53 protein-coding genes and 1 pseudogene (1 of these 54 cut by a window edge) are annotated in these 54,362 nt (G+C 71.9%); 39 read left to right on the forward strand and 15 right to left on the reverse strand.

Annotated elements, in window-relative coordinates:
- From ftsZ to QM792_RS06645, 4 genes are all read left to right on the forward strand, one after another.
- Nucleotides 1-306, forward strand: the 3' portion of a protein-coding gene (gene ftsZ / locus QM792_RS06630) for a cell division protein FtsZ (protein ID WP_415148626.1). The gene continues 894 nt to the left of window position 1, outside the view; only the last 306 of its 1,200 coding nucleotides appear in the window; its start codon lies off the left edge, out of view; the stop codon is at nucleotides 304-306.
- A gap of 140 nt (nucleotides 307-446) precedes the next feature.
- A complete protein-coding gene (gene lpxC, locus QM792_RS06635) occupies nucleotides 447-1,382 on the forward strand; it encodes a UDP-3-O-acyl-N-acetylglucosamine deacetylase (RefSeq protein WP_415148628.1) in 936 nt (311 codons plus the stop codon).
- A gap of 13 nt (nucleotides 1,383-1,395) precedes the next feature.
- Nucleotides 1,396-1,581 carry a hypothetical protein gene (locus QM792_RS06640; protein WP_415148630.1) on the forward strand — a complete coding sequence of 62 codons (186 nt, stop codon included), beginning with the start codon at nucleotides 1,396-1,398 and terminating at the stop codon, nucleotides 1,579-1,581.
- The gene (locus QM792_RS06645) at nucleotides 1,581-1,799 is read left to right on the forward strand and encodes a hypothetical protein (RefSeq protein WP_415148631.1); all 219 of its coding nucleotides are present in this window, start codon (nucleotides 1,581-1,583) and stop codon (nucleotides 1,797-1,799) included. The genes QM792_RS06640 and QM792_RS06645 overlap by 1 nt, the downstream gene beginning before the upstream one ends.
- Here the strand turns inward: QM792_RS06645 and QM792_RS06650 are convergent.
- Entirely contained in the window at nucleotides 1,777-2,376 is a 600-nt protein-coding gene (locus QM792_RS06650) for a YqiA/YcfP family alpha/beta fold hydrolase (protein WP_415148632.1), read from the reverse strand. The genes QM792_RS06645 and QM792_RS06650 overlap by 23 nt on opposite strands.
- Before the next feature lie 53 nt (nucleotides 2,377-2,429).
- Between QM792_RS06650 and QM792_RS06655 the strand changes: the two genes are divergently transcribed.
- Nucleotides 2,430-3,491 (forward strand): 6-phosphofructokinase, encoded by a 1,062-nt coding sequence (locus QM792_RS06655; protein ID WP_415148634.1) that lies wholly within the window; start codon nucleotides 2,430-2,432, stop codon nucleotides 3,489-3,491.
- On the opposite strand, the gene QM792_RS06660 is transcribed toward QM792_RS06655, so the two are convergent.
- The 4 genes from QM792_RS06660 to thiD all read right to left on the reverse strand — a co-directional run bounded on the left by QM792_RS06660 (nucleotide 3,440) and on the right by thiD (nucleotide 8,368).
- Nucleotides 3,440-4,567 carry a hypothetical protein gene (locus QM792_RS06660; RefSeq protein WP_415148636.1) on the reverse strand — a complete coding sequence of 376 codons (1,128 nt, stop codon included), beginning with the start codon at nucleotides 4,565-4,567 and terminating at the stop codon, nucleotides 3,440-3,442. The two genes, QM792_RS06655 and QM792_RS06660, sit on opposite strands and share 52 nt — an antisense overlap.
- Nucleotides 4,568-4,727: 160 nt before the next feature.
- A complete protein-coding gene (mpl, locus tag QM792_RS06665; RefSeq protein ID WP_415148637.1) occupies nucleotides 4,728-6,116 on the reverse strand; it encodes a UDP-N-acetylmuramate:L-alanyl-gamma-D-glutamyl-meso-diaminopimelate ligase in 1,389 nt (462 codons plus the stop codon).
- A 4-nt stretch (nucleotides 6,117-6,120) separates the two neighbouring features.
- A complete protein-coding gene (hemL, locus tag QM792_RS06670) occupies nucleotides 6,121-7,422 on the reverse strand; it encodes a glutamate-1-semialdehyde 2,1-aminomutase (protein ID WP_415148639.1) in 1,302 nt (433 codons plus the stop codon).
- The gene (thiD, locus tag QM792_RS06675) at nucleotides 7,412-8,368 is read right to left on the reverse strand and encodes a bifunctional hydroxymethylpyrimidine kinase/phosphomethylpyrimidine kinase (protein WP_415148640.1); all 957 of its coding nucleotides are present in this window, start codon (nucleotides 8,366-8,368) and stop codon (nucleotides 7,412-7,414) included. The genes hemL and thiD overlap by 11 nt, the downstream gene beginning before the upstream one ends.
- A gap of 184 nt (nucleotides 8,369-8,552) precedes the next feature.
- On the opposite strand from thiD, the gene QM792_RS06680 reads away from it, so the two are divergent.
- From QM792_RS06680 to QM792_RS06710, 7 genes are all read left to right on the forward strand, one after another.
- A complete protein-coding gene (locus QM792_RS06680; protein ID WP_374365422.1) occupies nucleotides 8,553-8,705 on the forward strand; it encodes a rubredoxin in 153 nt (50 codons plus the stop codon).
- 64 nt (nucleotides 8,706-8,769) lie between these two features.
- Nucleotides 8,770-9,168, forward strand: coding sequence for a response regulator (locus QM792_RS06685; protein ID WP_415148641.1), 399 nt, complete (start codon nucleotides 8,770-8,772; stop codon nucleotides 9,166-9,168).
- A 28-nt stretch (nucleotides 9,169-9,196) separates the two neighbouring features.
- Nucleotides 9,197-9,562: a response regulator gene (locus tag QM792_RS06690; protein ID WP_415148643.1), complete on the forward strand. Its 366-nt coding sequence runs from the start codon at nucleotides 9,197-9,199 to the stop codon at nucleotides 9,560-9,562.
- A 24-nt stretch (nucleotides 9,563-9,586) separates the two neighbouring features.
- Nucleotides 9,587-10,105, forward strand: a complete 519-nt coding sequence (locus tag QM792_RS06695; RefSeq protein WP_415148644.1) for a chemotaxis protein CheW — start codon at nucleotides 9,587-9,589, stop codon at nucleotides 10,103-10,105.
- Between the two features lie 38 nt (nucleotides 10,106-10,143).
- A complete protein-coding gene (locus QM792_RS06700) occupies nucleotides 10,144-12,468 on the forward strand; it encodes a methyl-accepting chemotaxis protein (RefSeq protein WP_415148645.1) in 2,325 nt (774 codons plus the stop codon).
- 28 nt (nucleotides 12,469-12,496) lie between these two features.
- Nucleotides 12,497-18,526, forward strand: coding sequence for an Hpt domain-containing protein (locus QM792_RS06705; RefSeq protein WP_415148647.1), 6,030 nt, complete (start codon nucleotides 12,497-12,499; stop codon nucleotides 18,524-18,526).
- 46 nt (nucleotides 18,527-18,572) lie between these two features.
- On the forward strand, nucleotides 18,573-19,604 hold the full coding sequence (locus QM792_RS06710; RefSeq protein ID WP_415148648.1) for a GGDEF domain-containing protein: 1,032 nt from the start codon (nucleotides 18,573-18,575) through the stop codon (nucleotides 19,602-19,604).
- Here the strand turns inward: QM792_RS06710 and QM792_RS06715 are convergent.
- Nucleotides 19,601-21,106 (reverse strand): cryptochrome/photolyase family protein, encoded by a 1,506-nt coding sequence (locus QM792_RS06715; protein ID WP_415148650.1) that lies wholly within the window; start codon nucleotides 21,104-21,106, stop codon nucleotides 19,601-19,603. The two genes, QM792_RS06710 and QM792_RS06715, sit on opposite strands and share 4 nt — an antisense overlap.
- Before the next feature lie 24 nt (nucleotides 21,107-21,130).
- Between QM792_RS06715 and QM792_RS06720 the strand changes: the two genes are divergently transcribed.
- From QM792_RS06720 to QM792_RS06755, 8 genes are all read left to right on the forward strand, one after another.
- The gene (locus tag QM792_RS06720) at nucleotides 21,131-21,724 is read left to right on the forward strand and encodes a YqgE/AlgH family protein (RefSeq protein WP_415148652.1); all 594 of its coding nucleotides are present in this window, start codon (nucleotides 21,131-21,133) and stop codon (nucleotides 21,722-21,724) included.
- Entirely contained in the window at nucleotides 21,721-22,134 is a 414-nt protein-coding gene (gene ruvX / locus QM792_RS06725; protein WP_415148654.1) for a Holliday junction resolvase RuvX, read from the forward strand. The genes QM792_RS06720 and ruvX overlap by 4 nt, the downstream gene beginning before the upstream one ends.
- Nucleotides 22,131-22,634, forward strand: coding sequence for a bifunctional pyr operon transcriptional regulator/uracil phosphoribosyltransferase PyrR (gene pyrR, locus QM792_RS06730; protein ID WP_415148655.1), 504 nt, complete (start codon nucleotides 22,131-22,133; stop codon nucleotides 22,632-22,634). Before ruvX ends, pyrR begins: the two co-directional genes overlap by 4 nt.
- Nucleotides 22,635-22,714: 80 nt before the next feature.
- Complete coding sequence (locus QM792_RS06735) at nucleotides 22,715-23,677, forward strand: aspartate carbamoyltransferase catalytic subunit (RefSeq protein WP_415148656.1); 963 nt, start codon at nucleotides 22,715-22,717, stop codon at nucleotides 23,675-23,677.
- Complete coding sequence (locus QM792_RS06740; protein ID WP_415148658.1) at nucleotides 23,674-24,975, forward strand: dihydroorotase; 1,302 nt, start codon at nucleotides 23,674-23,676, stop codon at nucleotides 24,973-24,975. Before QM792_RS06735 ends, QM792_RS06740 begins: the two co-directional genes overlap by 4 nt.
- Nucleotides 24,972-25,712 (forward strand): lysophospholipid acyltransferase family protein, encoded by a 741-nt coding sequence (locus QM792_RS06745; RefSeq protein ID WP_415148659.1) that lies wholly within the window; start codon nucleotides 24,972-24,974, stop codon nucleotides 25,710-25,712. Before QM792_RS06740 ends, QM792_RS06745 begins: the two co-directional genes overlap by 4 nt.
- 106 nt (nucleotides 25,713-25,818) lie before the next feature.
- Nucleotides 25,819-27,381, forward strand: a complete 1,563-nt coding sequence (locus QM792_RS06750) for a thymidine phosphorylase family protein (protein ID WP_415148660.1) — start codon at nucleotides 25,819-25,821, stop codon at nucleotides 27,379-27,381.
- A gap of 1 nt (nucleotide 27,382) precedes the next feature.
- A complete protein-coding gene (locus QM792_RS06755; protein ID WP_415148661.1) occupies nucleotides 27,383-28,267 on the forward strand; it encodes a ribose-phosphate diphosphokinase in 885 nt (294 codons plus the stop codon).
- Nucleotide 28,268: 1 nt separating this feature from the next.
- Here the strand turns inward: QM792_RS06755 and gpmA are convergent, their stop codons facing one another.
- Nucleotides 28,269-29,012, reverse strand: a complete 744-nt coding sequence (gene gpmA, locus QM792_RS06760) for a 2,3-diphosphoglycerate-dependent phosphoglycerate mutase (protein ID WP_415148662.1) — start codon at nucleotides 29,010-29,012, stop codon at nucleotides 28,269-28,271.
- A 110-nt stretch (nucleotides 29,013-29,122) separates the two neighbouring features.
- Between gpmA and QM792_RS06765 the strand changes: the two genes are divergently transcribed.
- Genes QM792_RS06765 through QM792_RS06785 form a run of 5 tightly spaced genes read left to right on the forward strand, consistent with a single transcriptional unit; the run spans nucleotide 29,123 to nucleotide 32,340 of the window.
- Complete coding sequence (locus QM792_RS06765; RefSeq protein ID WP_415148664.1) at nucleotides 29,123-29,533, forward strand: rhodanese-like domain-containing protein; 411 nt, start codon at nucleotides 29,123-29,125, stop codon at nucleotides 29,531-29,533.
- A 23-nt stretch (nucleotides 29,534-29,556) separates the two neighbouring features.
- Nucleotides 29,557-29,814, forward strand: coding sequence for a glutaredoxin 3 (grxC, locus tag QM792_RS06770; protein WP_415148666.1), 258 nt, complete (start codon nucleotides 29,557-29,559; stop codon nucleotides 29,812-29,814).
- Between the two features lie 54 nt (nucleotides 29,815-29,868).
- Nucleotides 29,869-30,345 carry a protein-export chaperone SecB gene (secB, locus tag QM792_RS06775; protein ID WP_415148667.1) on the forward strand — a complete coding sequence of 159 codons (477 nt, stop codon included), beginning with the start codon at nucleotides 29,869-29,871 and terminating at the stop codon, nucleotides 30,343-30,345.
- A 20-nt stretch (nucleotides 30,346-30,365) separates the two neighbouring features.
- Nucleotides 30,366-31,349: an NAD(P)H-dependent glycerol-3-phosphate dehydrogenase gene (locus QM792_RS06780; protein WP_415148668.1), complete on the forward strand. Its 984-nt coding sequence runs from the start codon at nucleotides 30,366-30,368 to the stop codon at nucleotides 31,347-31,349.
- Nucleotides 31,350-31,368: 19 nt separating this feature from the next.
- The gene (locus tag QM792_RS06785; RefSeq protein WP_415148669.1) at nucleotides 31,369-32,340 is read left to right on the forward strand and encodes a Bug family tripartite tricarboxylate transporter substrate binding protein; all 972 of its coding nucleotides are present in this window, start codon (nucleotides 31,369-31,371) and stop codon (nucleotides 32,338-32,340) included.
- Nucleotides 32,341-32,373: 33 nt separating this feature from the next.
- Here the strand turns inward: QM792_RS06785 and QM792_RS06790 are convergent, their stop codons facing one another.
- Both QM792_RS06790 and QM792_RS06795 read right to left on the reverse strand, forming a co-directional pair.
- On the reverse strand, nucleotides 32,374-32,835 hold the full coding sequence (locus QM792_RS06790) for a tRNA (cytidine(34)-2'-O)-methyltransferase (protein ID WP_415148670.1): 462 nt from the start codon (nucleotides 32,833-32,835) through the stop codon (nucleotides 32,374-32,376).
- Between the two features lie 27 nt (nucleotides 32,836-32,862).
- Nucleotides 32,863-33,555 carry a ComF family protein gene (locus QM792_RS06795; protein ID WP_415148671.1) on the reverse strand — a complete coding sequence of 231 codons (693 nt, stop codon included), beginning with the start codon at nucleotides 33,553-33,555 and terminating at the stop codon, nucleotides 32,863-32,865.
- A gap of 22 nt (nucleotides 33,556-33,577) precedes the next feature.
- Between QM792_RS06795 and QM792_RS06800 the strand changes: the two genes are divergently transcribed.
- The 7 genes from QM792_RS06800 to QM792_RS06830 all read left to right on the forward strand — a co-directional run bounded on the left by QM792_RS06800 (nucleotide 33,578) and on the right by QM792_RS06830 (nucleotide 39,417).
- Nucleotides 33,578-34,501 (forward strand): class I SAM-dependent methyltransferase, encoded by a 924-nt coding sequence (locus tag QM792_RS06800; protein WP_415148672.1) that lies wholly within the window; start codon nucleotides 33,578-33,580, stop codon nucleotides 34,499-34,501.
- A gap of 192 nt (nucleotides 34,502-34,693) precedes the next feature.
- A complete protein-coding gene (gene coxB, locus QM792_RS06805) occupies nucleotides 34,694-35,869 on the forward strand; it encodes a cytochrome c oxidase subunit II (RefSeq protein WP_415148674.1) in 1,176 nt (391 codons plus the stop codon).
- Between the two features lie 24 nt (nucleotides 35,870-35,893).
- Nucleotides 35,894-37,537 carry a cytochrome c oxidase subunit I gene (gene ctaD, locus QM792_RS06810; RefSeq protein WP_415148676.1) on the forward strand — a complete coding sequence of 548 codons (1,644 nt, stop codon included), beginning with the start codon at nucleotides 35,894-35,896 and terminating at the stop codon, nucleotides 37,535-37,537.
- Between the two features lie 10 nt (nucleotides 37,538-37,547).
- Nucleotides 37,548-37,661, forward strand: coding sequence for a cytochrome oxidase small assembly protein (locus QM792_RS06815; RefSeq protein WP_415148677.1), 114 nt, complete (start codon nucleotides 37,548-37,550; stop codon nucleotides 37,659-37,661).
- 16 nt (nucleotides 37,662-37,677) lie between these two features.
- Nucleotides 37,678-38,271, forward strand: coding sequence for a cytochrome c oxidase assembly protein (locus QM792_RS06820; protein ID WP_415148678.1), 594 nt, complete (start codon nucleotides 37,678-37,680; stop codon nucleotides 38,269-38,271).
- 50 nt (nucleotides 38,272-38,321) lie between these two features.
- A complete protein-coding gene (locus QM792_RS06825) occupies nucleotides 38,322-38,498 on the forward strand; it encodes a DUF2970 domain-containing protein (protein ID WP_415151596.1) in 177 nt (58 codons plus the stop codon).
- Between the two features lie 34 nt (nucleotides 38,499-38,532).
- Nucleotides 38,533-39,417 (forward strand): cytochrome c oxidase subunit 3, encoded by an 885-nt coding sequence (locus tag QM792_RS06830; RefSeq protein ID WP_415148680.1) that lies wholly within the window; start codon nucleotides 38,533-38,535, stop codon nucleotides 39,415-39,417.
- 49 nt (nucleotides 39,418-39,466) lie between these two features.
- Here the strand turns inward: QM792_RS06830 and QM792_RS06835 are convergent, their stop codons facing one another.
- Nucleotides 39,467-39,688 (reverse strand): twin transmembrane helix small protein, encoded by a 222-nt coding sequence (locus tag QM792_RS06835; RefSeq protein ID WP_415148682.1) that lies wholly within the window; start codon nucleotides 39,686-39,688, stop codon nucleotides 39,467-39,469.
- Between the two features lie 54 nt (nucleotides 39,689-39,742).
- Between QM792_RS06835 and QM792_RS06840 the strand changes: the two genes are divergently transcribed.
- From QM792_RS06840 to QM792_RS06860, 5 genes are read left to right on the forward strand one after another with little or no spacing between them, the layout of a single operon-like run.
- Nucleotides 39,743-40,477 carry an SURF1 family protein gene (locus QM792_RS06840; protein WP_415148683.1) on the forward strand — a complete coding sequence of 245 codons (735 nt, stop codon included), beginning with the start codon at nucleotides 39,743-39,745 and terminating at the stop codon, nucleotides 40,475-40,477.
- Nucleotides 40,431-41,147 (forward strand): SCO family protein, encoded by a 717-nt coding sequence (locus QM792_RS06845; protein ID WP_415148684.1) that lies wholly within the window; start codon nucleotides 40,431-40,433, stop codon nucleotides 41,145-41,147. The genes QM792_RS06840 and QM792_RS06845 overlap by 47 nt, the downstream gene beginning before the upstream one ends.
- Before the next feature lie 8 nt (nucleotides 41,148-41,155).
- On the forward strand, nucleotides 41,156-42,310 hold the full coding sequence (locus QM792_RS06850; protein WP_415148686.1) for a COX15/CtaA family protein: 1,155 nt from the start codon (nucleotides 41,156-41,158) through the stop codon (nucleotides 42,308-42,310).
- Between the two features lie 16 nt (nucleotides 42,311-42,326).
- Entirely contained in the window at nucleotides 42,327-43,253 is a 927-nt protein-coding gene (gene cyoE, locus QM792_RS06855) for a heme o synthase (RefSeq protein WP_415148688.1), read from the forward strand.
- Complete coding sequence (locus QM792_RS06860) at nucleotides 43,250-43,873, forward strand: SCO family protein (RefSeq protein ID WP_415148689.1); 624 nt, start codon at nucleotides 43,250-43,252, stop codon at nucleotides 43,871-43,873. Before cyoE ends, QM792_RS06860 begins: the two co-directional genes overlap by 4 nt.
- Before the next feature lie 13 nt (nucleotides 43,874-43,886).
- Here QM792_RS06860 and QM792_RS06865 read toward each other — a convergent pair.
- The 4 genes and pseudogenes from QM792_RS06865 to QM792_RS06880 form a co-directional block, all read right to left on the reverse strand.
- Nucleotides 43,887-45,540, reverse strand: a pseudogene (locus QM792_RS06865) (hypothetical protein).
- Nucleotides 45,541-45,579: 39 nt separating this feature from the next.
- Nucleotides 45,580-46,515 carry an RNA polymerase sigma factor RpoH gene (gene rpoH / locus QM792_RS06870; protein WP_415148690.1) on the reverse strand — a complete coding sequence of 312 codons (936 nt, stop codon included), beginning with the start codon at nucleotides 46,513-46,515 and terminating at the stop codon, nucleotides 45,580-45,582.
- 82 nt (nucleotides 46,516-46,597) lie between these two features.
- On the reverse strand, nucleotides 46,598-49,798 hold the full coding sequence (locus QM792_RS06875) for a CHASE domain-containing protein (RefSeq protein ID WP_415148691.1): 3,201 nt from the start codon (nucleotides 49,796-49,798) through the stop codon (nucleotides 46,598-46,600).
- A gap of 129 nt (nucleotides 49,799-49,927) precedes the next feature.
- Nucleotides 49,928-51,667, reverse strand: a complete 1,740-nt coding sequence (locus QM792_RS06880; RefSeq protein ID WP_415148692.1) for a PHA/PHB synthase family protein — start codon at nucleotides 51,665-51,667, stop codon at nucleotides 49,928-49,930.
- A gap of 108 nt (nucleotides 51,668-51,775) precedes the next feature.
- On the opposite strand from QM792_RS06880, the gene QM792_RS06885 reads away from it, so the two are divergent.
- Nucleotides 51,776-53,335, forward strand: a complete 1,560-nt coding sequence (locus QM792_RS06885) for a phospholipase D family protein (RefSeq protein ID WP_415148694.1) — start codon at nucleotides 51,776-51,778, stop codon at nucleotides 53,333-53,335.
- A 37-nt stretch (nucleotides 53,336-53,372) separates the two neighbouring features.
- Here QM792_RS06885 and QM792_RS06890 read toward each other — a convergent pair whose 3' ends face one another.
- The gene (locus tag QM792_RS06890; protein ID WP_415148695.1) at nucleotides 53,373-53,759 is read right to left on the reverse strand and encodes a nuclear transport factor 2 family protein; all 387 of its coding nucleotides are present in this window, start codon (nucleotides 53,757-53,759) and stop codon (nucleotides 53,373-53,375) included.
- 69 nt (nucleotides 53,760-53,828) lie between these two features.
- Here QM792_RS06890 and QM792_RS06895 point away from each other — a divergent pair, with 69 nt between their 5' ends.
- Nucleotides 53,829-54,353, forward strand: a complete 525-nt coding sequence (locus QM792_RS06895; protein ID WP_415148697.1) for a GNAT family N-acetyltransferase — start codon at nucleotides 53,829-53,831, stop codon at nucleotides 54,351-54,353.
- Nucleotides 54,354-54,362: the final 9 nt, after the last annotated feature.

Consider the following 54,362-nt stretch of genomic DNA (forward strand, 5'->3'; position numbering starts at 1 on the left):
GACGACTCGCTGGGCGACCAGCTCCGCGTGACGGTGATCGCCACCGGCCTGTCGCCCGTGAAGCGCCAGCAGGCCGCGCCGATCCAGGTGGTGCACAGCGCGCCGGCGCAGCGCACCGGCACCGACAACATCCCGGTGCTGACCACGCCGGTGCAGAGCACGCCGCCGGCGCACGACTACACCGCGCTGAACACGCCCAGCGTGTGGCGCAACGGCCGCACCGCGGCCGCCAAGGTCGACGCGCTGGCCAGCCACGGCATGGACGAGATCGAGATCCCCGCCTTCCTCAGAAAACAGGCGGATTGATCGACCATCCCCGGAGCGCCTGACGGCGCTCCCCCTCGAAGGGGGCGCCCCAGCGGCCCGGCGGAGCCGGATCCGCGGCGGTCGCTTGGCCCGAACGGTGGGGGCGGCGCGTCTTGCCGCGATCGGGGACAATCCCGGCCATGCTGCAGCAACGCACCCTCAAGTCGATGACGCGCGCCGTCGGCGTGGGCGTGCACGGCGGGCAGCGCGTCGAGCTGACGCTGCGCCCCGCGCCGCCCGACCACGGCATCGTGTTCCGCCGTGTCGACCTGCCGCAGCCGGTGGCGATTGCGCTGTCGGCCGAGGTGGTCAGCGACACGCGCATGGCCACCACGCTCTCGCCCGGCGGCGACCCGGGCGCGCCCAAGGTCAAGACGGTCGAGCACCTGCTGTCGGCCTGCGCCGGCCTGGGGCTGGACAACCTCGTCATCGACCTCACCGCCGAGGAGGTGCCCATCCTCGACGGCTCGGCCGCGTCCTTCGTCTACCTGCTGCAAAGCGCCGGCATCGAATTGCAGGACGCGCCCAAGCGCTTCATCCGCGTCAAGAGGCCGGTGGAACTGCGCGAAGGCGAGGGCGCGCGGCTGATGTGGGCGCGGCTCGAGCCCTTCGAGGGCTACAAGCTGAGCTTCGAGATCGAGTTCCACCACCCGGCGGTCGACCAGACCGGCCAGCGCGTCACCTTCGACATGGGCTCGGGCAACTACAAGCGCGAGATCGCGCGCGCCCGCACCTTCGGCTTCAGCAAGGACGTCGACATGATGCGCGCCCGCGGCCTGGGCCTGGGCGGCAGCATGGACAACGTGATCGTGGTCGACGAATCGAAGGTGCTCAATGCCGAGGGGCTGCGCTACGACGACGAGTTCGTCAAGCACAAGATCCTCGACGCGATCGGCGACATGGCGATGGCCGGCCGCCCGCTGCTGGCCGCCTACAGCGCCTTCAAGTCGGGCCATGCGCTGAACAACAAGCTGCTGCGCAAGCTGATGGCCGACCCCGAGGCCTACGACATCGTCACGATCGACGACCCCTCCCGCCTGCCGCGCGGATTGTCCGAGCTCGCGCCGGCCTGGTAAGGGAAGGGCCGGCATGCTGATCTTCCGCTGGATCGTCCTGCTGCTGCTCGTCGCCGGGCTGCTGTGCTTCGCGATGTACATCGGCACGCGCGATGTCGCGTGGCGGCGGCGCGGCCTGGTGATCGTCAAGTGGACGGTGATCGCGGCGCTCGGCTTCTTCGCCGTGCTGCTGCTCGAACGCATGGCGATGGTGCTGTGATGCTGATCTTTCGCTGGGTCATGGGCGTGCTGGCCGGCATCTTCGCCACCGGCTGGGCCTTCACCTTCCTGATGTACGTGCTGCGCGACGACGACCGCTTCGCCGAGCTCGGCAAGCGGCTGCGCCACTTCACCATCCTGATCGCGCTGTTCTGGTTCAACTTCGAGATCTGGGGCCGCGTGATCTGGACCATCGTCACCTGGAACTCGCCGGGTTGACCAGGCCGAGGAAGGCGACGATCGCCGCGAGGTGATCCTCGAAGTCCGACAGCGCGTGGTCGCCGCCGGCGAGCAGCTCGATGCGGCAGCCGGCGTAGCGCGCGGCCATCTCGCGCCAGTCCAGCACCTCGTCGCCACGGGCGATCACCGCGAAGTAGCGTTCGGGCCGTGTGATCGCCGCCGGCGCCAGCGCGCGCAGCTCGTCGACGAACTCGGGGCGGAAGAAGAAGCGCTCCTCGGGCGCGTGCCAGGCGGTCTGCTCGCCGATGTGCTTCGCCAGGTCGCGCGCCGGATCCACCGCCGGGTTGAGCAGCACCGCCGGGCAGCCCAGCCGCTCGGCCAGCGCGGTGGCGTAGAAGCCGCCCAGCGAGCTGCCGACCAGCGCCATGCGCTCGCGCGGCCAGCCGGCGCTGCCGTGCAGAAGCAGCGCCATCGCCTCGCGCGGCGAGGGCGGCAGTTGCGGGCACCACCAGTGCACGTCGGGCCGGTGCTCATGCACCCACGCGGCCATGCGCCGCGCCTTGGCCGATTGCGGCGAGGAGCGAAAGCCGTGCAGGTACAGCAGGTGCGTCGTCATGCCCCGCAGTCTGCCGCATACACTGCCCGCGCACGACAACGAGGAGAGCAACGATGCGCGTGGGCATCCTGACCGGCGGCGGCGACTGCCCCGGCCTGAACGCGGTGATCCGGGCGGTGGCGAAGTCGCTGATCAAGACCGCCGGCGCCGAGCTGGTCGGCATCGAGCAGGGTTTTCTCGGCCTGATCGAGCGCCGCGTGCGGCCGCTCGACCTGCGTTCCGTGGCCGGCATCATGGCCGTCGGCGGCACCATCCTGGGCACGCACAACAAGGCCGATCCGTTCGGCTACTTCGGCGCTGGCGGCGCCGACGTGTCCGATCGTGTGCTGGACTACGTGCGCGAACTGGGGCTGGACGCGATCGTCGTGATCGGCGGCGACGGCAGCATGGCGATCGCCCAGCGGCTCGCAGAGCGCGGCGTGCCCATCGTCGGCTGCCCCAAGACGATCGACAACGACATCGCCCACACCGACCGCAGCTTCGGCTTCGACACCGCGGTGGCCATCGTCACCGAGGCGCTCGACCGTTTGCAGACCACCGGCCAGAGCCACGGCCGTGTGATGATCCTCGAGACCATGGGCCGCTGGGCCGGCTGGATCGCGCTGCATGCCGGGCTGGCCGGCGGCGCCGACGTGATCCTGATCCCCGAGCTGCCGTACCGGATCGACGAGGTGGCGCGTGTGTGCCGCGAGCGCGAGGCGCGCCAGCGCTACACGCTGGTGTGCGTGGCCGAGGGCGCGCTGCCCGAGGGCGGCGCCGTCACGGTGAAGGAGCGCATCGCGGATTCGCCCGAGCCGGTGCGCCTGGGTGGCGTGGGCGACGCGCTGCGCGCGCAGCTCGAAACGCGGGTCGATTGCGAGGTGCGCACCACCATCCTCGGCCACGTGCAGCGCGGCGGGCCGCCGACGCCCTTCGACCGCGTGCTCGCCACGCAGTACGGCCACGCCGCCGCGCAACTGGTGGCCGCGCGCCGGTTCAACCGCGTGGTGGTGTGCCAGGGCGAGCGCATCGAGAGCGTGCCGCTGGCCGAGGTGGCCGGGCGCAGCCGCAACGTGCCGCTCGATCACCCGCTGTTGCGCACCGCCTCCGACACCGGCATCTCGCTAGGGCGCTGAACGTCGCCGCGCGCCGCGGCGGCGCCGGGGCGCAGCGCGGCCCAGATCGCCAGCGCGGCCAGCGCCGAGAACAGCAGCGCCACGGCCCAGCGCCAGCGCGGGCTGCTGCCGTGCCAGGACTGGGTGGGCGTCGCTCGCGGCGCCTGCTCGGGCACGGCCGGCGGCGCGCTCGCCTCGGTCGCCTCCGCGCGCGGCGGCGCCTGGCGTTCGAGCAGGCCCATCGCGGCGAGGAAGTCGTCCATCGTTCGCGGCCGCGAGGCCGGGTCGGGCGACAGCGCGCGGTCGATCGCCACCAGCATCGCGGCGCTCCAGCGCTCGCCGGCGAAGCGCGCCAGCGAGGGCCGCGCCAGCGCCGAGCGCCAGTCGTGCGCCGGCGGCGGCAACTCGCCGGCGATCGCCAGGTGCGCGATCGTCGCCAGGCCGTACACGTCGGTCCAGGGGCCCAGCGCCCGGGCGCGCTGTATCGGGTCGAGCAACTGCTCGGGCGCGAGCGAGGGGTCGGTGGCGTCGATCAGCCCCGGCAGCGAGGCGGCCAGCGCCCAGCGCGCCGATTCCGGCGCGCCGAGCACGACGCGGCCGTCGGCGCGGCGGCGCACGCGTACGGCCGACACCGCGCCGTGCACCATGCCGCCGCGGTGCAGCCGCCCCAGCGCCCGGCCGAGCGAGACCAGCCAGCGGCGCACATCGTCGGGCTCGGCCTCGCGGCCGGCGCGGTACTCGTCGGCCAGCGTGGGGCCGTCGTGCCAGGGCATCTGCAGATAGGCGGTGCCGTGCTCGACGAGCAGGCGCTGTACCACCGCGAGCGCGTCGTCGCGGCGCAGCGAGAAGCGGTCGGCGTCGAGCTGGAAGGCGCGCCGGCCGACGTCGAAGACCGCGGCGGCGCCGGAGCGAACGCTCACCTGCAGGCCGCGCCGCTCGGCCAGCCCGGCCGGCAGGTATTCCAGCAGGCGGCAGGGCGCGCCGTCGCCGTCCGCGCGGGCCAGGTACTCGAAGCCCAGCGGCGACGCGGCGATGCAGGCTTCGATCCGCAGGTCGGCGATGCGCACGCCGGGTGCGAGCGCACCCTGATGAATCATTCTCGGAGTCTCCCGCGACAGCCGGGTGCGCGCGCCGCGCGGGCACCCTCGTCATCGGTGATGCTGGGCGTGCGGGGGCGGCGAGGCACCCCCTTGTTCGCCGCGTTCGTGCACGATGCACGCCGGCGTCGCGGCGCGCCGACGCGCGCGCCGCGCCTTCTCAGCCCGCGCGCGCGGCCAGGGCCGCGAGCAGCTTCGCGTGGATGCCGCCGAAGCCGCCGTTGCTCATGCACAGCACGTGGTCGCCCGGCCGCGCCGCGGCGACGATGCGCTCGACGAGCGGGTCGATGGCGTCGCACACCACGGCCTGCGCGCCCATCGGCGCCAGCGCCTCCTTCGCGTCCCAGCCCAGGCCGCCGCCGTGGCAGAAGGCGAGGTCGGCCTCTTCCAGCGACCACGGCAGTTGCGCCTTCATCGTGCCGAGCTTCATCGTGTTGGAGCGCGGCTCGAAGGCGGCGAGGATGCGCTCGTTGCCGACCTTGCGGCGCAGCCCGTTGACGGTGGTGCGCATCGCGGTCGGGTGGTGCGCGAAGTCGTCGTAGACCTTGACGCCGCCGGCCTCGCCGCGCAGTTCCAGGCGCCGCCGCACGTTCTCGAAGCCCGCCAGCGCGCGCGCCGACACCTCGGGCGCCACGCCGGCGTGCTCGGCCGCGGCGATCGCCGCCAGCGCGTTGAGCTGGTTGTGCTCGCCGAGCAACCCCCACTCGACGCGCGCCACCTTCAGGCTGCCGCGCAGCACGTCGAAGGCGTGCGGCTCGCCGCGCGCGCGCAGCGCGCCGGGCTCCTCGCGGCGCGCGCCGAAGCGCAGCACCTCGCTCCAGCAGCCCATCGCCAGCACGCGCTGCAGGCTGTCCTCGCGCGCGTTGACCACCAGCCGGCCGCGGCCCGGCACGGTGCGCACCAGGTGGTGGAACTGGCGCTCGATCGCCGCGAGGTCGTCGAAGATGTCGGCGTGGTCGAACTCGAGGTTGTTGAGGATCGCGGTGCGCGGCCGGTAGTGCACGAACTTGCTGCGCTTGTCGAAGAAGGCGGTGTCGTACTCGTCGGCCTCGATCACGAAGGGCGCGCCCCAGCCACCGCCCGCGGCGGCTGTCACGCTCCCGAGCCGTGCGGAGACGCCGAAGTTCAGCGGCACGCCGCCGACCAGGAAACCGGGCTGCAGCCCGGCGTGCTCGAGGATCCAGGCCAGCATCGAGGTGGTGGTGGTCTTGCCGTGCGTGCCGGCCACCGCCAGCACGTGGCGGCCCTGCAGCACGTGGTCGGCCAGCCACTGCGGGCCGCTGGTGTAGGGCGCTCCCGCGTCGAGGATCGCCTCCATCAGCGCATTGCCGCGCGTCACCACGTTGCCGACCACGAACAGGTCGGGCTTCAACTCGATCTGCTTCGCGTCCCAGCCTTCGATCAGCTCGATGCCGAGCGAGCGCAGCTGGTCGCTCATCGGCGGGTAGACGTTCGCGTCGCAGCCGGTGACGCGGTGGCCGGCCTCGCGCGCCAGCGCCGCCAGGCCACCCATGAAGGTGCCGCAGATGCCGAGGATGTGGATGTGCATGGTGTCAGTGCCGCAGCGCGCGGCGCGCGGCTTCGATGGTCGCGGCGATGTCGTCGTCGCCGTGGGCCGCGCTCATGAAGCTCGCCTCGTACAGCGCGGGCGCGAAGTACACGCCCGCCTCCAGCATGGCGTGGAAGAAGGCGTTGAAGCGCTCCTTGTCGGTCGCCAGCACGGCCGGATAGTTCTGCGGCAGGCTCTCGGCGAAGAAGAAGCCGAACATGCCGCCTTCGCAGTCGCCCGTCATCGCCACGTCGGCCTCGCGCGCCGCGGCCAGCAGGCCGTCGAGCAGCGCCCTGGTCTTCGCCGCCAGCGCGTCGTGGAAGCCCGGCTTGCGGATCTCGCGCAGCGTGGCCAGCCCGCAGGCGGTGGCCACCGGGTTGCCCGACAGCGTGCCGGCCTGGTAGACCGGCCCGAGCGGCGCGAGCTGCTCCATCACCGCGCGCCTGCCGCCGAAGGCCGCCAGCGGCATGCCGCCGCCGATCACCTTGCCGAACACGCTCAGGTCCGGCGCGAAGCCCGGGATCGCCTTGGCGTACAGGCTCTGCGCGCTGCCCAGCGCGACGCGGAACCCGGTCATCACCTCGTCGAACACCAGCAGCGCGCCGTGTCGCGTGCACAGCTCGCGCAGCCGGGTGACGAAGGGCACGCTGGCGCGCACGAAGTTCATGTTGCCGGCGATCGGCTCGAGCATCACGCAGGCGATCTGCGGCCCGTGCAGCGCGAAGGCCTCCTCGATCTGCGCCAGGTTGTTGTACTCCAGCACCAGCGTGTGCTGCACCACCTCGGCCGGCACGCCGGCGCTGGTGGGGTGGCCGAAGGTCGCCAGGCCCGAGCCGGCCTTGACCAGCAGCGCGTCGGCATGGCCGTGGTAGCAGCCCTCGAACTTGACGATCCTGCTGCGCCCGGTGGCGCCGCGCGCCAGGCGCAGCGCGCTCATCGCCGCCTCGGTGCCCGAGCTGACGAGGCGGATCTGCTCCATGCTGGGCACCAGCGACAGGATCTCCTCGGCCAGTTCGATCTCGCGCTCGGTCGGCGCGCCGAACGACAGGCCGTCGGCCACCGCCTTGCGCACCGCCTCCAGCACCGCCGGGTGGCCGTGGCCGAGGATCATCGGGCCCCAGGAGCCGATGTAGTCGATGTAGCGCCTGCCCTCGGCGTCGAACATGTAGGGGCCTTGCGCGCGCGCGATGAAGCGCGGCGTGCCGCCCACGGCGCGGAAGGCGCGCACCGGCGAGTTGACGCCGCCGGGGATGACACGCTGGGCGCGCTCGAACAGCCCGGCGTTGCTTTGGGGATCAGTGGACATGGCGCGGGCCCTTGGGGCTCTGGTTGTCGTTGCCGGCGTCTTCGGCCGGCGGTTCGCCTTCCTCGCCCTCCTCGGGGCCCGGCAGGGCCCAGAAGAAGCGGTCGGGCACCACGTTGCCCATGCCGGGGCGGAAGCCCGCGTCGAGCGACTGGTCGAGGAAGGTCAGCGCCTCGCCGACCGCCGCGTGCAGCTCGGCGCCCGAGGCCAGCAGCGCGGCCAGCGCGGCGGCCAGCGTGTCGCCCGCGCCGACGAAGGCGACCTCGAAGCGCTCGAACTTCTCGCCGGTGATCGCGCCCTGCGCCGAGGCCAGCACGTTGTCGAGGAACTGGTCGGCGCCGGCCTTGCCCGCCGGCAGCACCACGCTGGTGACCAGCACGTAGCTCGCGCCGTGCCCGGCCGCCGCCACCGCCAGCTCGCGCGGCGAGGCCGGGCGTTCGTTTTCCCACTCGGGCAGCAGGAAGTCGGTGAGCGCCTGGTGGCTGCCCACCAGCACCTCGGTCTGCGGCAGCACCAGCTCGCGGAAGGCGTCGAGGTAGGCCTGCTGCGCGTCTTCCTCCAGCCACGACAGGCCGGGCAGGTAGGCCACCAGCGGCACGTCGGGGTAGTCGGAGAGGATCTCGGCGACCGCGCTGACGCCCTCGGCCGAGCCGAGGAAGCCGACCTTCCAGCCCGAGATGGTCACGTCTTCCAGGATGCTGCGCGCCTGCTCGGCCACCACGTCGGCGTCGATCACGTGCTGGTCGAAGACCTCGGCGGTGTCGCGCATCACGATGGTGGTGACCACCGGCAGCGCGTGGGCGCCCATCGCGGCGATGGTGGCCACGTCGCCGGCCAGGCCGCCGGCGCCGCTGGGGTCACTGGCGTTGAAGCTCATCACGCAGGCCGGCGGCGGCTGCTCCTGCGGCGTTTCGCCGCCGGCGGTGTCGGGGGAGGTGTCTGGGCTCATGGCGGGGGTCTGCGTGCGCCGGAATCGGCTCGGAAAGGGCTTCGGCGAACTTACAGACGAACGTGAAGAAAGTTGCGTATGTGCCTACGCGGCCTTGATTTTTTGTCAAATCGCGTGGCTACAATCCGGTTCCATTGCATTGTAGTGAAGGCGAAGGCGCGTCGTGAGCGAACCCCGAACCTGGATGTGCCTCATCTGCGGATGGATCTATGACGAGGCGGCCGGGGATCCGGAGCACGGCATCGCGCCGGGCACGCCGTGGGAACAGGTGCCTATGAACTGGACCTGCCCGGAGTGCGGCGCGCGCAAGGAAGACTTCGAGATGGTGCAGGTCTGACGCCGCCGCCGGCCCGACGAAGGCCGCGTCGCGTGTCCGCTCTTGTCGACGAGGAGAACGCTCGGTGAGCAATCAAGCCCCCGCCGCTGGCGCAGGCATCAAGGTGCTGGTCATCGACGACAGCAACACCATCCGCCGCAGCGCGGAGATCTTCCTGAAGCAGGGCGGGCACGAGGTGCTGCTCGCCGAGGACGGCTTCGACGCGCTGTCCAAGGTCAACGACCACGACCCCGACCTGATCTTCTGCGACATCCTGATGCCGCGCCTGGACGGCTACCAGACCTGCGCGATCATCAAGCGCAACGCGCGCTTCGCCTCGGTGCCGGTGATCATGCTGTCGTCCAAGGACGGCCTGTTCGACAAGGCGCGCGGCCGGATGGTCGGATCGGAAGACTATCTCACCAAACCGTTCACGAAAGATCAGCTCCTGCAGGCGGTGGCGCAACACCGCCGTGGCGCATGATCCATTTTTGTCACGAACTGGAATTCCCATGCCGATCCAGAAGATCCTGCTGGTCGACGACTCCAAGACCGAGCTGCACCACCTCTCCGAGCTGCTGACCAAGCGCGGCTACGCCGTGCGCACCGCCGAGAACGGCGAGGAGGCGATGCGCCGCCTCGGCGAGGAGAAGCCCGACCTGATCCTGATGGACGTGGTGATGCCCGGCCTGAACGGCTTCCAGCTCACCCGCGCGATCACGCGCGACGCGCGCTTCACCGACGTGCCCGTGATCATGTGCACCAGCAAGAACCAGGAGACCGACAAGGTCTGGGGCATGCGCCAGGGCGCGCGCGACTACATCGTCAAGCCGGTCGATCCGGACGAGCTGGTCTCCAAGATCCGCGCCTTCGACTGACGACTCGACGACCACAGCGACTCCATGGCCAAGAAGGAAGCCCTGCGCGAATTGCAAAGCCGGCTCGCCGAGCGGCTGCAGGCGGCGCGCACGCAGCAGCGCGGCAGCTCGTGGCTGGCCGTCGAGGTGGCCGGCCACGGCCTGCTGTTCCCGCTGCGCGAGGCCGGCGAGATCTTCGCGATGGCGCCGCTGGTGCCCGTGCCGCACACCCACCGCTGGTTCATGGGCGTGGCCAACCTGCGCGGCCACCTGCACGGCGTGGTCGACCTGGCCGGCTTCCTGGGCGTCAAGGCGGCCGAGCCGGTGGCGCAGCAGGCGCAACTGGTCGGCTTCAACCAGGCGCTCGACCTGAACTGCGTGCTGCTGGTCGACCGCCTCGCGGGCCTGCGTGGCGAAGACCAGCTCGTGCGCGAGGCCGCCGACGCCGCGCCGCGGCCGGCCTTCGTCGGCGCGCGCTTCCGCGATGCCGCCGGGCGCACCTGGCAGGAACTGAGTCTCGCCGCCCTGGCCGGCGACGAGGCATTTCTGAAGATCGTCGGCTGACCCGCTCAACCGCTCAACCAGAAGCACACGAGGAAACCATGAGCTTCCTGAACAAGATCAAGGGATTGGGGGGGCGCAAGGACGGCGCCGACCTGGACACGCTCGAGCAGGATCGCTTCGACGAGCCCGGCCGCGACGACCTGCCCCTGCCCGGCGCGGGCGGCACGGTGGCGCTGGACGTCGGCGCGCTGCACCAGCCGACCGCGCAGATGGACAGCTCCATCATCACCGAGGCCGCGCCGTCGGAATACGCCGAGCTGGCCGAGTCGCGCGGCGCCTCCGGTCCCGAGACCCTGGCCGCGGCGGCGGGCGGCCTGCCGGTGATCGGCGGGCGCCCGGTCGGCGAGCAGCAGCGCATCCTCGGCGGCCTGGTGCTGCTGGGCGTGATCGGCGTGATCGCGACCACCATCCTCTCGCTGAGTTCGGCCAGCAAGGGCTCGGCCCAGGTGGGCGCCACCGGCCAGGCGCTGATGCAGTCGCAGCGGCTCGCGAAGTCGGTGTCGCAGGCGCTGATCGGCAGCCCGCAGGCCTTCCCGGAAGTGAAGGAGAGCTCCGACGTGCTGGCGCGCACCGTGCGCGAGCTGAAGACCGGCGAAGGCGCGCTGGCCGCCGCGCCGGCCGACGTGCAGGGCCTGCTCGACCCGCTGCTGCCGCTGGTCGACCGCGCCGAGAAGAACGCCACCACCGTGCTGGCGCAGCAGAAGATCCTGACCCAGGTCGGCCAGGCGCTGCGCAGCATCAACCGCCAGTCGTCCGACCTGCTCGAGATCGCCGAGACCGTCTCCTCGCTGAAGCTGCAGCAGGACGCCTCTCCGGCCGAGCTGTCGGCGGTCGGCCAGCTCGTGATGCTGACGCAGCGCATCGGCAAGTCGGCCAACGAATTCCTGACGATGGAAGGCGTGTCGCCCGAGGCGGTGTTCCTGCTCGGCAAGGACCTGAACTCGTTCCGCGAGATCGCCACCGGGCTGCTCGAAGGCAGCCAGGAACTGCGCCTGCCCGCCACGAAGGACGCGCAGACCAAGGAACGCCTGACCGCGCTGCTCAAGCAGTACGAAGAGACGCGCACGCAGGCCGGCGCCATCCTGGGCAACCTGCAGGGCCTGGTGTCGGCGCGCGAGGCGCAGGTCTCGATCATCGGCGACAGCGAACCGCTGCGCACCGGCCTGGAAGGCGTGCAGGAGGCGCTGGCGCGGCAGACCGGCTTCGGTTTCGGCAGCTTCCTCGCGCTGCTGCTGTTCGCCGCGATGATCGTCGTCGGCGGCGTCGGCTTCCTGCGCCTGTACGTGCGCGACCAGGCGCAGCGCGCCCAGCTCGCCGAGACGCAGCGCCTGGAGGCCGAGCGCCAGGAGCAGGAGGCCAAGCGCGTCAACGACGCCAACCAGGCGGCGATTCTGCGGCTGATGAACGAACTGCAGACGGTGGCCGAAGGCGACCTGACGCAGCAGGCCACGGTGACCGAGGACATCACCGGCGCCATCGCCGACTCGGTGAACTACACCGTGGAGGAACTGCGCTCGCTGGTGTCGCAGGTGCAGGGCACGGTGACGCGCGTGACCGAGACCACGCAGCAGGTGGAAGCCACCTCGACCGAGCTGCTCGCCGCCTCCACCGAGCAGCTTCGCGAGATCCGCGACACCGGCGAGTCGGTGCTGCAGATGGCCGGCCGGATCAACGACGTGTCGGGCAAGGCGCAGGAAACCGCCCAGGTGGCGCGCCAGTCGCGCGACGCCGCCGAGCAGGGCCTGCGCGCGGTGCAGAACACCATCGGCGGCATGAACATGCTGCGCGACCAGATCCAGGAGACCTCCAAGCGCATCAAGCGCCTGGGCGAGTCGTCGCAGGAGATCGGCGAAATCACCGAGCTGATCTCGGACATCACCGAGCAGACCAACGTGCTGGCGCTGAACGCCGCCATCCAGGCGGCCTCGGCCGGCGAGGCGGGACGCGGCTTCTCCGTCGTGGCGGAGGAAGTGCAGCGCCTGGCCGAACGCTCGGCCGACGCGACGCGCCAGATCGCCGCGCTGGTCAAGACCATTCAGACCGACACGCAGGACGCCGTGGGCGCGATGGAGCGCAGCACGCAGGGCGTGGTCGAGAACGCCCGCCTGTCCGACGCCGCCGGCACCGCGCTGGGCGAGATCGACCGCGTGTCGCGCGAGCTGTCCGACCTGATCGCGCAGATCTCCAACCAGGCGCAGGAAGAGGCGCGTTCGGCCAACGTGGTGGCCTCGAACATCCAGCACATCTTCGCGGTGACCGAGCAGACCGGCGAGGGCACGCGCTCGACCGCCGCGATGGTGCGCGAGCTGTCGCGCACCGCCGAGGAACTGAAGCAGTCCGTCGCCCGATTCAAGATCGAGTGACCCGCCCCGCCTGAGACCCGAGCACCGCATGGACACGCGAACCGCCCCGAATGCCACGACGCGGGGCGCACCCGCCGATGACCTGAGCGCCCTGGCCTGGGTGCAGGAAGAGCTGCGCCGCACGCTGGAGGCGGCGCACAAGTCGCTGCGCCGCTGCCTGAAGGAGGCCGAGGCCGTCGGCGGCTCCGATGTCGACACCGTCGACCCGGCCGTGCTGCGCAGCGCGCGCAGCGCCATCCACCAGGGCGCCGGCGCGCTCGAGCTGGTGGGCCTGCCCGACGCCGCGCTGGTGCTGCGCGCCAGCGAGTCGCTGGTGCAGAAGTTCGTCGCCAAGCCGCACAAGCTGACGCCGCAGGTGGTCGAGCAGGTGGAGCACGCCTCGTTCGCGCTGCTCGACTACCTGGCGCGGCTGCTGGCCGGCAAGCCGGTGTCGGCGCTGGCGCTGTTCCCTCAGTACCGCGCCGTGCAGGAAGCCGCCGGCGCCGAGCGCATCCACCCGGCCGATTTGTGGAACGTCGACTGGCGCTGGCGCGAGATCGCCTCCGACCCCGGCGTGCCGCCGCGCGCGCTCGACGACGCGACGCGCACCGCGATGGAAGGCCACCTGCTGGGCATCATGCGCACGCCGCAGCCGGTGCTGGCCGCCGCGCGCATGAGCGAGGGCTGCGCCGGCCTGGGCGCGGCCGCGGCCGACCCGCAGGTGGCGACGCTGTGGAAGCTCGCCTCGGCGGTGTTCGAGGCGCAGGCGCAGGGCCTGCTCGGCTTCGACGTGTTCAGCAAGCGCGTCGCCTCGCGCCTGCTGGCGCAGTACCGCGTGCTCGAACGCGGCCAGAACGAGGTCTCCGAGCGGCTCGCTCAGGACCTGCTGTTCTTCTGCGCGCAGGCCGAGTCCCCCGGCGACGGCAAGCGCGCGCCGCGCCTGGCCGCGGTGCGCCAGGCCTATGCGCTGGCGCACCACGTGCCGGTCGACTACCAGGCCAGCACGCTGGGCCGCTTCGACCCGGCGGTGGTCGTGCAGGCGCGCAAGCGTGTCGCCGCCGCGAAGGAATCGTGGCAGGGCGTGGCCGGCGGCGAGCTGCATCGCCTGTCGGGCCTGAACGAGCAGTTCGCGCTGGTCGGCGATTCGCTCAAGCGCCTGTTCCCGCTCGGCGAGGCCTTCGCCGCCGAGCTGCAGATGGCGGTGGCGCAGACGCTGCAGAAAGGCGCAGCGCCCGAGCCGCAGCTCGCGATGGAAGTGGCCACCAGCCTGCTGTACGTCGAGGCGGCGCTGGAAGACTCCGATTTCGACAACCCCGAGCAGGCCGAGCGCGTGCGCCGGCTGGCCGACCGGCTCGGCTCGGTGCGCGACGGGCGCAGCCCCGAGCCGCTCGAGCCGTGGATGGAGGAGCTGTACCGCCGCGTCTCCGACCGCCAGACCATGGGCAGCGTGGTGCAGGAGTTGCGCGCCTCGCTGGCCGAGACCGAGAAGGCGATCGACCAGTTCTTCCGCAACCCCGCCGGACGCGAGGTGCTGATCCCGGTGCCCAACCAGCTCGGCGCGATGCGCGGCGTGCTGTCGGTGCTGGGCGTCGAGCAGGCCACCGCCGCGCTGCTGCGCATGCGCGACGAGATCGAGGGCCTGATCCAGACCGAGGTCGACCCGGCGCGCGTCGCGCAGACCGGCCTGTTCGACCGCATCGCCGGCAACCTCGGCGCGCTCGGCTTCCTGATCGACATGCTCAGCGTGCAGCCGCAGATGGCCAAGTCGCTGTTCGTGTTCGACCCGCGCAGCGGCACGCTGGACCCGGTGATGGGCCGCGGCCCGAGCACGCGCCACGCGGGCAGCGTGCCGCCGGTGGAGCCGCGCCTGATCGAGCAGGCGCAGAACCTGGCGATGGCCGCCGACAACCCCGAGGTGCCGGTGGCCGAGGTCGCGCGCGACCTCGAACGCCTGTCGCACGAGGCGCACATGGCCGACCAGGACAGCCTGGCCGACACCGTGGACCGCACACGCGAGGCGCTGGCGCGCGCCGCCGACGCCGACGACCGCGAGGGCGTGGCCTCGGTGCGCGGCGAGCTGACCGACATGCTGGTCGACTTCGTGCACAGCAGCTCCGAGCCGATGGGCCTGGAGCCCGAGATCGCCGAGCTGCGCGCCGCGCCGCTGCCGCCCAGCCTGCCGGCCGTCGAGTCCGAGCTGGCCGAAGACGACGAGATGCGCGAGGTCTTCCTCGAGGAAGCGCGCGAGGTGATCGCCGACGCCCGCGGCGCGACCGAGGGGCTGGCGCAGGCGCCGTCCGACGTGGCGTTGACGACCACGGTGCGGCGCGCCTTCCACACGCTCAAGGGCAGCTCGCGCATGGTCGGGCTGAAGGAGTTCGGCGAAGCCGCCTGGGCCTGCGAGCAGATCTACAACACGCAACTGGCCGAGAGCCGCGCCGCCGAGCCGGCGCTGATCGCGTTCACCCAGTCGGTGTTCGGCGAGCTGTCGGGCTGGGTCGAGGACATCGCCGCGCGCCGCGACGCGGCGCGCAGCGCCGCCGGCATCAAGGCTGCCGCGCAGCGCCTGAGCGCGGGCGAGGCGCCGCCCGAGGTGTCGTTCGAGCTGAACCTGGGGGCGCTCGACGCGGCTCCGGCCGCCGAGCCCGCCGCCGTGCCCTCGGTTGCCGACCTCGACCTGGACATCGCCGCGCCGGCCGACGACGGCTTCGACCCGCAGGCCACGCAGCCGCTGCCGCTGGCCGAACTGCCCAGCGACGCGGCCGCGATGCCGGACCTGTCGCTCGACCTGATCGACCTCGATCTCGGCGAGGCGCCGGCGCTGCCGGAAGTCGCCGAAGCGGCCCCGGCCATCGAGCCCGAGCCCGTGCCGACCGAAGACGACAACGTCAAGGTCGTCGGGCCGCTGCGCATCGGCATTCCGCTGTTCAACATCTACCTCAACGAGGCCGACGAACTTTCGCGCCGCCTGACCACCGAGGTGGCCGAGTGGGCGATGGAGCTGCACCGCCCGATCGGCGAGACGCCGATCGCGCTGGCGCATTCGCTGGCCGGCAGCTCGGCCACGGTCGGCTTCAACGACCTGTCGCACCTGGCACGCGCGCTCGAACACGCGCAGGCGCGCTCGCAGGCGATCGGCCACGGCACGCCCGAGGAGGCACGGCTGTTCGTCGACACCGCGGAGGAGATCCGCCGCCTGCTGCACCAGTTCGCCGCCGGCTTCCTGAAGGAGCCGCAGCCCGAGCTGCTGGCGCGGCTGGCCGAGCACGAGCTGGAATCGGCGCGCCGCCTGGAGGCCGCCACCGCCGCCGCCGAACTGCCGCCGGCCACCGGCCTGGGCGAGCTGGACGTGGCGCCGCCGATCGAGCGCATCACCCTGGACGCCGCGCCGCCCACCGAGCCCGCGCCGCTGACCGCGCCGGCGCCGTTCCAGAGCAGCGGCCCGGGTACCACCTCGTTCGGCGTGCTCGACGCGCGCATCGATGCGCTCGGCGTGACCGAGCTGAAGCCGCTGCCCGAGCTGCCGGCCGCGCCAGCGCTGCCGGTGCGCGAGATCCCCATCGAAGGCACCGAGGACATCGACGCGGTCGACGCGGTCGATGCCGAGCTGTTCCCGATCTTCGAGGAAGAGGGCCAGGACCTGCTGCCGCGCCTGGCCACCGAACTGCGCGACTGGGCGCGCCGGCCGGCCGAGACCAGCCACGCCGCCGCCTGCATGCGCACGCTGCACACGCTCAAGGGCGGCGCGCGCCTGGCCGGCGCGATGCGCCTGGGCGAGATGGCGCACCGCCTGGAGACGCGCATCGAGCAACTGCTGGCCGACACGCCGGTGGCCGCCGCCGATGTCGAGCAGCTCCAGTCGCGCGCCGACGGCCTGAGCCAGGTGTTCGAACTGCTGCGCGCCCGCGACGCGCAGGCCTACGCCGAGGCCGCCGCTGCGGTGTCCGCCGCGCCGGAACCGCGCGTCGCGGAGCCGCCGGCGGCGCCCGAACCGGTGGCCGAGGCGCAGCCGGCCGCCGAGCCCGAGTTCGTGGCCGAGGCGCCCGCGCCGGCCGCTGCCGACATCGCCCCCGAGGCGGTGCCCGCCGAGCCGCCGCCGGCCGCCGCCGTGGCGGCGCCGGTGGCCGGGCTGGTGCCCATCGACTGGTCGCGCTTCGCGCTCGGCGGCGCCAGCGCGCGCGTGGTGGCCGACAAGTCGCACAGCGCCGCGCAGACCGCGGTGCGGGTGCGCGCGCCGCTGCTCGACCGGCTGGTCAACCAGGCCGGCGAGGTGTCGATCACGCGCTCGCGCATCGAGTCGGAGGTGGGCCAGATCCGCGGCTCGCTGGCCGACCTGACCGAAAACCTCGAACGCCTGCGCCAGCAGCTTCGCGACATCGAGCTGCAGGCCGAGACGCAGATGAGCTCGCGGCTGGAGGCCGCCAAGGCCGCCTCGCAGTCGTTCGACCCGCTGGAGTTCGACCGCTTCACGCGCTTCCAGGAGATCACGCGCATGATGGCCGAGTCGGTCAACGACGTGGCCACGGTGCAGCGCACGCTGCAGCGCTCGCTGGACAGCACCGAGGACGAGCTGGCCACCCAGGCGCGCCTGACGCGCGACCTGCAGGACGACCTGCTGCGCACGCGCATGGTGGAGTTCGAGGGCCAGTCCGACCGGCTGTACCGCGTCGTGCGCCAGGCCGCCAAGGAAACCGGCAAGCAGGTGCGGTTGGACATCGTCGGCGGCTCGATCGAAATCGACCGCGGCGTGCTCGACCGCATGGTCGGCTCCTTCGAGCACCTGCTGCGCAACAGCGTGACGCACGGCATCGAGGCGCCCGAGGCGCGTGTGGCCGCCGGCAAGGACGCCGCCGGCGCGGTGCTGGTCACGGTCACGCAGGAAGGCAACGAAGTCGGCATCGAGTTCCGCGACGACGGGCGCGGCCTGGACCTGCCGCGCATCCGCGCCAAGGCCGAGGCGATGGGCCTGCTCGGCGCCGGCCAGGAAGTCGGCGACGCCGAACTCGCCAACCTGATCTTCTCGGCCGGCTTCAGCACCGCCGAGAGCGTCACCGAACTGGCCGGCCGCGGCGTCGGCATGGACGTGGTGCGCTCGGAAGTCAACGCGATGGGCGGCCGCATCGAGACCGCCACCGCCGCCGGCCAGGGCAGCTCGTTCAAGCTGGTGCTGCCGCTGACCACGGCGGTGACGCAGGTGGTGATGCTGCGCTGCGGCGAGGCCACCGTCGCCGTGCCCTCGACGCTGATCGAGATCGTGCGCCGCGCCACGCCAGCCGAGATCCAGCAGGCCTATGCCAGCGGCAGCTACGAGCTGGGCGAGCGCGTGCTGCCGTTCTTCTGGCTCGGCGCGCTGCTGCAGCTCGGCGCCGCGCCGCAGGAAGGCTCCGGCCGTACGCGCCCGGTGGTGGTGGTGCGCAGCGCGCAGCAGCGCGTGGCACTGCACGTCGACGAAGTGCTGGGCAACCAGGAAGTGGTGGTCAAGAACCTCGGGCCACAGCTCTCGCGCCTGCCCGGCCTGGCCGGCATGACGCTGCTCGCCTCGGGCGCGGTGGCGCTGATCTACAACCCGGTGGCGCTGGCCACGCTGTACGGCGACGCGGCGCGCGCCGCGACCTCCGCCGCGCTGCACGGCGAGCCGGCCGCCGGCGCGCCGCAGGCGCCCAGCGCGGCGCGGCCCGAGCCGCAGATCGCCGCCGCGCCGCTGGTGCTGGTGGTCGACGATTCGCTGACGGTGCGCCGCGTCACCCAGCGCCTGCTGGTGCGCGAGGGCTACCGCGTCGTCACCGCCAAGGACGGCATCGACGCGCTCGAACGCCTGGCCGAGGAGCGGCCGCAGGTGGTGCTGTCGGACATCGAGATGCCGCGCATGGACGGCTTCGACCTGGTGCGCAACATCCGCGGCGACGCGCGCCTGCGCGACCTGCCGGTGATCATGATCACCTCGCGCATCGCGCAGAAGCACCGCGATTACGCCGCCGAGCTGGGCGTCGACCACTACCTCGGCAAGCCGTACTCGGAAGAAGACCTGCTGGCGCTGATCGGACGCTACACCGCCGTCGCGTCGGCCGGCGCGGCGTGACGCAGGCGCGGCGGCTTCCGGCAGGCGCAACGAGGGCGGCGCGCGCATGGCCGAGCTGGTCGAGCACCTTGCCGAGCTGACCGGTTTTCGCGACCGCGAGCGGCTCGACGTCACGCTGGTCGGCGCGCTGCGCGACCTGCTGCGCCCGCGCTCGGTGGCGATCTACCGCAGCGTCGGCGAGCCCGGCCAGGAGCGCTGGCTGACGCGCGCGCGCCTGGCCGAAGGCGACCTCGCGGCCAGCGCCGATCCGGCCTGGATCGAGCTCGACGGCCTGCCGCGCCACGCCGAGCATCCGCAGCGCTTGCAGGCCTTCCAGGGCCAGGCCATCGTCGTCGCCGCGGGGCCGCCGCACCGCGCCTGGTTCCCGGTGGCGAGCGACCACGAGCCGCCCGGCGTGCTGGAGATCGAAAGCGACGCGCCGCTGGAAGAGCGCGACCAGCGCCTGGTGCTGAGCATCCTGCGCATCTACCGCAACTTCCAGGGCCTGCTCGACTACGGCGAGCGCGACACGCTGACCGGCCTGCTCAACCGCAAGACCTTCGACGACAACTTCCTGAAGAGCAACGCCGGGTCGCTGGCGCTGGCGGGGCCGCAGGCGCCGGGCGAGCGGCGCGAGCACCCGCGCCGCTGCCGCCACTGGCTGGGCGTGATCGACATCGACCACTTCAAGCGCGTCAACGACGAGCACGGCCACCTGATCGGCGACGAGGTGCTGCTGCTGATGTCGCGCCTGATGCGCAGCAGCTTCCGCCTCGACGACCGGCTGTACCGCTTCGGCGGCGAGGAGTTCGTCGTGCTGATGCGCTGCACCGCCGGCGACGCCGCCGCGCTGGCCTTCGAGCGGCTGCGCCAGAACGTCGAGCGCCACGTGTTCCCGCAGGTCGGCGGCATCACGGTGAGCATCGGCTTCACCGAGCTGAAGCCCGACGACTCGCCCAGCAGCGCCTTCGAGCGCGCCGACCGCGCGGTCTACTTCGCCAAGGGCCACGGCCGCAACCAGGTGCGCTACCACGCCGACCTGGTGGCGGCCGGGCACCTGAGCGACGGCGCCCGGGCCGGCGACGTCGAGCTGTTCTAGGCCTCCTTCACCGCGCCGTAGCGCGCCAGCATGCGCTCGCGCGCCTCGTCCGGGCGCAGCAGCGGCGCGGGGTAGCCGTCGCCGAGTTCGACGCCCGCGGCGGCGAGGTCGACCGGCCGCGCTTCCCACGGCGCGTGGATCAGCTCGTCGGGCAGCCTGGCGAGCCGCGGCAGGTAGCGCCGGATGAACCTGCCCTGCGGGTCGAGGCGGCGGCTGTGCGCCACAGGATCGACGCTGCGCGCCCAGGGCGGCGCATCGCAGCCGGTCGACGCCGCCGCCTGCCAGCCGGCGTTGTTGGCGGCGAGGTCGAAGTCGTTCAGGTGCTCGGCGAAGTGCTGCTCGCCGCGGCGCCAGTCGATGCCCAGGCCTTTGCACAGGAAGCCGGCCGTCAGCATGCGCAGCCGGTGGTGCATGTAGCCGGTCTGCGCGAGCTGCCGCATCGCCGCGTCGACCAGCGGATAGCCGGTGCGGCCCTCGCACCAGGCGGCGAACAGCGCGTCGGCGTGTTTGCCGTGCTCCCAGCGCAGGTGGTCGAACTCGGGCTTGAAGCAGTGGCCGACGACACGCGGGTGGTGGTGCAGCACCTGGTGCTGGAAGTCGCGCCGCGCCAGCTCAGACAGCCAGGCGCGCGCGCCCTCGCTGCCGGCCTGCGCGCGCGCATGCGCCTCGCGCGCCAGCTCGCGGACCGAACAGGTGCCGAAGCGCAGGTGCACCGACAGGTAGCTCGGCCCCTTGACGGCGGGAAAGTCGCGCGTGCGCGCGTAGTCGGCCATGCGCGGCAGGAAGTCGGCCAGCAGCGCCTGCGCGCCGCGCCAGCCGGGCGCGATCTTCAGCTCGTGCAGGTTGCTGCGCGCGAAGCCCATCGCCTCCAGCGCCGGCAGGCCGGCGGCCATGCCATCGGGCAGCGGCGCCAGCGCGGCGGCGTGCCGCTGCACCGGGTAGGCCTTCAGGAAGTAGGCGTCGAGCCGGCGCAGCCAGGCGTTGCGGTAGGGCGCGAAGGCGCCGTAGGGCGCGCCGGCGCCGGTGAGCAGCTCGTCGCGCTCGAACACCAGGTGGTCCTTCGAGGTGTGCAGCGCGATGCCGTGGCGCGCCAGCAGGCCGCGCACCTGGGCGTCGCGCGCCAGCGCGGCCGGCTCGTCGTCGTGGTTGGCGTAGACGGCCTGCACGTGCAGCTCGCGCGCCAGCCGGTCGATCTCGGCGATGGCGTGGCCGTGGCGCACCAGCAGGCGCACGCCCTCCCGGCCGTGTTCGCGGCCGAGCGCCGCCAGCGCCTCGTCGAGCGCGGCCAGGCTGTCGCGGATGAACTCGACGCGCCGGTCGGCCACCAGGCCGCGCGCGAGCAGCGGGTCGAGGATGTCGCGGTCGAACACGAAGGCGCACCACACGCGGCGCGCCGAGCGCAGCGCGTGGTACAGCGCGGCGTGGTCGTGCGCGCGCAGGTCGCGGCGGAACCAGACCAGCGCCGCGGGCAGCGGCGCGGGGGCATGTCTGTCGTGCGCCATGGAGCGAGTCTATAAAATGAGCGCATGGCCGGCGCCGCTATCAACCTGACGAACCAGTTCCTGATCGCCATGCCCGGCATGGCCGACGGCACCTTCGCGGGCAGCGTGGTCTACCTGTGCGAGCACACCGAGAAGGGCGCGCTCGGCCTGGTGATCAACAAGCCGATCGACATCAAGCTGAAGAACCTGTTCGAGAAGGTCGAGCTGACGCTGGACCGCGCCGACCTCGCCGACGCGCCGGTCTACTTCGGCGGGCCGGTGCAGACCGAGCGCGGCTTCGTGCTGCACGAGCCGATCGGCGCCGAGGCGGCCGGCGACGGCGCGCCGCCCTACAACTCGACGCTGCACGTGCCCGGCGGGCTGGAGATGACCACCAGCAAGGACGTGCTGGAGGCGCTGGCCAACGGCAGCGGGCCGAAGAAGGTGCTGGTGACGCTGGGCTACAGCGGCTGGGGCGCCGGCCAGCTCGAGGACGAGATCGGCCGCAACGGCTGGCTCACGGTGAACGCCGAGCCGGGCATCATCTTCGACACGCCGGTCGAGCAGCGCTACGACAAGGCGCTGTCGCTGCTGGGCATCGACCCGCGCATGCTCAGCCAGGAGGCGGGGCACGCATGAGCGCTTCACCGAGCGCCGTGACGTCTTCTCCCCGCAGTTTTCTCGCTTTCGATTTTGGCCTCAGGCGCGTCGGCGTGGCCGCCGGCAACAGCCTCACGCGCCAGGCGACGCCGCTGGGCAGCATCGCGGCCGAGGGCGACGCGCGCTTCGCCGCGATCGGCCGGCTGATCGACGAATGGCAGCCCGATGCGCTGGTGGTGGGGGTGCCGCTGCATCCCGACGGCGCGCCGCACGACAATACGCGCCGCGCCCAGCGCTTCGCCCGCCAGCTCCATGGCCGCTTCCGGCTGCCGGTGCACGAGGTCGACGAACGCTACAGCACCACCGAGGCCGCCGCGGCCGGCGCGCGCGACCTCGACGCGGTCTCGGCCGCGATCATCCTGGACCAATACCTGCGGACCCTCGCATGAGCACCTTGCACCTCGACGCCGAAGCGCTGTACGCCGACCTGCTGGCCGGCGTGCGCCGCGCGTGGCAGCCGGCCAGCGCCCTGGTGGGCATCTGGTCGGGCGGCGCCTGGCTGGCCGAACGCCTGCAGCGCGACCTGAAGCTCGACGGCGAACCCGGCGTGATCTCCAGCGCGCTGCACCGCGACGACTTCGGCTCGCGCGGCCTGAGCGGCGGCGCCGACCATACGAAGCTGCCCTTCGAGATCGAGGGCCGACACATCGTGCTGATCGACGACGTGCTGTTCACAGGCCGCACCACGCGCGCGGTGATCAACGAGCTGTTCGACTTCGGCCGCCCGGCCGGCGTGACGCTGGCGGTGCTGGTCGACCGCGGCGGGCGCGAGCTGCCGATCCAGCCCGACTTCTCGGCGGCGCGCATCGCGCTGCCGCGCGGCCAGCGCCTCTCATTGGCGCGAGACGAACAAGGCCGCTTCAGCTTCGACATCGAGGACGCCGCCTGATATGAAACCCCCACGCTCACTTCGTTCGCTGCCCCCCGAGGGGGCTGTCAGTGGCTTCGCAACGGCCGGGCGCCACTGACATGCTCTCCAAGCGCAACCCCCAGCTCAACGCCCACGGCGAGCTGATCCATCTGCTGTCGATCGAGGGCCTGCCCAAGGCGGTGCTGACGCAGATCCTCGACACCGCCGGCAGCTTCCTCTCGGTCAACGAGCGCGAGGTGAAGAAGGTGCCGCTGCTGCGCGGCAAGAGCGTGTTCAACCTGTTCTTCGAGAACAGCACGCGCACGCGCACCACCTTCGAGATCGCGGCCAAGCGCCTGTCCGCCGACGTCATCAACCTCGACATCGCGCGCAGCTCCACCGCCAAGGGCGAGAGCCTGCTCGACACCATCGCCAACCTCAGCGCGATGCATGCCGACATGTTCGTCGTGCGCCACGGCGAGAGCGGCGCGCCCTACCTGATCGCGCAGCACTGCGCGCCGCACGTGCACGTGGTCAACGCCGGCGACGGCCGCCATGCGCACCCGACGCAGGGGCTGCTCGACATGTACACGATCCGCCACTACAAGCGCGACTTCACGAACCTGACGGTGGCCATCGTCGGCGACATCGTGCATTCGCGCGTGGCGCGCTCCGACATCCACGCGCTGACCACGCTGGGCGTGCCCGAGATCCGCGCCGTCGGCCCGAAGACGCTGGTGCCCGGCGACCTGCGCGAGATGGGCGTGCGCGTGTGCCACGACATGGCCGAAGGCATCGCCGGCGCCGACGTGGTCATCATGCTGCGCCTGCAGAACGAGCGCATGAGCGGCGCGCTGCTGCCCTCGGCCGGCGAGTTCTTCAAGAACTACGGCCTGACGCCGCAGAAGCTGGCGCTGGCCAAGCCCGACGCGATCGTGATGCACCCCGGACCGATCAACCGCGGCGTCGAGATCGACTCGGCGGTGGCCGACGGCGAGCACAGCGTCATCCTGCCGCAGGTGACCTTCGGCATCGCGGTGCGCATGGCGGTCATGTCCATCATCGCGGGCAACAACGCATGAAACTGCTGATCAAGAACGGCCGCATCGTCGATCCGGCCTCGGGCCGCGACGAAGCCGGCGACATCGCCATCGCCGCCGGGCGCATCGTCGCCATCGGCCGCGTGGCGGCCGACTTCGCGCCCAACCGCACGCTGGACGCCGGCGGCCTGGTCGTCGCGCCCGGCCTCGTCGACCTCGCCGCGCGGCTGCGCGAGCCCGGCCACGAGCACGAGGGCATGCTGGAAAGCGAGATGGCCGCCGCGATGGCCGGCGGCGTCACCAGCCTGGTGTGCCCGCCCGACACCGACCCGCCGCTGGACGAGCCCGGCCTCGTCGAAATGCTCAAGTTCCGCGCGCGCAACCTCAACCAGGCGCGGCTGTACCCGCTCGGCGCGCTGACGCGCGGCCTGAAGGGCGAGGCGCTGACCGAGATGGCCGAACTCACCGAGGCCGGCTGCGTCGGCTTCTCGCAGGCCGAGGCGGCGGTGCGCGACACGCTGGTGCTGCAACGCGCGCTGGCCTACGCCTCCACCTTCGGCTACGCGGTGTGGCTGCGCCCGAACGATCCGTGGCTGGGCAACGGTGTCGCCGCCAAGGGGCCGCTGGCCACGCGCATGGGCCTCGCGGGCGTGCCGGCGATCGCCGAGACCATCGCGCTGTCGCTGATCTTCGAGCTGGTGCGCGACACGAAGGCGCGTGTGCACCTGTGCCGCCTGAGCAGCGCGGCCGGCGTCGACATGGTGCGCGCGGCCAAGGCTGAGGGTCTGCCGCTCACCTGCGACGTCAGCGTCAACAACCTGCACCTGACCGACGTGGACATCGGCTACTTCGACGCCGCGATGCGCGTCACGCCGCCGCTGCGCCAGCAGCGCGACCGCGACGCGCTGCGCGCCGCGCTGGCCGACGGCACGATCGACGCGCTGGTCAGCGACCACACGCCGGTCGACGAGGACGCGAAGAACCTGCCCTTCGCCGAGGCCGAGCCGGGCGCGACCGGCCTCGAGCTGCTGCTCTCGCTGGCGCTGAAGTGGGGCGCCGACAGCGGTCGCACGCTGGCGCAGACGCTGGCCACCGTGACGCGCGGCCCGGTGGCGGTGCTGGGCGAATCGCTGGGCTCGCTCGGCTCCAGCACGGGCCGGCTGGTCGAGGGCGGCGTGGCCGACCTGTGCCTGTTCGACCCCGCCGCGCACTGGACCGTCACCCCCGCCGCGCTGCGCAGCCAGGGCAAGCACACGCCGTTCGCGGGTTACGAGCTGCCCGGCCGCGTGCGGGCGACGATCGTCGGCGGACACCTGGCCTACGAAGCCGCGCGCGAGTGAACTTCGTCCGCGCGCTCTGGCGCCTGGCCGCCGCGCTGGGGCAGGCGCTGGCCGGCGCGCTGATCTGCGCGCTGTGTTTCCCCTTCCTCGCGCCGCCGCAGCGCATGGCGCAGGTGGGGCGCTGGTCGCGGCGCATGCTGCGCGCGCTGGGCATCCGGCTGGAGGCGCGCGGCGCCATCCATGCGGGGCCGCTGCTGGTGGTGGCCAACCACGTCTCGTGGGTCGACATCCTGGCGGTCAACGCGCTGCACCCGGTGCGCTTCGTCTCCAAGGCCGACGTGAAGCGCTGGCCGCTGCTGGGCTTCATGGTCGCCAGCGGCGGCACGCTGTTCATCGAGCGCGAGCGCAAACGCGACGCGCTGCGCGTGGTGCACCAGATCGCCGAGGCGCTGCGCGCCGGCGACATCGTCGCGGTGTTCCCCGAAGGCACCACCAGCGACGGCCACGACGTGCTGCCCTTCCACGCCAACCTGCTGCAGGCCGCCATCGCCACCGGCGCGCCGGTGCAGCCGCTGGTGCTGCGCTACCGCGATGCGCAGGCGAAGGTGAGCCAGGCGCCGGCCTACGTCGGCGACACCAGTCTGGCGGCGTCGCTGTGGGCCACCGTGACGGCCGACGAGCTGGTCGCCGAGGTGATCGCCGAGAATGCGCAGGGCACGCGCCATGCCGACCGGCGCGCGCTGGCCGAGCACCTGCGCGAGACCATCCTGGGCCGGCTGAACGAGGGACGGGAATGAAGCACGCCGTAGCGCGCCGCACGCGGGCCGAGCGCCGGGCCGCTCCCAAGCCGGCCCGCATCCCCTCGGGGGATCGGCCGACGTACCCGTCGGGCGAGGGGCAGTCATGACCCCGCTGAGCATCCGGCGCGTCGCCATCGACACGTTCCGCGAGCACGTCGCCTACCTGCACCGCGACTGCACCGCGGTGCGCGCCGAGGGCTTCCAGGCGCTGTCGAAGGTGGAGGTCAGCGGCAACGGCGCGAGCATCCAGGCGGTGCTCAACGTGGTCGACGACGAGTGCATCGTCTCGCCCACCGAACTGGGGCTGAGCGAGGAGGCCTTCGACAGCCTCGGCCTGCCGGCCGGCCACGCTGCGAGCTTGCAGCACGCCGAGCCGCCGGCCTCGATCGCCGCGCTGCGCCGCAAGATCGCCGGCGAGCGCCTGTCGCGCGACGACCTGCGCGGCATCGTGCACGACATCGCGCGCATGCGCTACACGAAGATCGAGCTGGCGGCCTTCGTCGTCGCCGCCAACCAGTTCGAGATGGACCGCGACGAGGTGCTGCACCTCACCGAGGCGATGATCGCCGCCGGCCGCCGCCTCGACTGGCGCCACGAGGTGCGCGGCGGGCCGGTGGTCGACAAGCACTGCATCGGCGGCATTCCGGGCAACCGCACCTCGATGCTGGTGGTGCCCATCGTCGCCGCGCACGGCATGCTGATCCCCAAGACCTCGTCGCGCGCGATCACCTCGCCGGCCGGCACGGCCGACACGATGGAAGTGCTGGCGCGCGTCGACCTGCCGTTCGACCGCCTGGCGCGGATCGTGCGCGAGTGCGGCGGCTGCCTCGCCTGGGGCGGCACCGCCGATCTCTCGCCGGCCGACGACGTGCTGATCGCCGTCGAGCGCCCGCTGGGCATCGACTCGCCGGGGCAGATGGTGGCCTCGATCCTGTCGAAGAAGATCGCCGCCGGCTCGACGCACCTGGTGCTCGACATCCCGGTCGGCCCGAGCGCCAAGGTGCGCGGCATGCCCGAGGCGCAGCGGCTGAAGAAGCTGTTCGAATACGTGGCCGCGCGGCTGCAACTGCACATCGACGTGGTGATCACCGACGGCCGCCAGCCGATCGGCCGCGGCATCGGCCCGGTGCTGGAGGCGCGCGACGTGCTGCAGGTGCTGGAGAACGACCCCGCCGCGCCGGCCGACCTGCGCCAGAAGGCGCTGCGCCTGGCCGGCCGCGTGATCGAGTTCGACCCCGACGTGCGCGGCGGCGACGGCTTCACGATCGCGCGCGACATCCTCGACTCGGGCCGCGCGCTGGCGCAGATGAACCGCATCGTCGACGCGCAGGGCCGGCGCCCGTTCGACTGGCACGCGCCGCCGGTGGCGCCGCTGAGCTTCGAGGTGAGGGCCGATGCCGACGGCGTGGTGACGGCGATCGACAACCTGGCGATCGCGCGCATCGCGCAGCTCGCCGGCGCGCCCAAGGCGGCCGGCGCCGGCATCGAGCTGCTGCGCCGCCTGGGCGAGCCGGCGCGGCGCGGCGAGCCGCTGTACCGTGTGTTCGCGCGCTTCGAGGCCGACCTCGAGTACGCGCGCCGCAAGGCCGCCGCCGAGCCGGGCTACCGCGTCGGCGACGCGGCCGAACTGCCGCGCGACTTCACCGGCTCCTTCAACGAGGCCTGAGATGCTGCTGCTCGCTTTCGCCGACGAACACGACCTGGCCGCGAAGCTGGCCGCCGAGCTCGGCTGCCGGCTGGCGACGATCGCCGAGCACCGCTTTCCCGACGGCGAGATCAAGCTGACGCTGCCCAGCCCGCTGCTCGAGCAGGTGGTCGTGCTGCGCGGGCTGCAGCAGCCCAATGAGCGGCTGGTGCAGTTGCTGCTGGCCGCCAAGACGGCGCGCCGCCTCGGCGCCAGGCACCTCGCGCTGGTGTCGCCCTACCTCGCCTACATGCGCCAGGACATCGAGTTCCACCCGGGCGAGGCGATCAGCCAGCCCATCGTCGCCGGCTTCCTCGGCGAACTGTTCGAGCGCGTCGTGACGGTCGACCCGCACCTGCACCGCATCGCCTCGCTCGACGAGGTGATGCCCGGCTCGCGCGGCACGGCGCTGAGCGCCGCGCCGCTGCTCGGCGCATGGATCGCCGCGCAATGGCCGGCCGGCGCCACGCTGCCGCTGCTGGCCGGCCCCGACGAGGAGGCCGACCAGTGGGTGCGCGCCGCCGGCGAGCGCACCGGCCTGCAAGGCTTCGTCTGCCGCAAGACGCGCCGCGGCGACCGCGATGTCGAGGTCGAACTGCCCGACATCGACATCGCCGGCCGCGAGATCGTGCTGATCGACGACGTGGCGAGCACCGGCCATACGCTGGTGCAGGCGGCGCGCGCGCTGCTCAAGCGCGGCGTGGCGGTGGTGGACGCGGCCGTGGTGCACGCGCTGTTCGACCGCGACGCCGTCACGCGCCTGCACGACGCCGGCATCCGGCGCATCTGGAGCACCGACGCGGTGCCGCACGCGAGCAACGTGGTGTCGATCGCGCCGCTGCTCGCGGCGGCGCTGCGCGGCGACTAGCTCAGGCCTTGCCCTGATTCGCCACCGCCGCCGCCGCCTTCGCCGCCGCTTCGGCGTCGCCGAGGTAGTAGTGGCGAATCGGCTCGAGGTCGGCATCCAGTTCGTAGACCAGCGGGATGCCGTTCGGGATGTTCAGCCCGACGATGTCGTCGTCGGAGATGCCGTCGAGGTACTTCACCAGCGCGCGGATGCTGTTGCCGTGCGCCGAGACCAGCACGCGCTGGCCGGCGCGGATGGCCGGCGCGATCGTGTCGTTCCAGTACGGCAGCACGCGCGCCACGGTGTCCTTCAGGCATTCGGTCAGCGGCACCTCGCCGGGCGCGAGCTTCTCGTAGCGGCGGTCGGCGCGCTCGCAGCGCGGGTCGTTCGCTTCCAGCGGCGGCGGCGGCGTGTCGTAGCTGCGCCGCCAGACCAGCACCTGCTCGTCGCCGAACTTCTTCGCCGTCTCGGCCTTGTTCAGGCCTTGCAGCGCGCCGTAGTGGCGCTCGTTCAGGCGCCAGTGCTTGACCACCGGCAGCCAGTGGCGGTCCATCTCGTGCAGCGCGTGCCAGGTGGTCCAGATCGCGCGCTGCAGCACCGAGGTGTGCACCACGTCGAACTCGTAGCCCTCGGCCTTCAGCAGCCGGCCGGCGTCCCGGGCCTGCGTGATGCCGGTGGGCGTGAGGCCGACGTCGGTCCAGCCGGTGAAGCGGTTCTCGAGGTTCCAGGTCGATTCGCCGTGGCGGATCAGCACGAGCTTGTACATGGGCGGGGTCGGCAGGTCGGGTGGGGGTGGGGGATTGGCCGGGCGGGCCGGCGGCGCAAACGGCGAATTCTATAATTCGCGCTTTGCCCGCCGCTGCGCCAAGAGGCCCCTTGAAGTTCTTCATCGACAACTGGTTCCTGTTTCTCACCGCGCTGGTGTCCGGCGGCCTGCTGGCCTGGCCCAAGCTCGGCGGCGGCGGCCTGGCCGGGCGCGTCTCTCCGGCCGAGGCGGTGCAGTTGATCAACCGCGACAAGGCGGTGCTGATCGACGTCTGCGAGCCGGCCGAATACGCCGCCGGCCACGCCGCCGGCGCGAAGAGCGTGCCGCTGGGCTCGATCGACGGCTCGCCCGCGCTGCCGAAGAACAAGGCGCTGCCGGTGGTGCTGATCTGCGCCTCGGGCGCGCGCGCCTCGCGCGCCGCGGCGCAACTGAAGAAAGCCGGCTACGAGCGTGCGCACGTGCTGGCCGGCGGGCTGAAGGCGTGGCGCGAGGCCAACCTGCCCACCGAGAAGTCGGCCTGAGCGCCGCGAAGGGACACAGCGCCATGGCCGCCGTCAGGATGTACACCACCCAGGTCTGTCCGTACTGCCAGCGCGCCAAGGCGCTGCTCAGGCAGCGCGGCGTCGAGAGCATCGACGAAGTGCGCATCGACCTCGACTCCGCCGAGCGCGACCGCATGGTCGCGCTGACCGGGCGCCGCACGGTGCCGCAGATCTTCATCGGCGACACCCACGTGGGCGGCTGCGACGACCTGATCGCGCTCGACCAGCGCGGCGGACTGATGCCGCTGCTCCAGGGCTGATAATCGCCCGTTCGCCGCCGCCGACGCGGCGGCCCCACTCAAAACGAGACTCCCATGGCCGACGACAACCAGACCCCGGTGTTCCAGATCCAGCGCATGTACCTGAAGGACTTGTCGCTGGAGCAGCCCAACTCGCCGCAGATCCTGCTCGAGCAGGCGCAGCCGGCGGTCGACATCCAGCTCGGCCTGGGCGCCGAGGCGATCGCCGACGGCGTCTACGAAGTCGCGGTGACGGCCACGGTCACCACCAAGGTCAACGACAAGGTGCTGTTCCTGGTCGAGGCCAAGCAGGCCGGCATCTTCGAGATCCGCAACATCCCCGCCGAACAGGTCGACCAGATCATCGGCATCGCCTGCCCGGGCATCGTCTACCCCTACCTGCGCGCCATCGTCTCCGATGTGTGCACACGCGCCGGCTTCCCGCCGGTGCTGCTGGCCGAGGTGAATTTCCAGGCCATGTACGAAGCGCAGCGCGCCCAGGCGGACGCGGCCCAGGGCAACGGCTCGGGCATCATCACCAGCGCCAACTGAGGGCCTCGCGCGCCGCGCCGATGAACCTGACGGTGCTCGGTGCCGGGGCCTGGGGCACGGCGCTCGCGGCGAGCGCCAGCGCGCGCCAGCCGACGCGGCTGTGGGCGCGCGACGCGGCGCAGGCCGCGGCGATGCGGCAGGCCCGCCGCAACACGCGCTACCTGCCCGAAGCGGCGCTGCCCGAGGCGCTGGACGTCACCGGCGATTTCGACGCCGCCGTGGCGCATGCGCGCGACGGCCTGATCGTGATCGCCACGCCGATGGCCGGCCTCGAAGACATGCTGCGGCGCCTGCGCGCCGGCGCGGCCGGCGTGCTGTGGCTGTGCAAGGGCTTCCAGCAGGGCAGCGGCCGGCTCGGCCACGAAGTGGCGCGCGAGGTCGCGCCCTCGCTGCGCTGCGGCGTTTTGTCGGGCCCGAGCTTCGCGCTCGAAGTCGCGCGCGGCCAGCCGACCGCGCTGGTGGCGGCCAGCGGCGACGCGGCGCTGGCCGAACGCGCCGTCGAGGCCTTCCACGGCGAGGCGCTGCGCGTCTACACCTCGGCCGACCCGGTGGGCGTCGAGGTCGGCGGCGCGGTCAAGAACGTGCTGGCGATCGCCACCGGCATCGCCGACGGCATGGCGCTCGGCCTGAACGCACGCGCCGCGCTGATCACGCGCGGGCTGGCCGAGATGACGCGCCTGGGCGTCGCGCTGGGCGCGCGCGCCGAAACCTTCATGGGCCTGTCGGGGCTGGGCGACCTGGTGCTCACCACCACCGGCGACCTGTCGCGCAACCGCAGCGTCGGCCTGCGGCTGGCCGGCGGCGCGCCGCTGGCGCAGATCCTCGCCGAGCTGGGCCACGTCGCCGAAGGCGTGCTCAGCGCGCCGACGGTGCTGCAGCGCGCGCACGCGCTCGGCGTCGCGATGCCGATCACCGAGGCGGTGGTCGGCGTGCTGCAAGGCGCGGTCACGCCGCAGCGTGCGCTCGTGCAGTTGATGGGGCGCGAAGCGCGCGCCGAACACTGACTTCGTGGAGATGAATCCCATGCATCGTCGTCACCTGTTGCGCGGCGCCGCCGCGGCCGCCGCGTCGCTCGCGCTGCCGGCCTTCGCGCAGGCCTGGCCGTCGCGGCCGATCAGGTTCGTGATTCCCTTTCCGCCCGGCAGCTCGCCGGATCTCATCGGCCGCCTGATCGCCGAGCCGCTCGGCGTGGCGCTGGGCCAGCCGGTGGTGATCGACAACAAGCCGGGCGCGGGCGGCAACGTCGGCACCGGCGCGGTCGCCAAGGCCGAGCCCGACGGCTACACGCTGCTGTTCACCATCCAGGGCCCGCTGGTCACCGCGCCGCTGCTGAGCAAGTCGCTGCCCTACGACCCGGCGCGCGAACTCGCGCCGGTGACGCTGGTGGCGACTTCGCCCAACCTGCTGGTGGTCGACCCCCGGCTCGGCGCGCAGACGCTGGCCGACTTCGTGCGCGTCGCGCAGGCGCGCAAGGGCGAGCTGAACTACGGCAGCGTCGGCAACGGCAGCGCCGCGCACCTGGCGATGGAGCTGTTCAAGAGCCGCGCCGGGCTCGACCTCGTGCACGTGCCGTACCAGGGCTTCCCGCAGGTGGTCAACGCCATCCTGGCCGGCCAGGTGCAGGCCGGCTTCATGGTGCCCGGCATCGCGATGGGCCAGGTGCGCGCCGGCAAGCTGCGCGGCCTGGCGGTGAGCACGCTGGGGCGCAGCAGCGCGCTGCCCGAATTCCCGACGCTGGCCGAGCAGGGTTACGCCGGTTTCGAGGCGATCTCGTGGCAGGCGGTGCTGGCGCCGGCGAAGACGCCGGCGGCGATCGTCGAGCGCGTCTCGCGCGAACTGGTGCGCATCATCCGCAGCGACGAGCTGCGCACCAAGATGCTGGCGCAGTACTTCAGCGCCGTGGGCACCGCGCCGGCCGCGCTGGCCAACCTGATGGCCGGCGAACGCGAACGCTGGGCCCGGGTGATCGCGGCGGCGGGCGTCAAGCCGGAGTGAGCGCCCTTCGACAAGCTCAGGGCGAACGGATTTCTACGCGTAGCCGTTGCGGCGCCAGGCCTCGAACACCGCGACGGCCACCGCGTTGCCGAGGTTCAGGCTGCGCTGGCCGGCGCGCATCGGCAGGCGCAGCCGCTGGTCTGGCGCGAAGCCCTCGCGCACGTCGGCCGGCAGGCCCGCGCTCTCGGAGCCGAACACCAGCCAGTCGCCGGCGCGCCAGTCGACGTCGGTGAACACGCGCGTCGCGCGTGTCGTGAAGGCGAAGCAGCGCTGCGGCGCCGGCGCGCAGTCGTGCACGAAGGCCTGCCACGAAACATGGCGCCGCACGCTGGCGTACTCGTGGTAGTCGAGCCCGGCGCGCAGCAGCAGCTTGTCGTCCATCGAGAAGCCGAGCGGCTCGACGAGGTGCAGCGCGCAGCCGGTGTTGGCGGCGAGCCGGATCACGTTGCCGGTGTTGGGCGGGATCTCGGGGTGCACGAGCACGATGTTGAACATGGCGCGCGCATTCTGCGCGAAGCCGCCTCAGGCGCCGGCCGGCGCGGGCGTGCGCGCCAGCACCCACAACTGCACGCCGGCCGCGCCGCCGGCCAGCAGCGTGCGCGCCATCTCGGCGGCGGTGGCGCCGCTGGTCAGCACGTCGTCGACGATCGCGATGCGTTGGCCTTCCACCTCGCGCAGCCGCAGCGGCTCGAGCGCGAAGGCGCCGCGCACGTTGGCGGCGCGGCGGTCGAGCGGCAGCTCGGCCTGGTGCGGCGTGTCGCGCATGCGCAGCAGCAGATGCGCATCGGCCGGCGCGCCGAGGCGGCGCGCCAGTTCCCACGACTGGTTGAAGCCGCGCTCGCGCAGCCGTGTCGCCGACAGCGGCGCGGGCAGCACGAGGTCGGGCACGGGCGCATCGCGCACCGCCTCGCGCAGCAGGCCGGCAAACACACTGGCCAGTTCGCTGTGGCCGTGGAACTTGAAGCGGCGGATCAGGCCGCTCCACGGCTCGGCGTAGTCGAGCGCCGCGAACGTGCGTTCGAAAGGCGGCGGTTCGCGCAGGCAGGCGCCGCACAGCGGCTGCCCGGCGGGCACGGCGATGGCGCAGCGCGCACAGCGTGGCCGTGTGATGGCCGCGAGGCGGCGGCAGTCGCCGCACAAGGCGCCGCGCCCCCAGCCGCGGCACAGGCTGCACTGGCCGGGCAGGGCGTCGAGCAACGCGGCGAAGGTCGGCACCGGCTCAATATACTGCCCGCCCATGAGCGACGAGCCCGCCACCGACCGTTCCGCGCGCGGGCTCGACGCGCGGGCGGTGGATGCCGCATTGCGCCGCCTGGCGCGCGCGGACCAGGCGCCGTGGCTGCATCGCGAGGTGGCGCGGCGCATGGCTGAACGGCTCGAAATCATCCGGCTGCGGCCCGCGCTGCTGATCGACTGGTGGTCGTGGCTGGGCGCCGGCGAGGCGGCGCTCGCGCAGGCCTATCCGCAGGCGCGGCGTGTGCTCGTCGAGCCGACCGCGGCGCTCGGGCGGCGCAGCGAGGCGGCGCTGGCGCGGCCGTGGTGGTCGCCGCGGCGCTGGCGTGCGGATGCGCCGCGCGTGCAGCTCGACGGCGAGGCGCTGCCGCCGGGCGCGCAACTGCTGTGGGCCAACATGATGCTGCACGCCGTGGCCGACCCGCCCGCGCTGTTCGCGCGCTGGCAGCAGGCGCTGGCGATCGACGGCTTCGTGATGTTCTCCTGCCTCGGCCCCGGTACGCTGCGCGAACTGCGCGCCTTGTACGAGCGGCTCGGCTGGGGCGACGCGACGCCGAACTTCGTCGACATGCACGACCTCGGCGACATGCTCGTGCATGCCGGCTTCGCCGATCCGGTGATGGACCAGGAACTGCTGACGTTGCAGTGGCGCGACGCCGGCGCGCTGCTCGCCGAACTGCGCGCGCTCGGCGGCAACGCCTCGCCGCGGCGCTTTCGGGCGCTGCGCACGCCGCGCTGGCGCGAGCGCCTGGTGGATGCACTTTCCTCTCTGGCCGACGGGCAGGGGCGCATCTCGCTGAGTTTCGAAGTCGCCTACGGCCATGCCTTCCGCGCCGCGCCGCGCCAGCCCGTGGCCGAAGAGACCCGCGTGCCGATCGCCGACATGCGCGCGTTGATCCGGCGCCGGAACGCCAAAGCGGTGCGCTAAAATCTTTGCACTCGATCAAAGCTGCGCCGCTACGAGCGTGCTTGGCGATTCGGTGGTCAGTACCACGTAAGACAGGGGATGTCGATCGGCACGATCGCTGCCATTCGACGACGTGGCCGCCGCGCGGTTGGGGGAGCCGGGGTAGTACCTGCCCGGTGCGGCTTGAGCGGCATCAAATCTGAAGTGAGAACGATGAAGACGATCAAATCACTCCGCGCGGCGCTGGCGCGCGGCACCGTTGCGGCGGGCGCCCTGCTGGCCACTCAGGCCGCGCTGGCCGTCAACAGCCTGCCGGGGGGGCCGGCGGTCAACCAGCTCGACCTGCACCCGCCGGTGACGAAGATCGCCGCCGAGCAGCAGTGGCTGCACTGGTTCATGCTGGTGATCTGCACGGTGATCTTCATCGCCGTCTTCGGCGTGATGTTCTATTCGATCATCAAGCACCGCAAGAGCCGTGGCGCCAAGGCCGCCAACTTCCACGAGAGCACCACGGTCGAGATCGTCTGGACCATCGTGCCGCTGCTGATCGTGATCGCGATGGCGCTGCCGGCCACCAAGGTGGTGGTCGCGATGAAGGACACCAGCGCCGCCGACCTGACCATCAAGGCCACCGGCTACCAGTGGAAGTGGGGCTACGACTACATCAAGGGCGAGGGCGAGGGCATCGGCTTCCTGTCCACGCTCGACCCCACGCACCGCGAGATGTCCAACAGCGGCCACCCGCCGCCGACCGACGACTACCTGCTCAAGGTCGACAACCCGCTGGTCGTGCCGGTGGACACCAAGGTGCGTGTCATCACCACCGCCAACGACGTGATCCACGCCTGGATGGTGCCGGCCTTCGGCGTCAAGCAGGACGCGGTGCCGGGCTTCGTGCGCGACGCCTGGTTCCGCGCCGAGAAGACGGGCGACTTCTACGGCCAGTGCGCCGAGCTGTGCGGCAAGGAACACGCCTACATGCCGATCCACGTCAAGGTGCTGGCCAAGGCGGACTACAGCGCCTGGGTCGAGGCCAAGAAGAAGGAGATGGCGGCGGCGGCCGACGATCCGGCCAAGGTCTGGAAGCTCGAGGACCTGGTGGCGCGCGGCGAGAAGGTCTACGCCACCAACTGCGCGGCCTGCCACCAGGCCAACGGCCAGGGCGCCGGGCCGATCAAGCCGCTCGACGCCTCGCCGGTGGTGCTCGACGCCGACAAGGCCAAGCAGATCGCCGTGGTGCTCAACGGCCAGAACAACGGCGCGATGCCGCCGTGGAAGCACCTGTCCGACACCGAGCTGGCCGCGGTGATCACCTACACCAAGAACCACTGGTCGAACAAGACCGGCCAGGTGGTGCAGCCGGCGGACGTGCTCGCCGCCCGCAAGTAATCCGTCGCATTGAGGACACACGTCATGAGCGCTGTCATCGACCACCACGGCGGCCACGCGGCCGGCCACGCCCACGGTCACGATCACCACGACCACCACCACGCGCCGCACGGCTGGCGCCGCTGGCTCTACGCGACGAACCACAAGGACATCGGCACGATGTACCTGCTGTTCTCGTTCGCAATGCTGATGATCGGCGGCATGCTCGCGCTGCTGATCCGCGCCGAGCTGTTCCAGCCGGGGCTGCAGATCGTCAACCCGCAGTTGTTCAACCAGCTCACCACGATGCACGGCCTGATCATGGTGTTCGGCGCGATCATGCCGGCCTTCGTCGGCTTCGCGAACTGGATGATCCCGCTGCAGATCGGCGCGAGCGACATGGCCTTCGCGCGCATGAACAACCTCAGCTTCTGGCTGCTGATCCCGGCGGCGATCATGCTGGTGGGCTCGTTCTTCATGCCCGGCGGCGCGCCCGCCGCGGGCTGGACGCTGTACGCGCCGCTGACGCTGCAGATGGGCCCGAGCATGGACGCCGGCATCTTCGCGATGCACATCATGGGCGCCAGCTCGATCATGGGCTCGATCAACATCATCGTCACGGTGCTGAACATGCGCGCGCCGGGCATGACGCTGATGAAGATGCCGCTGTTCTGCTGGACCTGGCTGATCACCGCCTACCTGCTGATCGCGGTGATGCCCGTGCTGGCGGGCGCGATCACGATGACGCTGACCGACCGCCACTTCGGCACGCACTTCTTCAACCCCGCGGGCGGCGGCGACCCGGTGATGTACCAGCACATCTTCTGGTTCTTCGGGCACCCCGAGGTCTACATCATGATCCTGCCGGCGTTCGGCATCGTCAGCGCGATCATCCCGGCCTTCGCGCGCAAGCCGCTGTTCGGCTACGCCTCGATGGTCTACGCCACCGCGTCGATCGCGATCCTGTCGTTCATCGTCTGGGCGCACCACATGTTCACCACCGGCATGCCGGTGACGGGCCAGCTCTTCTTCATGTACGCGACGATGCTGATCGCGGTGCCCACCGGCGTGAAGGTGTTCAACTGGATCGCCACGATGTGGCGCGGCTCGATGACCTTCGAGACGCCGATGCTGTGGGCGGTCGGCTTCATCTTCGTGTTCACGATGGGCGGCTTCACCGGCCTGATCTGCGCGATGGCGCCGATCGACATCCAGATCCAGGACACCTACTACGTCGTGGCGCACTTCCACTACGTGCTGGTGGCCGGCTCGCTGTACGCGCTGTTCGCCGGCGTCTACTACTGGGGCCCGAAGTGGACCGGCGTGATGTACTCCGAGACGCGCGGCAAGATCCACTTCTGGGGCTCGCTGATCTTCTTCAACGTCACCTTCTTCCCGATGCACTTCCTCGGCCTGGCCGGCATGCCGCGCCGCTACGCCGACTACCCGATGCAGTTCGCCGACTTCAACATGGTCGCCTCGATCGGCGCCTTCGGCTTCGGGCTGATGCAGGTGTACTTCTTCTTCTTCGTGGTCGTGCCGATGATGCGCGGCAAGGGCCCCAAGGCGCCGCAGAAGCCCTGGGAAGCGGCCGAAGGCCTGGAGTGGGAAGTGCCGTCGCCGGCGCCGTTCCACACCTTCGAGACGCCGCCCAAGCTCGACGCGACGGCCACCAGGGTGATCGGCTGAGGCGAGCACGATGACGCCCGAAGAACAGAAGAAGGCCAACCTGCGGCTCGGGCTGATCCTGGCCTCGGTGGCGCTGGCGCTGTTCGTCGGCTTCATGGCCAAGAGCGCGTTCTTCGGCATCTGAACCACCGAGCCCCGGCATGAGCGCGAGCCCGCACGACACCGACCCGACGCTGCGCAGCGACAACCTGCGCATGTTCGGCAAGCTCGGCGTGATCGTCGCGCTGATGTTCGGCTTCGGCTACGCGCTGGTGCCGATGTACTCGGCGATCTGCACGGCGCTGGGCATCAACGTGCTGTCGGTGGCCGAGCGCAAGGTGCCGGGCAACGCGCCGGCGGCCGCGCGCGGCAACTCGCAGGTCGACACCAGCCGCGTGGTCACGGTGGAGTTCGACGCCAACGCGCGCGGGCCGTGGGAGTTCAAGCCGGCGCGCAGCTCGCTCGACGTGCACCCCGGCGAGATGGCCACGGTGATGTACGAGTTCCGCAACGTGCAGAACCGCACGATGGCCGCGCAGGCCATCCCGAGCTACGCGCCGCGCCAGGCGATGGCGCACTTCAACAAGCTCGAGTGCTTCTGCTTCAACGAGTACACGCTCGCGCCCGGCGAGAGCAGGCAGTGGCCGGTGGTGTTCGTGATCGACCCCAAGCTGCCCAAGGACGTGCGCACCATCACGCTGTCGTACACCTTCTTCGAGGTGGGCGGCAAGACGCCCGCGGAGCCCAGCTCGTGAGCGAGGGCCTGAAGGAAGCCACGCGCCGCAAGGGCTCGCTGCTGCGCACGATGCGCGCGGTGGCGTGGTCGTTCTTCGGCGTACGCAAGTCGCGCGAGCACGAGAGCGACATCGCCCAGCTCAACCCGGTGCACGTGATCGTCGCCGGCGTGATCGGCGCCGTCGTCTTCATCGGCGTATTGGTGCTCGTCGTCAACTGGATCATCGCCAGCGGCGTGGCGAAGTAGAGAACTGACTGAAACAGGACCCAGAGGAGAACCCATGTCGGCAACGACCCCGCACGGGCAGACGCCCTACTACTTCGTTCCGGAGCCGTCGCGCTTTCCGGTGCTCACCGCCACCGGGCTGTTCTTCGTCATCCTCGGCGCGGGCCAGTGGGTCAACGGCCACGGCTGGGGCGCGTGGGTCACGCTGTTCGGCCTGCTGATGTGGGCCTTCGTGCTGCAGGGCTGGTTCCGCCAGGCGATCAGCGAGAGCGAGGGCGGCCTGTACAGCGAGCGCATCGACGTCTCGTTCCGCTGGAGCATGAGCTGGTTCATCTTCTCCGAGGTGATGTTCTTCGGCGCGTTCTTCGGCGCGCTGTACTGGACGCGCCTGCACGCGCTGCCCAACCTGGGCAGCCTGGAGAACGCGCTGCTGTGGCCCGACTTCAAGGCCGTGTGGCCCAGCGCCGCGCCGGGCCACACCGGCTCGCCGGCAGGCATCGTCGAGCCGTTCACGACGATGGGCCCGTGGCCGCTGCCGACGATCAACACGCTGCTGCTGCTGACCTCCGGCGTCACGCTGACGATCGCGCACCACGCGCTGATCGCCGACAAGCGCGGCAAGACGATCTTCTGGATGTGGATCACCGTGCTGCTGGGCGCGACCTTCCTGTGCGTGCAGGGCTACGAGTACATGCACGCCTACCGCGACCTGAACCTCAAGCTCAGCTCCGGCGCCTACGGCTCGACCTTCTTCATGCTGACCGGCTTCCACGGCTTCCACGTGCTGGTCGGCATGCTGATGCTGCTGTTCATCACGCTGCGGCTGATGAAGGGCCACTTCACGCCGCAGCGCCACTTCGGCTTCGAGGGCGCGGCGTGGTACTGGCACTTCGTCGACGTGGTCTGGCTCGGCCTGTACATCGTGGTGTACTGGGCCTGAGGCGAGACCCGCGGGGCCGCGAGGAACGCCGCGCAAGCGGCGTTTTTCGTTAGGAGCCCAGCGGAATGCCCTTCGGCTGGATCCAGCCCATGTACCAGGCCAGCATCACGAACGCGAACAGCGCCACCGAGATCGCCACGCGCACGGCGAGCGCGCGCATCATGCGGCCCGACTTCGGCCGGCCGTCGCGGCCTTCGCGCAGCATGAACACGCCGGCCGAGGCCAGCGCGCCGAGGATGCCGACGAAAGCGAGCGCGAGCAGGATCTTCATGCGCGCCGATTATCCGCCGCCGCCGCTGCGGCCTTTCCCTCGGGCGGGGCGCGCATGAACACGCGCGCCCGGCGCCTGGTCGTGCTGGCCGCCGCGCTGGCCGGCGTGGCGCTGACCGCCCGGCTGGGCGTGTGGCAGCTCTCGCGCGCCGCCGAGAAAGAGGCGATGCAGGCCGCGCTGCTGGCGCGCGGCGGCGAGGCCCCGCTGGCGCAGGCCGAACTCGCGCGCACCCACGACGCGGCCGAGGCGCAGCGCCACCGGCGCATCGTGCTGCAAGGGCGCTGGATCGGCGGGCGCACGATCTTCCTCGACAACCGGCCGATGGACGGCCGCGCCGGCTTCTACGTCGTCACGCCGCTGGCGCTCGAAGGCGGCGAGGGCGACGCGGTGCTGGTGCAGCGCGGCTGGGTGCCGCGCGACGCCGCCGACCGCACGCGCGTGCCCGAGCTCGCCTCGCCGGGCGGCGTGGTGCGCATCGAAGGCCGCATCGCCGCACCGCCGTCGCGGACCTACGAACTGGGCGCCGAAGGGCAGGGCGCGATCCGGCAGAATCTCGACCTCGACGCTTTCGCGCGCGAAACCGGCCTGCGCCTGAGGCCGCTGTCGGTGCAGCAGGCCGACGGCGCCGGGGCGGCGGCCGACGGGCTGCTGCGCCACTGGCCGGCGCCCGCGCTCGACGTGCACAAGCACTACGGCTATGCCTTCCAGTGGTTCGCGCTCGCGGCCTTGATCTCGGGTCTGTATGTCTGGTTCCAACTCGTCCGTCCGCGGCTCGCAAGGCGCGCCTGAAGCGGCCTCGCCGCTGAGCTTCACCGTGCATTCGATGCCCGAGCCGGGCCTGGCCGAGGCCGGCCGCCGCACCGCCACGGGCCGCGTCAAGATGCTGCTGATCCTGCTGGTGTGCGCGGCGCCGGTGATCGCCTCGTACTTCAGCTACTTCGTGATCCGGCCCGAGGGCCGCACCAACTACGGCACGCTGATCTCGCCGCAGGTGCCGCTGCCCGAGGCGCTGCCGCTGGCCGACCCGCAGGGCCGCGCGGTGGCCGCGGCCTCGCTGCACGGCCAGTGGCTGCTGGTGGTGGTGGGCGGGGGCGACTGCGACGCGGCCTGCGAGAAGCGCCTGTGGCTGCAACGCCAGCTTCGCGAGGCGCTGGGCCGCGACAAGGACAGGCTCGACAAGGTCTGGCTGGTCGACGACGCGCAGCCGCTGCGCGCCGAGCTGATGCAGGCGCTGAACGCCGGCGAGCCGGTCACCGTGCTGCGCGCGCCGCGCGAGGCGCTGGCGCAGTGGCTGAAGCCGGCCGAGGGCGCGGCGCTCGAGGCGCACTTCTACATCGTCGACCCGCGCGGCCACTGGATGATGCGCGCGCCCGGCGAGCCCGACGCGGCCCGGCTGCGCCGCGACCTCGAGAAGCTGATGCGCGGCTCGGCGGGCTGGGACAGCCCCGGCCGGCCCTGACGAAGAGCATGGACGCCGCCCAGCCGCTGTACGACCTTTCGCCGCTGCTGCGCATGGCGCTGCTCGGCGGCGTGCTCGCGCTCGGGCCGCTGGCCTGGCTGTGGCTGCGCCATCGCGACGCCTCGCCGGCGGGCCGCGCGCATGCGCTGACGCTGCTGGTGCTGTTCCTGACCTTCGACCTGGTGGTGTTCGGCGCCTTCACGCGGCTGTCCGACTCCGGCCTGGGCTGCCCCGACTGGCCGGGCTGCTACGGCAGCGCCAGCCCGCTGGGCGCGCACGCCGAGATCCACGCCGCGCAGAGCGCGCAGCCCGGCGGCCCGGTGACGCACGGCAAGGCCTGGGTCGAGATGATCCACCGCTACCTCGCGACCACGGTGGGCATGCTGATCATCGTGATGACGGCAACGGGCTGGCGCGATGCGCGCCGCGGCCGCGCCGCGCTTTCGCCGTGGTGGGCGACGGCGACGCTCGCCTGGGTGTGCGCGCAGGGCGCGTTCGGCGCGCTGACGGTCACGCTCAAGCTGGTGCCGGCCATCGTCACGCTGCACCTGCTCGGCGGCATCGGGCTGCTGGCGCTGCTGGCGGTGCAGGCCGAGCTGCAGCGTCCGCGTCCGCTGGCGCTGTCCGCCGCGCTGCGCCGCGGCCTGGCCGGCGTGGCCGCGCTGGCGCTGCTGCAGGCGGCGCTGGGCGGCTGGGTCAGCACCAACTACGCGGTGCTCGCCTGCCGCGAGTTCCCGACCTGCCAGGGCGCGTGGTGGCCGGCGATGGACTTCCGCCACGGCTTCACGCTGTGGCGCGCGCTGGGCGAGACCAAGCAGGGCGACTTCCTGCCCTTCGAGGCGCTCACCGCGATCCACTACACGCACCGCCTGACGGCTTACGCGCTGTTCGCCGCGATGCTGGGCCTGGCCTGGGCGCTGCGCCGCGGCGGCGCCGACGCGCGCCGCGTCGCGCTGGCGCTGCTGGCGCTGGCGGCGTGGCAACTGCTGTCCGGGCTGAGCAACGTCGTGCTCGGCTGGCCGCTGCCGGCCGCGCTGGCGCACACCGCCGGCGCCGCGTTCCTGATCGCCGCGCTGGCCGCGTGGCTGACCCGCGCCGCGCTGGCGCGCCACGCGGCGCGGGCCATGCCCGCGCTCGGCGCGCCGGCCGGCGCGATCCTGTAGGCTTCTTCGCAAGACCATGTCCGAGACCGCCGATTCCATGGCGCCGCCGAGGCCCGCCGCGCCCTCGCTGCCGTCGCGCTGGCGCCAGTACCACGTGCTGACCAAGCCGCGCGTGGTGCAGTTGATCGTCTTCTGCGCCGTGATCGGCATGCTGCTGGCCACGCCCGGGCTGCCGCCGTGGCGCGAGGCGCTGGCCGGCACCGTCGGCATCTGGCTGGTGGCGGCGGCGGCGGCGGCCTTCAACTGCCTGATCGAGCAGCACATCGACGCGCGCATGGCGCGCACCGCCTGGCGGCCCACCGCGCGCGGCGAGCTGACGCGCACGCAGACGCTGATGTTCTCCGCCGCGCTGTGCGCGGCCGGCTGCGCGCTGCTGTATGTGGGCGCCAACCCGCTGACGATGTGGCTGACGCTGGCCACCTTCGTCGGCTACGCGATCGTCTACACCGTGGTGCTCAAGCCGCTGACGCCGCAGAACATCGTGATCGGCGGCGCGTCGGGCGCGATGCCGCCGGTGCTGGGCTGGGCGGCGGTGCGCGGCGAGGTCGGCCACGAGGCGCTGATCCTGTGCCTGATCATCTTCCTGTGGACGCCGCCGCACTTCTGGGCGCTGGCGCTGTACCGCGCCGAGGACTACCGCCGCGCCGGCCTGCCGATGCTGCCGGTGACGCACGGCAACGAGTTCACGCGGCTGCAGGTGCTGCTCTACACCTTCGTGCTGTTCGCCGCGACGCTGCTGCCCTTCGTCTCGGGCATGAGCGGCTGGTTCTACCTCGCCTCGGCGCTGGTGCTCGGCGGCCTGTTCATCGCCTACGCCTGGATGCTGTGGCGCGACTACTCCGACGCGCTGGCGCGCAAGACCTTCCGCTTCTCCATCCTCCACCTCTCGCTGCTGTTCGCCGCGCTGCTGGTGGATCACTACCTCGGACTGCTGCTGCGATGAGTTCCCGCCGCCTCGCCCTTCTCGGTTTCTTCGGCCTCGCGCTGGCGCCGGCGCTGCTCGCCGGCTGCGACCGCTCCGGCGGCGGCGCGGCCGGCCCGGCCGCCTCGTTCCGGGCCGTCGACATCACCGGCGCCGAGTACGCGCGCCAGATCGCGCTGCCCGACCCCGACGGCCGCATGCGCACGCTGGCCGACTTCAAGGGCAAGGTGACGGTGGTGTTCTTCGGCTACACGCAGTGCCCCGACGTGTGCCCGACCACGATGGCCGAGCTGGCGCAGGTGAAGAAGTCGCTCGGCGCGGACGGCGAGCGCGTGCAGGGCGTGTTCATCACGATCGACCCGGAGCGCGACACGCCCGAACTGCTGAAGGCCTACATGGGCAGCTTCGACCCGAGCTTCGTCGCGCTGCGCGGCAACGCCGAGCAGACGGCGGCCGTGGCCAAGGAGTTCAAGGTGTTCTACGCGCGCGTGCCCGGCAAGACCGAGGGCAGCTACACGATGGACCACACCGCCGGGTCCTACGTGTTCGACACCCAGGGCCGGGTACGCCTGTTCGTGCGCTACGGCAGCGGCGCCGAGGCGCTCGCCGCCGACCTGAAGACGCTGCTCGCCGCGGGCTGAGCGCCCGCGCACATCAGTCGCCGCCGCCGCCGCGCCGCCACACCGCGGCCAGGGCCTTGAGCTTGGACAGGGCGTCGAGCCGCTCGTCGGACAGGGCGTCGAGGAAGTCCGACAGCCGCTTGGACTTGACCATCGTGTAGGCGGTCAGCGCCGCGGTCACGACAAAAACCGCGCTGAACAACAACAGCCGCGTCGACAACGGCGCCTGGGATTCGCCGAGCAGGTTCATGCCGAGGAAGCCGGTGGTGATGGTGCCGATCAGGCCGAAGATCGTCACCACCGTCAGGCGCACCACGGTGTTGGCCTGGCGGCGCAGGCCGTCGGCCTCGAGGTAGCCGCTCATGTCGGCGATGCGCTCCTTGACCTCGGCATACAGCGCGTCGGTGCCCAGCTGCGTGGTGCACATGCGGAACAGCGCGCGCGCCTGCGCCTGTTCCGACACCTCGTGGAACCAGTAGCGGTGCGTGAAGCCCAGGAAGCCGGCGAAGCTGTCGCGGATCGCGCGCTTGAAGCGGCGCACGCTGTCGGGGTCGGTGATGTCCAGGTGCTTCAGCGCCTCGGCCAGCCGGTCGCTGAACATCAGCAGCGCGGCCTTCTGGAAGTGCGCGATCAGGAACAGCAGGAAATGCTGGTGGCGGAACTGCGCCAGCACGCCGCGCTCGGCGCAGTTGTAGAAGGCCGAGCGCGCGTCGCCGACCACCACCAGCGAGTGGCCGCTGCACAGGTAGCGGGTGTGGGGCGCGGCGCCGGCGTTGGACCAGAAGCGGTCGTAGCAGTGGCGGCGCTCGAACTCGGCCAGCTCCGATTCGGCGATGGGCAGCATCGCGTCGTCGCTGCCGCCTTCGGCCGCCGCCGCCAGCAGCCCCAGGCGCACGAAGTCGCCGCGCTTCAGCGCGCGCGGCTCGTCCAGCGCCAGGTAGGCCATGGTCGGCATGCGGTAGTACTCGATCTGGCGGAAACGCAGCGCGCCCGGCCGCCCCGAATGGTCGCTGACCAGCGGCTCCAGCAGGAAGGCCCAGTGCGCGGCGATGCGCGGCGCGCGGTGCTCGGCCACGTGGGACAGGAACAGCTCGCGCTGCTGCGCGTCGGACTGCGCCAGCACGCGGCCCTCGGCGTCGAGGAACTCGCTGCGGTCCATGCAGTGCAGCGCCTGGCCCTGCGGATCCCAGCCGGCCGGGTAGGCGCGGCCGAAGCGGTACAGCAGGTCCTGCGCCCGGGGCAGCGGCAGGTCGCCGGCGCTGACCTCGACGTTCAGCATCACCAGGTCGATGTTGTAGAAGAAGATCAGGTCGACGTGCACGATGTCCAGCAGCAGCGGCGCGTCGCCGGGCTTGGACACCGAGCCGCACCTTGGACACGTCGCGGCGCCGGAACAGCCGCATCGGCGAAGCGGCGGCGTGCGCGCCGCGCTGCGCGCGCCCGTCGCCGTACAGGAAGCGCTGCACGTAGGGCAGGAAGGTCACGAACTCGTTGTAGTGGCGTTCGTGGAAGCCCTCGGCGTCGCCGGTGTATTCGTCCACCACCTCGCGCCAGTCCGGTGTCAGCAGCTCCCAGGGCTGGGCCTTGGTGCCGCGCGGCAGCGGCATCAGCCGCAGCGGCCACAACAACACCTGGCGCAGGTGCCGGACCCGTGGCGGGGCCGCTGGGGCGTCGTCGGCGAGGGCCATGGCCCGCAGTGTACGGGCGCCCGGCGCTTCAACCGGGGTTCAGGCCGCGTCGGCCAGGGCCGTGCGCATCTTCTTCATCGCCGCGACCTCGATCTGGCGGATGCGCTCGGCGCTGACGCCGTAGTCGGCGGCCAGCTCGTGCAGCGTCATGCCGCCGCTGCCGTCGTCGTTGACCTTCAGCCAGCGCTCCTCGACGATGCGGCGGCTGCGCGCGTCCAGCGCGTCGAGCGCGTGGGCGATGCCGTCGCCGGCCAGCCAGTCGCGCTTGCGCGCTTCCAGCACGCGCGTCGGCTCGTGCGCCTCGTCGGCCAGGTAGGCGATCGGCGCGTAGGCTTCCTCGCCGTCGTCGCCCGACTGCGGCTCCAGCGCCACGTCGCCGCCGGCCAGGCGCGTCTCCATCTCGAGCACTTCCTCGGGCTTGACGTTCAGCGTGCGGGCGACGGTGTCGACCTCGCCGGCGGTCAGCGTGCTGCGATGGGTGTCGAGGTCGGCGGCCTCGTCCTTCAGGCTCTGCTTCATCGAGCGCAGGTTGAAGAACAGCTTGCGCTGCGCCTTGGTCGTCGCGACCTTGACCATGCGCCAGTTCTTCAGGATGTACTCGTGGATCTCGGCCTTGATCCAGTGCATCGCATAGCTGACCAGGCGCACGCCCTGCTCGGGGTCGAAGCGCTTGACGGCCTTCATCAGGCCGACGTTGCCTTCCTGGATCAGGTCGCCGTGCGGCAGGCCGTAGCCCAGGTACTGGCGCGAGATCGACACCACCAGGCGCAGGTGCGACAGCACCAGTTGCCCGGCGGCCTGCAGGTCGCCGCCGGCGCGCAGGCGGCGCGCCAGCGAGACTTCCTCTTCCTGCGTCAGCAGCGGCAGCCGGTTGACGGCGCTGATGTAGGCGTCGAGGTTGCCCAGCGAGGGCACCATCGCCCAGGGGTCGCGGACGGCGAGCGCGGAGGTCGCGCAGGGGGGTTGCATGCTCATGGAGGCTTCAGACACGCTGTGGCTCCTTTCGTTCCATCGATATTAGCACTCGGCGATGGAGAGTGCTAAATCAGGGGTAGGCTCAGCCGAAGCGTGTCGACAGGCTCTCCAGCACCTCGTCGACCGCGGCGAGCAGCTCGGTCACGCTGACCGGCTTGGTCAGGTAGCGGCGCGCGCCGGCCAGCATCGCGGCCTCGATCCGGCGCGCCGTCGCGTCGGCCGAGACCACCACCACCGGCACCCCGGCGGTGGCCGGGTCGGTTTTCAGCCGTTCGAGCAGTTCCAGGCCGTTCATGTCGGGCAGGTGCATGTCGAGCAGCACCAGGTCGGGCTGGCGCGCCTGGATCGCTCGCAGCGCCTCGGCGCCGCTGCCCGACACCTCCATCTGCACCTGCGGGCGCTGCGACAGGATGCCGCGCATCACCTCGACGTTGGTCTCGTTGTCCTCGACGTAGTGCACGATGCGCTTGTGGTACTCGGCGCTGGCCGTCACCAGCGGGTCGAGGTCGGACGGCACGGTGTCGGGCTCGATCGCCGCGGGCAGCGTCAGGATGAACGACGAACCCTCGCCGGCCAGGCTGCGCGCGCGCAGCGAGCCGCCCATCAGCTCGGCCAGGCGCTGGCTGATCACCAGCCCGATGCCGGTGCCCTCCTGCGACGAGCGTTCGCGGCCGAGCCGGTTGAAGGGCTGGAACAGCTCGGCGAGCTGCTCGGGCGTCATGCCCAGGCCGGTGTCGGTGACGGCGATCTCGACCATGTCGTCCGGCCGCAGCCGGCTGGCCACGTGGATGCGCCCGCCGTCGCTGTTGTACTTGACCGCGTTGCTCAGCAGGTTCACCAGGATCTGCTTGACGCGCGTGGCGTCGCCCATCAGCACGCCGGTGCCGTCGGCCAGCTCGGTGCTGACGCCCAGCGCGCGCCGCCTGGCCTCGGTGTCGACCATCGCCAGGCTGGCCGACAGCAGCTCGGGCAGGCCGATCGGGCCGATCTGCAGCTTGAGGTTGCCCGACTCGATGCGCGACAGGTCGAGCACGTCGTTGATCATGTCCAGCAGGTGCCAGCCGGCCTGCTGGATCTGCGCCACCCAGGGCTGCTGGTCTGCCGACAGCGGGTGGCGCCGGTCGAGTTCGAGCAGTTGCGCGAAGCCGAGCATCGCGTTCAGCGGCGTGCGCAGCTCGTGGCTCATGCGCGAGAGGAACTCGCTCTTGGCGCGGTTCGCCGCCTCGGCGCGCTCGCGCGCGGTCTCGGCGTCCTGCAGGCGCAGGTGCTCGGTGATGTCCTCCACCACGCCGACGATGCGGCGCGCCTGGCCGAACTCGTCGCGCAGCAGCGTCACGGTCGACTTGATCCACAGCGTGCGGCCGTCCTTGGTGATGTAGCGCTTCTGGCGCCGGTACATCGGCAGCTCGCCGGTCACCAGCGCGCGCGAGAGCTCGACGTCCTGCGCCACGTCCTCGGGGTGCGTGTACTGCGCGACGGTCATCTGCTGCAACTCGTCCTCGCTGTAGCCGAGCATCTCGCAGAAGCGCGGGTTGGCCTGTTTCACGCCGCCGCCCAGGTCGGTGTAGAGGATGCCGATCGGCGCGGTGTTGAGGATGTTGCGGAAGCGCTGCTCGCTGTCGCGCAGCGCCGCCTGGGCGCGCTCGCGCTCGTGCACCTCGTCCTGCAGCGCCGCGGTGCGCTCGGCCACGGCCGCCTCGATGCGGCGCGCGCGTCCGGTGATCACCAGCAGCAGCGCGCCGAGCATCGCCGCGCCGAGCAGGCCCACCACCGAGAACAGCCAGGCGTTGGCGCCGCGGCCTTCCGGCACGTCGGCCTCGCGCGCGCCGACGCGCAGCTCCCAGCGCCGGCCGCCGAAGCCGATCTCGCGCTCCTCGCGCAGCGCCGGGGCGGCGCCGGTCTCGCAGCCGTCGGCCCCGGCGAGGCGGCGCGGCCCGGCCTGCGGGTCGGCGTCGACCAGGCACAGCGACAGGTAGGCCGGCATGTCACTGGCCATCGAGGCCAGCAGCGGCGCCAGGCGCAGCGTCACGAACACCACGCCGCGCAGCGTGCCGGCGGGGGCGGTTGCGGCGCCGCCCTCGTCGAAGTTCACCGCGCGGTAGACGACCACGCCGGTGCGGTCCTGCCCCTCGGGCACCTGCGTCAGCGCGAACGGCGCGCTGGCCACCGACACGCCTTCGGCGCGGCTGTGCTCGATGGCGGCGCGCGCCGCCGGCACCGACAGGATGTTGAGCCCGAGCGCCGTCGCGTTGCCCTGCATCGGCTCGACGAAGCGCATCGCGATCACCGGCTCGCGCGGCACGCCGGCCGGGTCTTCGCCGCGTTCGAAGACGCGGTATTGCGGCAGCCCCTCGGCGCGCACCGCCGCCTCGAAGGCCGGCACCTGGGCGCGCGGCATCGCCTCGTACCAGCCGATCGCCGTCAGGCGGCCGTCGGTCAGCCAGGCGGCGCTGGCGCGGTGCATCTCGTCGCGGTCGACGTCCTCGGAGGCGATGAAGACGCCGCGCAGCGCCTCGAGCGCCAGCAGCGGCTCGCGCAGCCGCGCGTCGAGCACGACGGCGGCGTGGTTGGCGTCGCGCAGGAAGGTGTTGCGCACCCGCTCCTCGTCCCAGCGCACCACCTGAGCGATGCCCAGCGCCATCACGAAGGTGGTCAGCAGCAGCGTCAGGCCGACGCTGGCGCGCCGCGCCGCCCAGTCGGCGCGCGGCCGGCCGATCAGCGTCAGCGTGATCGGCGTGGCGATCATCGCGCCGAAGGTGTCGCCGGCCCACCAGGTCAGCCAGGTCACCGGGGCGCCGGCGAGCGGCACGATGCCGGCGGCGACCAGCACCACCGTGGCGATGCTGGGCGCCACCATGCAGGCCAGCGCCCCGCCCAGGCCGAACAGCACGGCCACGTCGCGCGGCTCGCTGATGGCCAGCGGGTTGCGCGCGTGGCGCCGCACCAGCCAGGCGCCGGCGCCGGCCTGCAGTCCGGCGGCGAGCGCGGTGGCCACCGGCACCAGCAGCGCGACCGGATCGACGCTGCCGCGCAGCGCGACCAGCGACACGTTGACGAGGAAGTTGCCCAGCGCGGTGCCGAGGATCGCGGCGCGGCCGTACACCAGCACCGCGGCCAGCGCGATGCCGGCCGGCGGGTACAGCGGCGAGGCGTAGCTCGGCGGAATGGCGAACTGCAGCGCGGGCAGCCCGACCAGCAGGTAGGCCAGCGCCATGCCGGCGACGATCCACGCCGGGTGCGGCGCGGCGTTCGAGTCGGCGGGAGTCCCGGCGGGGCTGGGCACGGCAGTCCCGGCCTCAGGGCAGCGCGCGGCCGGCCGCGGCCGGACTGCGGCGTGGTGGCCGCCCCGGCGTGCCGAGCGGGGTCAAGAGCATCGACATGGCGGCCCCATTATGTTGGGGCCGGGCGCTGCTCAGTCGGGATAACACGTCAATACGTACTCGCCGGGCGCGGATGCGAGAGATGCTCCACGCGGCAGGGTGTGCGGCGCGCGACGGCGCGAGGAGCGCCGCGCCAGCCACTGCTGCCAGGCGGGCCACCACGAGCCCTCGTGCGCGGCGGCGTCGCGCTCCCAGTCGTCGGGGGCGACCCAGGCGCCGCGCGCCGGTCGCGTCGCGATGCGGTAGCCGCGGCGCGGGTGGCCGGGTTCGGAGACGATGCCGGCGTTGTGCCCGCCGCTGGCCAGCGCGAAGGTGATCTCGGCGTCGCACAGGTGGTGCAGCTTGTAGACCGAGCGCCACGGCGAGACGTGGTCGCGCGAGGTGCCGACCATGAAGACGGGCAGGTGCAGGTCGGCCAGCGAGAGCGTTTTGCCGTCGTGCCCGCCGACGCGGTAGGTGCCCATCGCCAGCGCGTTGTGCAGGTACAGCGACACCAGGTACTCGTGGTGCATGCGCGCCGGCATGCGCGTGGTGTCGCTGTTCCAGGCCATCAGGTCGCTGGGCTGCTCGCGTTCGCCCATCAGGTACTCGCGCATGCGGCGTGTCCACACCAGGTCGCGCGAGTGCAGGAACTGGAACGAGCCGGCCATCGCGTCGCCCGGGAAGTAGCCGCGCGCGCGGTTCTGCTCCTTCAGGTAGGCGATCTGGCTCTCGTCGATGAACAGGCCCAGCTCGCCGGGCTCGGAGAAGTCGACCTGCGCGGCCAGCAGCGTCAGCGTTTTCAGCGTGGCGAGCCGGCGCCGGTCGGCGACCACGCCCTCGCGCGCTAGCGCCGCCGCGGCGATCGCCATCAGCGTGCCGCCCAGGCAGTAGCCCATCGCGTGCACCGGCTGCCCGGGCTCCAGTTGCGCGATGCGGCGCAGCGCGTCCAGCGGGCCGCGTTGCAGGTAGTCGTCCATCGTCAGGTCGTGGTCCGCGGCGTCGGGGTTCTTCCACGACAGCATGTAGACCACGTGTCCCTGCGACACCAGCCAGCGCACCAGCGAGTTGTGCGGCGAGAGGTCGAGGATGTAGTACTTCATGATCCACGAGGGCACGATCAGCACCGGCTCGGGATGCACCGTTCTGGTTTGCGGCGTGTAGCGGATCAGCTCGGCCAGGCCGTTGCGCATCACCACCTCGCCGGGCGTGACGGCGACGTCGCGGCCGACCTTGAAACGTGCCTCGCGTTCGGCCGCGGCGCGTGCGCTGGCCGGCGTGGCGAGGTCTTGCAGCCAGTTCAGCCAGCCCTGGCGCAGCGGCGCGCCGGAGCGCTCGGCGTTGGCGTGCAGCACCACCGGGTTGCTCGGCAGCCAGTTGGCCGGCGTCATCACGCCCAACCACTGGCGCGCCATGAAGTCGGTCAGCTCGGCGTGGTGCGGCGTCATGCCCGGCTGCCGGGCGGCAACACGCCACCAGGCCTCGGCGCCGCGGAAGCCGCTGCGCATCAGGTGGAAGGGCCAGGTCTCCCAGTCGGGGTGGCGAAAGCGCGGATCCTCGTCGGCCGCGCCGCTGGGCGCGTCGTTGCCTTGCAGCGCCGCCGCGCCGAGCTGCGCCGCCAGCGCGGCCAGCTCCATCTGCCGCCCGGGCGAGACGCCCAGGTGCCAGGCCCAGTCGGCCCAGGCCAGGCCCAGCGACACCGGCGAGAGCCCGCCGGTCAGGGGCGCCGCCGCCACGTGCAGCAGGCGGTCGAGGCGGGCGGTGGGGGATTCGTCGTCGTGCGGCTGGCTCATGGACTCATCTTGATCCGCCGCGGCGGCCCCGGTATTGACGAATGACAGCCGCGCGCGCGGTGGCCCTGCGTCGCCTGTCATCGCCCACGATGCCGCAGAATGGCGTGGATGACGGGCACGATACGCTTCATCGTCCTGGCCGGCCTGGGCCTGGTCGCGGCCTCGATGCTGGCGACCTGGCTTTACGGTGCTTTCGCCGACCGCGTGCAGGGTGAAGCCTCCTACGCGCTGCCGGTCGAGGGCGGGCGGACGCCGCTCGACCAGCGCATAGGCGCCGTGGCGGACGCGCACCCCGGCGAAACCGGGCTGCATCTGCTGGCCGAGAACCTGGATGCCTTCGCCGCGCGCGGCCTGCTGGCGCGCCGGGCCGAGCGTTCGCTCGACCTGATGTACTACATCTGGCAGGACGACCTGACGGGCCGCCTGCTGCTGGCCGAGGTGCTGGCCGCGGCCGAGCGCGGCGTGCGCGTGCGCCTGCTGGTCGACGACATCGGCACCAGCCACGGCTGGGACGCGATGATCGCGATGGCGCACCACCCGCGCGTCGAGATCCGCATCTTCAACCCGACCCGCTCGCGCGCGGGCAGCCTGCGCCGCGGCGTCGAGATGGCGCTGCGCGCCTTCAGCGTGACGCGGCGCATGCACAACAAGGCCTGGATCGCCGACGGGCGCGTCGCGATCCTGGGCGGGCGCAACATCGGCGACCGGTATTTCGACGCCGGCGAGCACACCAACGTCCGCGACATGGACGTGCTGCTGATGGGCCCCGCCGTCGCGCAGACGGAGAAGGTCTTCGACGCCTACTGGAACGGCGGCGCGGCGCTGCCGCTGGACCGGCTCTCGCCGCTGAAAGACCCCCAGGGCGCGCTGGCGGAGATCGCTCCCGGCTTGCGCGCCAGCGCCGGCGAGGCCGCCGCCGGGCCGTACCTGGAGCGCCTGGCCAGGCGGGTCTCGCTTCTCGACCCGGCGCAGGAGCGGCCGGACTGGACGGCAAGCGCCCGCGTGCTCGCCGATCCGCCGGAGAAGGTGCTGGGCCGCAACGGCGAGAACTGGCTGATGCGCGAACTGCGGCCGGTCTTCGAGGCGGCGCAACGGCGGCTGGAGATCACCTCGCCTTATTTCGTCCCGGGAAAGGACGGCACGGAACGACTCGCGGCGATCGCCGCCAAGGGCGTGTCCGTGGCCATCCTGACCAACTCGCTGGCCGCGACCAACGTGGCGGCGGTGCATGGCGGCTATGCGCGCTACCGCGTGCCGCTGCTCGAAGCCGGCGTCGGGCTGTGGGAACTGCGCCCCGAGGACCACGAGAGCAATTTCTCGCTGCGCGGATCGAGCGGCGCCAGCCTGCACACCAAGGCCGTCACCGCCGACGGGCACGTGGGGTTCATCGGCTCGATGAACTTCGATCCGCGCTCGACCTCGCTGAACACCGAGATGGGCGTGCTCTTCGATTCCGAGGCGCTGGTGGCGAAGATGGAGGCGGTCTGGCAGCGCGAAACCTCGCCATCGCACAGCTACGAAGTCCGCCTGACGCCCGAGCGGCGGCTGGAATGGCGCGCGAGCCAGGGCGGGAAAGCCGTCGTCTACGACCGGGAGCCCGAAACCTCGCTGCTGCGCCGGCTGACCGCGCGGCTCATCGGGATGCTGCCGTTGGAGTCGCAGCTTTAGAAGTCATCTCTTCCCGGAAGGACAGTCCAGCGCGCGTTCAGTTCGAGGTCGATGAGCTTCTTCTCTGCAACGGCCCGAAGAAGCCGAGAACGTGCTGAATGCGTTTCCCGTCGGGCGAGAGTTCAACGACATCGAGCCCTTCGGGAAGTGTCGTGCCGTCTGGAAGAACCACATGCCAGTGGAAGCGCGCAAAACCGTGGTGAACGTCGACGGCGCTGGTGCGCACGACCTTGGCCCCGGGGCGCTTCGCCTGGACTCCCGAGATGTGCGCGAGCAGGTCTGGAACGGGAAGGTCGTCGGCTCTCGGGTCGCAGTAAGTCGCGTCATCCGCCAGCGTTGCACGGATCAGCCGCTCCCGCTCCTCGGGCGTCGGGGCAGACCATCCATCACAGTACGTGTCGATGAGGTGTTCAAGGGCATTCATGGGCCACAGCTTAGGGCAACGGACCGGCAAGACGGTGGCCTGCACGGCCTGACGTAGAGTGGTCTTCTCATGCTGTCATTCCGCCATGCGGCCCCCGACGACGCCGGCGCGCTCGCGTCGTTCGCGTCCCAGGCCTTTTCCGACGCCTACCGGGACCTCGACGACGCCCGCGAGATCGCCGAGTACGTCGCCGGACACTTCAACGTCCCGGCGGTTCTCGCCCTCATCGGCGACCCGCTCGCCACGACCGTGCTCGCCGAGCGTGGCGCCGAGTTGGCCGGCTATGCCGTCATCGCTCGAACGGAACCCCCGACGTGCGTGCCGGGCCCGCAGCCCATCGAGCTGGCGCGCTTCTATCTCGCCGACCGCTTCATCGGCCAGGGCCATGGCGCGCAATTGATGCGGGCCGTTCATCGCGAGGCGTCGCGCCTGGGTGCCGGAACGCTCTGGCTCGGCGTGTACGACCGCAACGTCCGCGCCATCGGCTTCTATGAACGGTCGGGCTTCACCCGGTGCGGCGGCAAGGACTTCCTCTTCGCGGGCCGTGTGTACGTCGATCCGATCTACGCTGCGCCGGTGCGCCACGGCGCCTGACGCTTTCGC

This window comes from Piscinibacter sp., assembly GCF_047600445.1.
In the GTDB taxonomy this organism is placed as follows: Bacteria; Pseudomonadota; Gammaproteobacteria; order Burkholderiales; family Burkholderiaceae_C; genus Piscinibacter.

What these genes read in the sequence shown, in the direction of transcription:
- lpxC (WP_415148628.1), top strand. Translation starts at nt 447, where the DNA reads ATGCTGCAGCAACGCACCCTCAAGTCGATGACGCGCGCCGTCGGCGTG.
- QM792_RS06640 (WP_415148630.1), top strand. Translation starts at nt 1,396, where the DNA reads ATGCTGATCTTCCGCTGGATCGTCCTGCTGCTGCTCGTCGCCGGGCTG.
- QM792_RS06645 (WP_415148631.1), top strand. Translation starts at nt 1,581, where the DNA reads ATGCTGATCTTTCGCTGGGTCATGGGCGTGCTGGCCGGCATCTTCGCC.
- QM792_RS06650 (WP_415148632.1), bottom strand. Translation starts at nt 2,376, where the DNA reads ATGACGACGCACCTGCTGTACCTGCACGGCTTTCGCTCCTCGCCGCAA.
- QM792_RS06655 (WP_415148634.1), top strand. Translation starts at nt 2,430, where the DNA reads ATGCGCGTGGGCATCCTGACCGGCGGCGGCGACTGCCCCGGCCTGAAC.
- QM792_RS06660 (WP_415148636.1), bottom strand. Translation starts at nt 4,567, where the DNA reads ATGATTCATCAGGGTGCGCTCGCACCCGGCGTGCGCATCGCCGACCTG.
- mpl (WP_415148637.1), bottom strand. Translation starts at nt 6,116, where the DNA reads ATGCACATCCACATCCTCGGCATCTGCGGCACCTTCATGGGTGGCCTG.
- hemL (WP_415148639.1), bottom strand. Translation starts at nt 7,422, where the DNA reads ATGTCCACTGATCCCCAAAGCAACGCCGGGCTGTTCGAGCGCGCCCAG.
- thiD (WP_415148640.1), bottom strand. Translation starts at nt 8,368, where the DNA reads ATGAGCCCAGACACCTCCCCCGACACCGCCGGCGGCGAAACGCCGCAG.
- QM792_RS06680 (WP_374365422.1), top strand. Translation starts at nt 8,553, where the DNA reads ATGTGCCTCATCTGCGGATGGATCTATGACGAGGCGGCCGGGGATCCG.
- QM792_RS06690 (WP_415148643.1), top strand. Translation starts at nt 9,197, where the DNA reads ATGCCGATCCAGAAGATCCTGCTGGTCGACGACTCCAAGACCGAGCTG.
- QM792_RS06695 (WP_415148644.1), top strand. Translation starts at nt 9,587, where the DNA reads ATGGCCAAGAAGGAAGCCCTGCGCGAATTGCAAAGCCGGCTCGCCGAG.
- QM792_RS06700 (WP_415148645.1), top strand. Translation starts at nt 10,144, where the DNA reads ATGAGCTTCCTGAACAAGATCAAGGGATTGGGGGGGCGCAAGGACGGC.
- QM792_RS06705 (WP_415148647.1), top strand. Translation starts at nt 12,497, where the DNA reads ATGGACACGCGAACCGCCCCGAATGCCACGACGCGGGGCGCACCCGCC.
- QM792_RS06710 (WP_415148648.1), top strand. Translation starts at nt 18,573, where the DNA reads ATGGCCGAGCTGGTCGAGCACCTTGCCGAGCTGACCGGTTTTCGCGAC.
- QM792_RS06715 (WP_415148650.1), bottom strand. Translation starts at nt 21,106, where the DNA reads ATGGCGCACGACAGACATGCCCCCGCGCCGCTGCCCGCGGCGCTGGTC.
- QM792_RS06720 (WP_415148652.1), top strand. Translation starts at nt 21,131, where the DNA reads ATGGCCGGCGCCGCTATCAACCTGACGAACCAGTTCCTGATCGCCATG.
- ruvX (WP_415148654.1), top strand. Translation starts at nt 21,721, where the DNA reads ATGAGCGCTTCACCGAGCGCCGTGACGTCTTCTCCCCGCAGTTTTCTC.
- pyrR (WP_415148655.1), top strand. Translation starts at nt 22,131, where the DNA reads ATGAGCACCTTGCACCTCGACGCCGAAGCGCTGTACGCCGACCTGCTG.
- QM792_RS06735 (WP_415148656.1), top strand. Translation starts at nt 22,715, where the DNA reads ATGCTCTCCAAGCGCAACCCCCAGCTCAACGCCCACGGCGAGCTGATC.
- QM792_RS06740 (WP_415148658.1), top strand. Translation starts at nt 23,674, where the DNA reads ATGAAACTGCTGATCAAGAACGGCCGCATCGTCGATCCGGCCTCGGGC.
- QM792_RS06750 (WP_415148660.1), top strand. Translation starts at nt 25,819, where the DNA reads ATGACCCCGCTGAGCATCCGGCGCGTCGCCATCGACACGTTCCGCGAG.
- QM792_RS06755 (WP_415148661.1), top strand. Translation starts at nt 27,383, where the DNA reads ATGCTGCTGCTCGCTTTCGCCGACGAACACGACCTGGCCGCGAAGCTG.
- gpmA (WP_415148662.1), bottom strand. Translation starts at nt 29,012, where the DNA reads ATGTACAAGCTCGTGCTGATCCGCCACGGCGAATCGACCTGGAACCTC.
- grxC (WP_415148666.1), top strand. Translation starts at nt 29,557, where the DNA reads ATGGCCGCCGTCAGGATGTACACCACCCAGGTCTGTCCGTACTGCCAG.
- secB (WP_415148667.1), top strand. Translation starts at nt 29,869, where the DNA reads ATGGCCGACGACAACCAGACCCCGGTGTTCCAGATCCAGCGCATGTAC.
- QM792_RS06780 (WP_415148668.1), top strand. Translation starts at nt 30,366, where the DNA reads ATGAACCTGACGGTGCTCGGTGCCGGGGCCTGGGGCACGGCGCTCGCG.
- QM792_RS06785 (WP_415148669.1), top strand. Translation starts at nt 31,369, where the DNA reads ATGCATCGTCGTCACCTGTTGCGCGGCGCCGCCGCGGCCGCCGCGTCG.
- QM792_RS06790 (WP_415148670.1), bottom strand. Translation starts at nt 32,835, where the DNA reads ATGTTCAACATCGTGCTCGTGCACCCCGAGATCCCGCCCAACACCGGC.
- QM792_RS06800 (WP_415148672.1), top strand. Translation starts at nt 33,578, where the DNA reads ATGAGCGACGAGCCCGCCACCGACCGTTCCGCGCGCGGGCTCGACGCG.
- coxB (WP_415148674.1), top strand. Translation starts at nt 34,694, where the DNA reads ATGAAGACGATCAAATCACTCCGCGCGGCGCTGGCGCGCGGCACCGTT.
- ctaD (WP_415148676.1), top strand. Translation starts at nt 35,894, where the DNA reads ATGAGCGCTGTCATCGACCACCACGGCGGCCACGCGGCCGGCCACGCC.
- QM792_RS06815 (WP_415148677.1), top strand. Translation starts at nt 37,548, where the DNA reads ATGACGCCCGAAGAACAGAAGAAGGCCAACCTGCGGCTCGGGCTGATC.
- QM792_RS06820 (WP_415148678.1), top strand. Translation starts at nt 37,678, where the DNA reads ATGAGCGCGAGCCCGCACGACACCGACCCGACGCTGCGCAGCGACAAC.
- QM792_RS06825 (WP_415151596.1), top strand. Translation starts at nt 38,322, where the DNA reads ATGCGCGCGGTGGCGTGGTCGTTCTTCGGCGTACGCAAGTCGCGCGAG.
- QM792_RS06830 (WP_415148680.1), top strand. Translation starts at nt 38,533, where the DNA reads ATGTCGGCAACGACCCCGCACGGGCAGACGCCCTACTACTTCGTTCCG.
- QM792_RS06835 (WP_415148682.1), bottom strand. Translation starts at nt 39,688, where the DNA reads ATGAAGATCCTGCTCGCGCTCGCTTTCGTCGGCATCCTCGGCGCGCTG.
- QM792_RS06840 (WP_415148683.1), top strand. Translation starts at nt 39,743, where the DNA reads ATGAACACGCGCGCCCGGCGCCTGGTCGTGCTGGCCGCCGCGCTGGCC.
- QM792_RS06845 (WP_415148684.1), top strand. Translation starts at nt 40,431, where the DNA reads ATGTCTGGTTCCAACTCGTCCGTCCGCGGCTCGCAAGGCGCGCCTGAA.
- QM792_RS06850 (WP_415148686.1), top strand. Translation starts at nt 41,156, where the DNA reads ATGGACGCCGCCCAGCCGCTGTACGACCTTTCGCCGCTGCTGCGCATG.
- cyoE (WP_415148688.1), top strand. Translation starts at nt 42,327, where the DNA reads ATGTCCGAGACCGCCGATTCCATGGCGCCGCCGAGGCCCGCCGCGCCC.
- QM792_RS06860 (WP_415148689.1), top strand. Translation starts at nt 43,250, where the DNA reads ATGAGTTCCCGCCGCCTCGCCCTTCTCGGTTTCTTCGGCCTCGCGCTG.
- rpoH (WP_415148690.1), bottom strand. Translation starts at nt 46,515, where the DNA reads ATGAGCATGCAACCCCCCTGCGCGACCTCCGCGCTCGCCGTCCGCGAC.
- QM792_RS06880 (WP_415148692.1), bottom strand. Translation starts at nt 51,667, where the DNA reads ATGAGCCAGCCGCACGACGACGAATCCCCCACCGCCCGCCTCGACCGC.
- QM792_RS06885 (WP_415148694.1), top strand. Translation starts at nt 51,776, where the DNA reads ATGACGGGCACGATACGCTTCATCGTCCTGGCCGGCCTGGGCCTGGTC.
- QM792_RS06890 (WP_415148695.1), bottom strand. Translation starts at nt 53,759, where the DNA reads ATGAATGCCCTTGAACACCTCATCGACACGTACTGTGATGGATGGTCT.
- QM792_RS06895 (WP_415148697.1), top strand. Translation starts at nt 53,829, where the DNA reads ATGCTGTCATTCCGCCATGCGGCCCCCGACGACGCCGGCGCGCTCGCG.